Origin of the sequence: Maribacter halichondriae (genome assembly GCF_027474825.1) — a bacterium.
In the GTDB taxonomy this organism is placed as follows: domain Bacteria; phylum Bacteroidota; class Bacteroidia; order Flavobacteriales; family Flavobacteriaceae; genus Meishania; species Meishania halichondriae.
The window spans coordinates 4,407,398-4,464,362 of sequence record NZ_CP107030.1; the positions used below are offsets into that span (position 1 = coordinate 4,407,398).

Below are 56,965 nucleotides of genomic sequence, written 5' to 3' on the forward strand. Positions count from 1 at the left end.
AAAGGGGGAGCGTTCGTAACCTAGCTGCTCTAAGCCAAGTTGAGAATTTTGACAAAACTAAAACGGATCTTCTATTTGTATACGTTTTCCTTCTTTATACGAAGCGACAAAAGCGTCCTTGAAACCGATATCGACTAATTGCGCGCGGAATTTCTGGGCCTCTTGCAAGGTTTCAAAATTACCCAAGGAATACGAATAAAACGGATTCGTCTTCACGAACATCGTATTGGTAAGCGCTTCGGATGCCAGGGTAACATTGTTATCAACAAAAGACTTAACTTGAACGGAATAGACTTTCTCCTTTTCCAAAAATTCTTGGCCAAATAGAACTCTTTAACCAAACTTAGCTCTTCATTCTGTTGTTTTAAATTGTCAAGTCTACTTTTAATCGCATCCAAGCTATCGATATCAGATAGTACATATTGGTCTTGGGCCTCAAAATTGTTCTGACTTAATCCTGCCGTAAAGGCCGTTATGCCCAATGTGCCAATAAGAAAAAGACCGGTAATTCCAGCTAAAACATTCCGCTGAATCTTACTTTTTTCAGTTCTTTGTTCTTGAATTTTATTTGATCTAAAAGACGTTCGTTTATGATTTGCGCCTTATCGATATCCTTATGGAGTTCCAATAAATCGCTTTCTTCTATAAATGGCATGGGTCAGTGCGTTTTTAGGGGTCTTTAATTGCGCTAAAGTTAAGAAAAAATAAGCCATCATCGATGAAAAGCACTGGCCTATTGTTGCAAAAATAGCTTTTTATGTTGCAAAGGTGCAAAAAAGCGTTGTCAAAATTAAGAGTGGACTGATATTCAAAGCTATAGGCGTTGGAATAAACACTATTTAGCAACATGAATACCATCATTTTCAATAGTTATTTTTCGGGCTTTGTACAATGTACCGATTCCTTTTTTGAAAGTCTTTTTGCTCATTTGCAACTCTTTCTTAATGTCTTCGGGATCGGATTTATCGTGTAATGGCAGAAATCCGCCATGGGCCGTTAAGGTTTCATAGATTTTGTTGGCCGCAGGTTCTAGAATTTTTTCTCCTAGAGGTTGAAGGGAAACATCTATTTTGTTGTCCGAGCGTATTTGTTTGATTATCCCTTTGGTATACGTGCCGACCGAAACTTTCTTAAATATTTCATTCCGGTAAACGAGACCCTTATGCTGATGGTCTATAATGACTTCCCAACCTAGATCGGTCAATCTTGTAAAGACAAGATCTACTTCGTCTCCTTCCGAAACCGTCAACTCTTCATTACTTAAAAATCGATCTAGCTTGTTCGAGGCGACCAAGCGATTCGTTTTTTCATCAAGATAGCAATGCACGACATACCATTGTCCCTCGACCATTTTAGATCGCTGTTCCCTGAACGGTACAAGCAAGTGCTTCTCTAATCCCCAATCCATAAAAGCTCCGAATTCGTTGACCTCCGCAACTTTCAGCAACTGAAACTCGTTGACTAAGATTTCAGGTTCGATGTTCGTCGCCACAGGACGTTCTGCATGGTCTAAATAGCAAAATACGTTCAGGGCATCTCCGATCTCGTATGTTTCTGGAACATATTTATTCGGAAGTAAAATCTCATTACCTTCTCCGTCGCCCAAGAAAAGTCCGACGCTGGTATCCCGTAATATTTCCAAAGAATTGAATTCGCCCAATGCTATCATGTCGCAAAAATAGTGAAGTCGTTTAAAACCAAGGCATAAAAAAACCGCCTACATTTCGGTAGGCGGCCTGATTTAAGCTATACATCTTTTATTTGTAAACCGATTCTTTTTTGAAATGCTTGCACAGTTGGTAATAGACCACCGCTCTGTGTTTGTTCTTGTTGGAAGATCCGTATTTTTCAACAACACTTTTGATAGCATCCATTAATTGCGGACTATCTTTCATCCCCAATTTTTTGATCAAATAGTTGTTCTTTACGGTTTCCAATTCTTTTTCATCGGCTCCGGAAACTTTGGAGGCGTCCAAATTGTAAATCGATGGACCCAAACCTATGGTCACTTTAGTTAAAAGTCCCATGTCTGCACTTGCGCCAAATTTGTCTTTAATGTCAGCAGCGTACTTCTCGATTAAATCGTCTCTTTTACTCATAATAGTTAGTGTTCTAAAATTAATTAATGGTTAACTAAGTTTCGAAGATATAAAATCGAAATAACCGAGCAAAATTTTATCATTCAATAATCGTGGCGTCGATATTTCGAGTAGTTGGGGTATATTAGAGTGTGTATAGAAGGTTTTGCAACTATTTTCAAGGGATTCTTGATCGTCTGCGGCTTGATAACCGATTCCATACATTTTACACAAGTCTTGCGCATTTAGGTTGTGGGTAGTTTCAAAATAGGTTTCAAAATTCTCGGTATCCTCTGTTCCTGGAAGTATCCTAAATATGCCTCCTCCCTGATTATTGATCAAAATAATCCTGAAATCAGGTCGAATGTATTTGTTCCATAGTCCGTTACTGTCATAGAAAAAACTAAGGTCCCCCGTTATCAATATAGTTGGTTCTTTATGATACATCGCCCCGCCGATCGCGGTCGATGTACTTCCATCTATTCCACTTGTTCCCCGATTGCAAAACACCTTTAAAGATGGATTCAAATCAAATAACTGCGCGTACCGCACCGTAGAACTATTCGCCAATTGCAATTGGTAGTTCTTGGGAATCGTGCTTAGAATAATGTCAAAAACCTTCATGTCGGAGAAAGGAATTTCTTCCAAGTACGCTTCCCTACTATTTATATAATTTGACCTATATAAATTCCATTGTTCGTAATATTCACTCCGAATGGGTTTCGTCGACGTAAGAAAGGTCATGAAAAATGAATTGACATCCCTTTTAAAGTGCTGTGAAAGGCTAAAAAAAGTATCGAAGGCCTTTTGGCTATCCACATGCCAGTGATGTTCGGGGCGGTATTCCCTCAAAAAAGCTTTTATCTTTTTTGATACGATAAGGCCCCCAAAGGTCAACACGATCTCAGGTCGCAGTTTCTCGAAAATAGTACCCCGCTGTGCTGACTTTTCAATAGGTGCGATAATACTATCGATACTTGGGAAGAAACTTTCATGGTGTAAGTTGGATGTCGTTTCGGTCAATACCACTACCGAAGAATCTTCAGCCAACGCATCAAGAAATTCTTGTTGTATGCAATTCGGTGTATTTGCCCCAACAAGTACCATCTTCCTTTCAGATGCATTCCAAACCTCCAGAAAGCCCTGCAAATTCGAAGGTGAAAGTTCAGGCTCATCGTTATACTGAAATTCCGGATGTACCGTGGGTTTTTCAATGACATTGTACAAGGGTTCCTCAAAAGGAACATTGATATGAACCGGAATTTTTTGACCAGTAGCTGTATTCATGGCCAAATTCAGTTCCCCATCGTTAAATTGCTGAACTTCTTCCTGTATCAAATCCACGGAATTTTTTTCCAACCATTGTGGCGCATAATGCGAAATTCGGTCCGTGGCATGTGTGACATCTTGCTTCAGGTTTGCCGAATATCCGATATGACGTTCAAAAACATAGTCTTGACGAATCGTCTGCCCGTCACCGATATCGATTTTATAAATTGGGCGATCAGCGGATATCACGACCAATGGAATTTGACTATAAAAGGCCTCTGCAATAGCAGGATAATAATTCAACAACGCACTACCCGAAGTACATACCAAAGCAACCGGTTTCTGAATTTGCTGGGCAATGCCAAGCGCAAAAAAACCTGCACACCGCTCATCTACGATACTGAAACATTTGAAAAAAGAATCTTCGGAGAAACCAATCGTCAATGGGGCATTTCGTGAACCTGGAGAGATTACAATGTTTTCAATTCCCTTGGCCTTGCAATGTTGCACGACCGATTGTGCAGATGGGATGGTAGCATATTTCATCAGCTGCAAAAATACAACGCCATCCGATCTTAGCCCAATTATTTTTAATCTAAGACAATATTGAGCATGGTCTTACTTTTGGCAACGGTTTCTTCCCATTCTTTTTCGGGGTGAGAATCTTTGGTTATTCCGCCACCTACGTAAATTATCGCTTTTTGGTCCGTCAATTGCATGCACCGAAGATTTACAAAAAGTTCAGTGCTTACTTTAACGGACTTGTACGCCCTATTTTCAATATTTCTTCTGTTCGAAGAACGGGCCGTATCCGTTTTAAAATTCAGTTCGCCTAAAAACCCGGTGTAAAAGTCACGGTTGTAATTTTCATTTTGAAGAATGAAATTCTTAGCGGCTTCTTTGGGTAATCCGCAAACCGCTGGTGTTGGGTGTAAAGCTTTGATGATTTCCGCCAATCCGTTTTGCATGATTCCAGAGAGTTTTGTACGCAAATGCCATAACATTCCCGCCCGTACCGATTCCGTTTCCGACACCTGCAAATCAATGATCTTACCTTTTAGTGCCTCAAAAATATATTGGGTTACGAGTTTTTGTTCCTCAATTTCCTTGGTGTCCCAGGTGGGGTCGATATCTTCAATGAACCGCTGCGTGCCCGCCAAAGACATGGTAGTAAACCGGTTATTTTCAATACGCAATAAAATTTCCGGAGTCGCCCCCGACCACATCCCTATTTTTGGGTGATACCAAAGATATCGTAAGGCACTGTCATACTTTGAAATCAAGCTTTGGAACAATTCCAAAGGCTGTTTCGAGCACTCCACTTCCAAATTTCTAGAAAGTACTACTTTATCGAAAGTTCCTTTTTTTATTTCGGATATGCCTTTTTCAACAAGAGCTAGGTGCAGCGTTTTGGCAACAATATGAAAGTTTAAATCAGTTTTGTTTTGTCCGGATTCTTTGTGCAAAACTGTATTATCCCGTAAAACGGTATCCGGCTTAAAAAAATAGGATGGGCCGTTCGTGTCAAAAGGTGCAAATAGAAATCCTGTTTCGGTATAATCGGATATTTGATGCAATTGGTCATCTTCCTGCAAAATGGCTATCAAATCGGACGCCCTAGGTTTTCGATATACCACGAAGGGAAGCTTTTTCGAAAGCTGGTCTTCAATTTTTTCAAAAAACGTAGCGGTCATATTATTTTTTGGGGAGGGCGATGGTGGTCAGTTTACAAACGGATATCAGGTTTTGTTCGGCATCCCTTATTTTAATGTCCCATAATTGTGTGGTGCGTCCTTTATGGATAATCGTGGCCGTTGCAAAAACCTCGCCTTCTCGGACGCTTTTGACATGATTGGCCGATATTTCAATACCACGGACAAAATAGTTTTCCGCATCCAAAAAAATATAGGACGCCGTGCTGCCAACACTTTCGGCCAACGCCACCATGGCACCACCATGCAATACACCGTCGGGTTGGTGCACTTTTGAATTCACGGGCATTTTGCCTATCAAGAAATTCTCGCCAACATCGATATATTCAATTTCCAAGGTCTCCATCATCGTATTCTTTGAAGATTCATTGCAAACCTTTAAAATTTTCTCCTTTAATTCGTTCATCGAAGTATTTTTTACAAAATTACGGATTACAAGAACAACAGAAAACATTGAACTCATCTTGAATTAATTTTTGGAACCGAGAATGAAGGCTTTTGTAGTCTGATGAAGTCATTTTTTGGTTGCATAGCCATAGGTACGGAAGCGAAAAATGGCAAAATCAGGACGCAAAATGCGAAATTCGCAGGAAAAAGATTAGCTCAAGAAGAGTTCATTACCTTGAAATAGATTTTATCTTATGGATTCCCAGGAAAAGAAAGTTTTATATCATACAACGAATACCTATGAAACGCTAAACGAACTGACCGATAAGACCCAAAACATCTGGGTCGTATTGCATGGCATCGGTTTTTTAAGTCGTTATTTTCTGAAGTATTTCGATGAGCTACCCCCTGAAGAGAATTATATCATAGCACCCCAAGCGCCCTCAAAATACTATCTTAAAAATGAATATCGTCATGTTGGCGCCAGCTGGCTGACCAAAGAAAATACCCCCTTGGAAACCGAAAACGTCATTGCCTATTTGGATGCCGTGCTGGAAGCCGAAAAGCTTCCAGAAGACAAACAGTTTATCCTTTTCGGATTTTCTCAGGGAGTCTCCATCGCGACAAGATGGTTGGCCGAACGGCAACTACATTGTGACCATTTGGTGCTCTACGCAGGCGGAATCCCCAGTGAGCTAACTGCGCATGATTTTCATTTTCTACAAAGCGATAAAACCAAGGTAACCGTACTTGTCGGGAACAAAGATGAATACCTGAACGAAGAACGCTTAAAAGAAGAATCGAAAAAAATCGACTTGCTTTTTCGTGGCAAGGCCGAACAACGTATTTTTGAAGGAGGCCACGAGCTGAAAAAAGAACTTATCAATCAACTTATTTGATATGGAACATTTTCCTGAACTTCATACCGAACGGTTAAGACTCGACCGGCCCAAGTGGACAGATATTCCCGATATTGTAACCTACGCGGGGGACATTAAAATTACGGAGTACACCCGGAGCATGCCGCACCCCTACCGCGACGAAGATGCCATTTCTTGGATCAACATGGTAAATCAAGGTTTTAAGAATAAGGACAATTATATATTCGCCATTCGAGAAAAAACCGAGAAGGCTTTTATGGGCGGTATCGGCCTGACTATTGATTTATCGAACAACCGGGCCGAATTGGGCTACTGGCTCGCCGTACCTTTTTGGAATAAAGGCTACATCACAGAGGCCATCAAGGCCATTTTAAAATTCGGGTTCGAAGAACTGCATTTGAACAAAATAACCGCCGTTTATATTCCCGAGAATATTGCCTCGGGGAAGGTCATGGAAAAAAACGGAATGGTCAGAGAAGCAGAACTCAAAGATCATGACCGACGGGGCGACGGGTATACCTCTTTGTTCCAATACGGAATGACACAAAGCGAATATGAATCCTTAAGCACGTAAATCTATGGATGCATGTATTCCATTTAGTTTGGAAAACGAAAGGGTATTGCTCTCCCCATTACATTTGGATAATTTTCATCATCTATACCCTATTGCGGAACAGGAAAAGTTGGTGCAGTATTCCCCTTCCGATATTGAAAGCAAAGAAGGACTGAAGAAATATGTCGAGACGGCCCTAAAACAACAGCGTCAAAATAGTAGTATTCCCTTTATCGTATTTGACAAGATGACCCACAGTTATGCGGGATGTACCCGTTATATGAACATTCATTGGAAAAACAGGGTGTTACATATCGGTTCTACTTGGATCGGCCGAGAATTTCAAGGAAGAGGTCTTAACGGGCAAATGAAATTACTGATGTTAGACCATGCCTTCGGTGCTATGGGATTCGAAAAAGTAGAATTCAGGGTCGATGAGCGGAATGCCCGATCGAGAAAAGCGGTTGAAAAATTAGGCGGTGTTTTGGAGGGAATACTACGTAAAGATGTGTATCTATTGGATGGTTTTAAAAGAAATACCTGCTGCTACGGAATCTTACACGAGGAATGGGAGGAGAGAAATACAAAATAATCTACCTACTCTTCAACAGGTTTCTCGACTTGATAATAGCTTATTTCCCTTGTCTTGTAAGCATTATCGGGCGTTATGATTTCTTTGACCCAATTTCCGGTTTCATCGAATTGATAAATATATTCTTTGGTTTTAGTAGTTTCGCCACTTTTGGTCTCCGTTTTGGTCAGCATCCCTTTATCATCATAGAAATAGGAAATTGAAATCTGCGGTGCAAATTGCGAGGTTTTGGTATCGAAATAATAATTGATTTTTGAAATTAGCTTACCTGCTTCATTAAAAATTTCTTCGACGGCCTTGTTCGGATTACCATCGATAAAACTTTTGGTCAGTTTTATCTTTTGCAAACTTCCGTCCTTTTCCTTTTTTTCGGAAGTACGTACCGATTGGTTAAGTACACCGTTCAAATGGATTGTCTTGGTATGCTCGCCTTTTACTTCGGTAAAATCGATTTTGGTCTCATCGGTACCCTCATTATTGGAACGCTTTATTCTAAAGAGCTTCCCATTTTCATTATAATGATATTCGTACTGATCCAGGAATTCTTTGGAATAGGAGACTATCTTTTCGGTCACTTTTCTGCCTGCAGTGGTATCGATGGAATAGAAATTGGCAATAGAGGTGGCTTCGTCAAACGTATTGTCGCGATAGACTTCCAAACGCTTTTCTGTCAACTCGCCATTTCTGTATTTGTAATAGGTGATGTCATAGTCTTGATTACTGTACCGTGTCACCGATTTGTTAAGCAAGCTATCTTGATCGAACTCATATTCTTCCTTTCCGTAGTTGGTACGGACCAGGCACTTTTTTACATGACTGATCAAATCAAAATCGGAAGCCCGAAATATCTTAATGTCTTGGGCATACATCAAGGTCGGTATTCCGGTTGCAACAAAAAGTAATAAAAAAGCGTAGTTTTTTACCATGGTGCAAAATTACTTGATATTCTAGCAATTAAAAATAAAAGGGATGCCAAATCGGTAAACGGCTTCTTATTTTGCCGGTTTTAAGATTGGTTCAAAAAACGGGATTCTTGCCTTTAGCTGGTCATTCAAGATATTTAAAGTATAAAAAGGATATCGATTAAGCCTTGCTTTGGGCTTACCAAAATATCAAGGGAGGACCTTTAAAATGAAGTAGCGCAAGTTCTCGACAACGCTCGAAACGACAGCAGCATAAATTTCTTCGACTCCTTCCTTAAAAGAAAAAAAGCACCATTTAAAATGGTGCTTTATAATATATAACGTTTCGAAGGGTTACTTCACTTCTTCGAAGTCAACATCTTCTACATTATCGCCTTCCGTTTCGGCTCCACCGCCTTCGGTGGTTCCGCTATCGGCTGTTGCTTCTCCGTTCTGTTGTGCATCGGCCTGTGCCTTGTACATTTCTTCGGAAGCTACTTTCCAAGCTTCGTTGATTTTCTCCAAAGCAGGCGTAATGACCGCAAGGTCTTTGCCTTCGTAGGCTTGCTTCAGTTCCTCTAGCGCATCTTCGATAGGCTTTTTCTTGTCATCCGACAATTTATCACCGAATTCTTTCAATTGCTTCTCGGTCTGGAAGATCATACCATCCGCTTCGTTCAATTTATCAGCGGTTTCCTTTGCTTTTTTATCCGCCTCGGCATTGGCTTCCGCTTCGGCCTTCATCGTCTTGATTTCTTCTTCGGTCAAACCTGAGGAAGCTTCGATACGAATATCTTGCGTCTTGTTCGTCGCCTTATCGGTTGCCGAAACCTTAATAATTCCGTTGGCATCGATATCGAAGGTTACTTCGATTTGAGGCGTACCTCTTTGTGCAGGAGGAATTCCATCCAAATGGAATCGTCCGATAGTCTTATTATCCGCCGCCATGGGACGCTCGCCTTGCAATACATGTATTTCCACTGAAGGCTGATTGTCGGCCGCAGTAGAGAATACCTGTGATTTCTTGGTAGGAATCGTAGTATTCGCATCGATCAATTTGGTCATTACGCTACCCATGGTTTCGATACCTAGGGAAAGCGGAGTAACATCCAATAACAAAACATCTTTTACATCACCGGTCAAGACACCTCCTTGAATCGCTGCACCTACGGCAACCACCTCATCAGGATTCACACCTTTCGAAGGTGCTTTTCCAAAGAATTTCTCTACAGCTTCCTGAACGGCGGGTATACGTGTTGAACCACCTACCAAGATAATTTCATCAATATCACTTTTAGACAAGCCCGCAGCTTTCAATGCGGTCTGACAAGGCTCAATAGTTCGTTTTACCAAATCTTCGATCAACTGCTCGAATTTCGAACGCGTCAAAGTACGCACCAAGTGTTTTGGTCCTGTAGCCGTGGCCGTTACGTACGGTAAGTTGATTTCAGTCTGTGCCGAAGAAGATAATTCGATTTTTGCCTTTTCCGCAGCTTCCCGCAAACGTTGCAAAGCCATGGCATCATCACGCAGGTCGATACTTTCGTCTTTCTTGAATTCCTCGGCCAACCAATCGATAATCTTTTGGTCAACATCGTCACCTCCTAAGTGGGTATCCCCATCTGTAGCTAAAACCTCAAAGACACCATCGCCCAGTTCCAAAATGGAAACATCATGCGTACCCCCACCGAAGTCAAAAACCACGATTTTCTGATCAACATTTTTCTTGTCCATTCCGTAGGCCAAAGAGGCAGCCGTGGGTTCATTGATAATTCGCTCGACGGTCAAGCCTGCAATCTCACCCGCTTCTTTGGTCGCCTGACGTTGTGAATCGTTAAAGTAAGCAGGTACTGTAATTACCGCCCTAGTAACACTTTGACCCAAATAATCTTCGGCGGTCTTCTTCATTTTCTGAAGAATCATGGCCGATAATTCCTGGGGAGTGTACATGCGACCATCAACATCGACTCTTGGTGTGTCATTGTCACCTTTTACTACTTTATAAGGTACACGTTCCGCTTCTTTTTTAGACTCGGAATATTTGTTCCCCATAAAACGTTTGATGGAGTAAATCGTTTTTTCCGGGTTGGTTACGGCCTGTCGCTTGGCAGGGTCACCGACCTTTATCTCTCCACCTTCGACAAATGCGATGACCGATGGGGTAGTTCTTTTACCTTCTGCATTCGGGATGACCACGGGCTCGTTACCTTCCATCACGGAAACGCAACTGTTGGTCGTACCCAAATCTATTCCTATAATCTTACTCATTATATGTGTTTTAAAATATTAGTGCTTATTTGAAATTCATAAGCTAATAGTCAAACAATATGCCAAGGGGCAGCAACCTGACATGATGTCATTTTCAAGTTCAAGTTCAAACACAAGTGTCAAGCGCAAAGGGCCTTCATGGAAATAGTCAAACGGTAATTAGTCTTGGTCTCTACTTTAAATTTCCATTTTGCTCTTAGGTTTTCTGAATTTGAACTTGCGCTTGAACTTGAACTTTCCATTTTTCAAACAATCGAATGTCTATCTTTACAATGAAGTTCAAAACAGTTTGAAAAATGGAATGCATCAGCGTTTTTGACATGCTTAAAATCGGGGTCGGGCCTTCAAGTTCCCATACCTTGGGGCCATGGCGCGCTGCGGAACGATGGATTTCAGAAATGAAGGCCGCTGGATCATTCACAGACATAAAAAACATCAAGGTACAGATGTACGGTTCGCTATCCTTGACAGGAAAAGGCCATGCCACGGACTATGCCATTATGTTGGGGTTATCGGGGGCGAATCCTGAAACCATTCCGGTTGAGGATATTCATGGTATTGTACTAGGGATAAAGGAAAGTAATATTTTAAACCTTGCCAACGAAAAGAAACTGGCTTTTGATCCGCAGACAGATATAGTTTTTAACCGGAAGTTCTTACCATTTCACGCAAACGGACTCAAATTCGAGGCGATTTTACAAGACGGAAGTAAAAAATCAAGGACCTACTATTCCATCGGAGGCGGATTTGTGGTGACCGAAGAACGCAAAAACGCTAAACGGAAAATAGCAAAATTCAATACGTTTCCCTTTCCCATAACAAAGGGCACCGAACTCCTCGCCTATTGCGAACAAGAACAGAAACCGATTTCGGAAATCGTTCTAGAAAATGAACGTTCGTTGCGCAGCGACACTGAAATCGACGAACAATTGCAGCGCATCTGGGGCACCATGCTCGAATGTATGTATATCGGGTGCCATTCCGAAGGCAAGCTGCCGGGCGGACTCAACGTGCGGCGACGAGCTTTTGAAATTCATAAAAATTTAATGCTGGAAGCCGGCACATACAATGCGCCCGAGAACTGGTTAAAAACCATTCGGCAAACCGAAGTGAAATTTCGACAGATCTTAAAATGGGTCAGTTGCTTTGCGCTAGCGGTCAACGAAGTGAACGCTTCTTTGGGCCGGGTGGTCACCGCACCGACCAATGGTAGTGCCGGCGTGATCCCTGCTGTATTGATGTACTATATGGTCATCGAAAACCATGAAGCGGATTTTGAACATATCAAAAAGTTCTTATTGGTCTCGGGCGAGATCGGCAGCATCTTTAAAAAAGGAGCGACCATCTCAGCCGCCATGGGCGGCTGTCAAGCTGAAATCGGGGTGTCTTCCGCCATGGCCGCCGGGGCCTTGACCGAACTCTTGGGCGGTACTCCCGAGCAAGTATTGATGGCCGCCGAAATAGCCATGGAACACCATTTGGGTCTTACCTGTGACCCTATTGGCGGACTGGTACAAATACCTTGTATCGAGCGCAATAGTATGGGTGCCATCAAAGCGATCAACGCTGCGGAACTGGCCTTGGGCTCCGACCCTTCGGAAGCCAAAGTACCATTGGACAAGGTAGTTCAAACCATGTGGGAAACCGCCAAGGACATGAACTCAAAATATAAGGAAACCTCGGAAGGCGGACTTGCAGTCGGGGTGTTTTTGAGTGATTGCTAATTTCGATTGTTGGACGATAAGCTCATACTTGGCTCTAATTTTTCCATATCTCAAGTTTTATTCCAAATACGATTTGTAAACGGATGGAAAATGGTTGTAAATGCTTATGTTGCGATTTTTAACCGGTATGCTTGAGTTTTGATTACTGTTAAGGATTTTATACTATTGATTATACAAACAAGGTGTTGTGCATTTGACAAAACCGCTCCAATATTAGAAAACATCGACACGCTTGATTTATGCAGGGGCCGTTGTGACACATTACATCAAAATATTTTTATAAAAAGTAAAACCATACCGCAAATATTTATAGGAACCTAATTTTCCAACACCGACCAAAAATATGAGTACATCAGAAGATTTTAAACAATTTGAAAACCTCGACGAAGAACAATTACCCGTAGCCAAACATAAATTACACGATTGGACCCATTTTGCGGGACTCTACGCTGCCGAGCATGTCGCAGCGACGGAGTTTGTCATCGGGGCGACCTTTGTCGCGCTGGGCGCCAAGACGATGGATATCATCCTAGGTCTTTTAATCGGTAATATTCTGGCCGTACTGAGTTGGAGATTCATCACCTCCCCTATTGCCGTTGATACGCGTTTGAGCCTCTATACCTATCTGAATAAGATTGCGGGCGACTCCATGACCAAGTTGTACAATTGGGCCAATGTAATCATCTTTTCGGTGATTTCGGCAGCGATGATAACGGTCTCTTCGACAGCGGTTCGATTTGCTTTTGATATTCCCGCGCAACTCAATTGGTACCCTACCAACGCTTGGTTTATATTGATAGTTTTGGCCGTGGGCATCTTTGTGGTTTCTATTGCGCTCTATGGTTTTAATGCCGTTTCTGAATTTTCGGGCATCTGTGCCCCTTGGCTCTTTGTGATGTTTACGAGTGGCGCTATGGTGCTCCTCCCCGCTTTGTCTTTAGATGTTTTGGATAAAACTTTACCTGCAGGATGGACCGATTTTATGACCCTAGGCGACCAGAGTATCTGGACAGGCATCAACAGCGACGGAGCTCCCGGAATCGGATTGGTCGAAGTCATCGGCTTCGGTTGGGCCGCCAATACCATCACCCATTTCGGATTAATTGATATGGCCCTCTTGCGTTTTGCTAAAAAGAAGAACTACGGATATGCTACTAGTACCGGTATGATGTTCGGTCACTATGTGGCATGGATCGCTGCCGGAATCATGGGTGCCGGTGCCGCCGTTATTTTAGGAAAATCCATCGTAGAATTAGATCCGGGCGATGTGGCCTATTACGCCCTCGGTTGGTCGGGTTTTGTGATTGTGATCGTTGCAGGTTGGACGACCGCGATTACCAATTTATATCGAGCAGGTTTGGCCGCACAAGCTATTTTTTTCAACCATTCCCGAAAGCTAACGACGATTGTGGTCGGTGTGGTCACCGTTGGCATCGCCTGTTTCCCCTTTGTGTTTTCACAGATACTACCGCTACTCACCTACGCAGGGCTGCTGGTCGTTCCCGTGGGGGCGATCGTGTTTGCCGAACATCAGCTATTCCCTAGAATTGGCTATACGCGCTACTGGTCTTCGTACCGCCAGCTGACTTTTAGTATGCCCGCCGTTGCTTCTTGGGGCCTGGGCTTGGCCTTCGGTTTCGGACTGAACGCATTGGATGTGATTTCCTTCTATTACCTGTTTATCCCCACTTGGTTTTTTACCATCGCGGTGTATACCCTGCTCGCTTCTCGCTACGGGGCAAAAGAAATCTATGCGGAGGAAGCGGCAGCAGAAGAGGTTCGTAATGAAACCATCGAACGTTTTCAAGCAGAACAAGCTAAAAATGAACCAGCGCATGCAAAAGATATTTCTATCCTTTCGAAACTATTAAAATTTATTGCCCTCGCAGCCTTGGCAATTACTTTGGTTTTGGCGAGTAGGGTATTGTTTAGTAGTGCTACGGAAGCGGACTATATCGCCAATAGAGAAGACTTTTATACCTACGCATTTGTGTGCACTATTGTTTATTTCGTACTCGCTTATTGGGCATTGAAACGAGGAAAAGCAAATAACCCAGCATAAACATGGAAACCCCAATGCAACTCAATCAAGCTAATCTACAGGAAATAGGAAGCCGTATTCCTGTGCCAAAATATAGTCGCTGTGCCAATAACATCGAAATCGTACATATCGGCGTCGGCGGCTTCCACCGCGCCCACTTGGCCTATTATTTACACGAATTAAAAAAAGGCGGTGCTGCCCCAGCACTTTGTGGGATTGGGTTGCGTGAAGGGGATCGAAAACTATACGATATTTTTAAAAAACAAGACCACCTGTATACGCTGATGGTCAAACAGCCCGACGGCACCATCGAACCCGAAGTCATCGGGTCGATCGTCGATTTTAAAATGGGCACTACGGACCCTGAAGGAGTCATTGCCCAAATGGCAGCTGCCGATACTAGAATCGTGTCGCTGACCATTACCGAAGGAGGGTATAATTTCAACCCCACCACGGGAGAATTCAATTTTGATAACCTCGACATTCAACACGAACTAAAACACCCGCATGACCCAAAAACCGTATATGGTTTTTTGACCGCGGCCTTAAAAAGACGTCGCGATGCAGGCTTGCCTGCTTTTACCATTTTGGTTTGCGATAATATCGAACACAATGGCGATATGATGCGCAAGATGCTGGGTACTTTTGCCAAAGCCCAAGATGCGGACTTGGCGCAATGGATCGCCCAAGAAGTCTGCTTCCCCAATAGTATGGTCGACCGTATTACGCCGGTAACCACGCCAGCGGATATCGAAGCCCTGGCACAAGACTTTAGCGTACATGATGCCTGGCCCGTTACCTGCGAACCTTTTATACAATGGGTGGTAGAGGATAAATTCTCGAATGGAAGACCGGACTTTGAAAAAGTAGGCGTACAATTCGCACCCGATGTGGGGCCCTATGAAAAAATGAAACTGCGACTGCTCAATGCAGGGCATTCGGTATTGGGACTTTTAGGAGCCCTACACGGCCACCCGACCATCAACGCCTGCGTAGAAGATAAACTTTTCGCCAAGTACTTGCGCGCCTTTCTAGACGAAGAAGCAACGCCAATTCTTGGAGACATCAAAGGCATAAATTTGACGGACTACAAAGACAGTCTCTTAGAACGTTTTGCCAACCCCAATATCAAGGACAGCGTCAGCCGTATCTGCTCGGAAAGTTCGGCCAAATTGCCTAAATTTTTGATAGCTACGATACATGAGAATTTAGCTACTGGCGGCAGCATCAAATTCGCCACTTTGGTCATTGCGGCCTGGTGTTATTATAGCGATAAGCAAGTCGACCAAAACGGGCAACCCTTGGAAATTATCGATGCCATGCATGACGAATTGCATGCTGCAGCTGCAGCAACTGCGAAGGATCCGTTAGCTTTTATCAAGATAGAAAGCTTGTTTGGTGGGTTGGCTGGAAATGAACGTTTTGCGAAAAGTTATACTTCTTTAGTGCAAGAACTTTATCAAGGTGCAGATATTAAAAAAGTTGATGCAGCACCTGCTTTAACCAAAAACCATATTCCAAAACACAAATAACGCATGGCGTTTGGCCTTGGCATATTCTACACTGACCCATTTATTACAGGCTTTCGTCGGTATTTGTACGAATTTATTTCTTTGGGTTTTTTATATTGCGGTAGATGTTTTGCATCTCGAGAATAATTATACTTATTACAGTATTTCGTAATCAGCATAAAAATCATTCACAAATGACAATAATAGACAACCCACTTTTTACTAATGCTTTTGATATTTCAATCTGGAAAAATGAAAGTAAGATTAATGAATTAAAATCAAATCTTACATTAATTGAAAATACAATAAAAAAATACTTAGAAGGAATTACAGAGGATTTTCCAGGGTTAACAGACCATTCTATTGCTCATTCTCGAATGCTATGGAACTATGCTAATATCATTGTCGGAGAAAAAAATAATTTCATCAATCCGTTGGAAGCATTTGTTTTACATACCGTATTGTTGGTTCATGACGCAGGAATGTGTTATTCTGTTTTAAATAACCAAAGTGAAGTTGAAAAAGACCCTCTTTATACCGATTTTATTGTTAAAAACGGTAGCTCAGAAGAAGCTAAAGAAGAAGCGCTATTCTTTACAATTAGACAAAGACATGGAGATTTTGCTTTGAGAATTGCAACTGATACCCTACGTGAGGGAGAATACTTAATCTCTGATATACCCTTAAGGGAAGAACTGGGCTTAATTGTTGGAAAAATCGCTAAGAGTCATACTTGCAACATTAACTATATTGAACGAGAATTTGGGCCAAAATATACTAATCCAAACTTTCCCACCGATTGGTCAATAGATTGTCAGAAATTATCATTCTTATTAAGAACCGCTGATGCCGCTCATTTAGATAATTTAAGAACACCAAAAACCAATAGAATGATAAGTGAAATATCTGGGGTATCTAAAGAACATTGGACATTCCAGAAGAAATTAGGCTTTCCACAATTATCGACCGATTCTTTATTAATGTATTCAACAAACAAACCTTTTACGTCTGAAGAACAAAAAGCATGGTGGTTTTGTTATGAGGCATTACAAGTTTTGGACAAAGAATTAAAAAATGCAAATGAATATTTTGATGTCAATAATCTTGAAGGCTTTACAGCTAGAGGGGTCAAGTCAATTAATGACTCACTCGAACTTGGAAAAAAATATATTAGAACATCGGGATGGAATTCAATCAATACTCAAATAAAAGTTTCAAACCCTATACATATAGCATCAGAATTGGGAGGTGTTAAATTGTATGGAAATATAAATATTGCCTTAAGGGAATTAATACAAAATAGTTTAGACGCAATTAATTTGCATCGTGTTCATACGGGTCAAAACAACATTAACGTCGGTGAGATTAAATTATCCATAAAAAAATTGGACAAGAATTCTATTTGAACATCACAGACAATGGTATAGGAATGAGTCAAACAATAATGACCAATGAGTTATTGGATTTTGGAGGCTCTTATTGGAAAAGCAATAGGTTCAAATATGACTTCCAAGGAATCCACAGCAAGGGATTTGAATCAATCGGCAAGTTTGGCATTGGCTTTTTCTCAACTTTCATGCTAGGTGAAAAAATCACGATTACGTCTTGGAAATTTGGAGAAGCAATAACAAATATGAAGACACTTGATTTCCATGACGGATTATCTTCGAATCCGATATTAAGAGACCCATCTGAGGAAGAAAAAAGTTTAGTAATTGATAGAGGTACTTCTATTACCATAAAAATTAAAGAGGATCCGTTTTCCAAAACAGGCTTCATTGGTAATTCTCAATTTAAGGACAACACACTTTTTTCGTTAGTAAAATATTTCATACCATCCCCTAATGTGAAAATTACTATCGAAGAATTAGATGGTAACATAAATACAATTAAACCTAACACTATTGCCGACTTAGAATTCAACGATTTTATTGACCACGTTCACATTATCAGAAAAGAGAGTATCGACTTTACTGGAATTATCGATTTATTTAAAAAACTAAATCTTGAATTATTTGAAATTAGAGATGAAAACAGACTTTATGGAAAATTAGCAATCCTACCTCAGGTTGGAAATATCGGCCTATCATCTACTTCTATTGTTTTGTCAAATGGAATTCGAATTAATGAATTAGGGAATTTTGCTGGATATATTGTTACTGATGATGTGATTTCAATAAAACGCGACGAATTTTCTAAATTGGTTCCCTATGATGTCTTGAAAAATTGGGCAGATCAACAAAAACAGTTTATTGAATCAAGTCCTACAAAAAATTTATACACTTTAAGGCATCTGGGATTATTGTTGACTTTTAATTATTTTGATGATAGCCTACCAATAACTTTAACAAAAAAGGATAATAACTATAACTTTTTTACCATCAAACAATTTAAACTCTACTTAAAAAATAACAATGAGGTTAAATTTCATATAGAAGGACACACACTTGGGGGAAGATTACCTAATTGCGATGGATTTATAAAATTAAGTTTTGGATTTGACATCAAAAAATAGTAAGAGAGGAAGATCAAGACAAATTAGTAAATCATAGAGAATTGATAGAAAAATTAATTAAAGAAGAATGGGGTGGATTTACTGTAGGGCAAGATAATTTAATGCAACAAGGTGTTTATAATTTTGACATGCCTTATACTATAATTGAAAAGTATACTAAAATATGACAGATGCCCCCGCTAGCGCGAGCATCTTGCTCGTGCCGTTAATAATAAGCCTGCGAAAGCTTAGAAAGAAATGTAACAACGAGTTACTATTATCTTTGCTGGCAACAATTAAAACCAAATGAATAGAAATAAAAAAATCATAAGAACTTGGAAAGGCTGGACTTCATTGGATAACGCCCCGATTTATGAAAATATGCTTATTAATGAGGTGTTTCCCGAGGTAAAAAGGAAGGGTGTTACAGGATTGGAGAAAGTCAGTATTTCCACAATGGAAAAGAATGATGAAATGGAGTTTTTTCTTGTGCTTCAATTTGATTCGTTGGAATCTGTAAAAGTGTTTGCAGGTGAAAAATATGATAGGGCATATATTCCAGAGAATGCAAAAGGTGTTTTATCAAGATATGACGAAACTGCTCAACATTATACTTTGAAGGAAGAGTTGCTACTAAAATAATTGTTGCCCCCACTAGCGCGGGCATTCTGCTCATTCCGTCAATAGTACCCCAGCAAAACTTTAGAAAGAAATAGAGTAACTTGGTACGGTATACTAGTACTAGTTGCAGGATAAAATACCAAGTGTCAATAGCAACCTATGCAAAATGAATTAAAACCTTTTTGGAGTAAAATTTTCAATTTCAATTGGAAGTTTGGACTTTTTTTAATTCTTGTAATCTGTATTCCTCGTTTTATTTTGGTACTACATGCAAATGAAACAGCAAATTATGCCTTCATAGGTGTGATCATGCTTATTTCAGCCATTGCGCCCTTTGTGTTTTTAAGCAAATACGGTAGAAATAAAATAGGCATTAAAAAACCTACAAAAAGTCAATGGCTTGGTATTGCTTTTGTCATTGGTATTCTTTTTAGCGTTGCACTATATTTCTTAGGAGACGCATTGTATGGTAACACCATCGAAAATTGGTATACCTATATTGGTAAATCATATAATATTCCTGAAGTAATCGATGCCCAAAGTAAGCTTCAACTATTTGGCATTATGGCGGTGACCGGAATGATATTTAGTCCGATCGGAGAAGAACTTTTCTTTAGGGGCATAGTGCATTCAAGTTTTGCAAATTCAGTAGGTGATAGCAAGGCATCTTTAATTGATAGTGCGGCATTTGCTCTTGTTCATATTTCTCACTTCGGACTAGTATTCATTAATCAAGAATGGAAATTATTGGTACTACCGACCCTTATATGGGTGCTGAGTACGTTTCTTATTAGTATTTTATTTTACCTATGTAGAAAACGTTCAGGCTCAATTTTAGGAGCAATACTATGTCATTCAGCTTTTAATTTGGGAATGATTTATTGTATCTTTTATCCAATCATCGGGAATTAAAACTCCCCGCTACCGCTAGTTTGCAACTAGTGGCTACAACAGTAAGCCAGTAAAAGTTTAGAAAGAAATACAGTAACTTGTTACCATATATTGGTGTTGACAACAAGCTAAAAAATGAGAACCATAAAAAGCGAAATACTAGGCGAATTAAATCAAAAGGGCAGTATTGCCGGTTGGTGGGGAAGTGAACCTATCGAAATTCCGTTTTTTGATAATACCAAAATGCAAATAAATTATGGAGAATTTCTACCTGAAGAAGACCCAAAATTTATCGAAGAAGCAGACCAAGCCATAAAAGCATTCTTAGGTAAATCAAAAAAAGATAGAGAAGCCATTTCGCATCTCGTGTATAAAAACTGCATGGATTTTCTAAATCAGATTGTACTTCAAGAGTCCGACCAAATTTTTATCGATATGAAAGACAAAAACGATATTTGGAATCACGTCAAGCACTTTAGGCATGGTGGTATAAATCTTTCAAGAAGACCACATAGAGACCAAGATATATATCTTGAAATTGATTGCAGATGTGGTTGGGAACAAGAGCACGGACTCAAATTAGTCTTTAGACAAGGAAGACAAATAACAAGAGTTAGTGCAATGGATGGATGGCTGACAGACGCAGATGCAAATGGCACCCCTGATACCGAAGATGAATTATTGAACAAATTTCTACAGGGTACCAAGCCTTAAAAGTCCCCCCGCTACCGCTAGTTTGCAACTTGTGGCCACAACAGTAAGCACGCAATACCAACCGCAACAGTAAGCCAGACTCTTTTGATTTGATACAATAAACGATTTTTTTTTTACTCATACCCGCCACCAGTTGCAAACTGGCGGTAGCGAAAAATGTGTATTTGAATTTTCAGTAAACCAAAAGACTTCAACCCAAAAAACCGATTTCATCTATTTCTAAAATAGTATGGTCATCAGCAAAATTTCGAGCACTGCTATATTTCCATTGTGTAGGTTCGGTTACAAAACCTGCTTCAACAGGGTTATTATGAATGTAATCAATCTTCTGTTTTATGACCTTGGTACTCCATAATTCAATAGGTTTATTATGGTGCTGCCAGAATTGTCTATCGGAAACGTTGCTCTTCTTTTTACCTGCACGTTCAAACATCCATATCAACCATTCACGACGACTTTCTTGTGGGTTGTTTTCAATGGCCTTTACCAATTGTCTAGAAGTGTGTTTCTTAAAATCACGTAATACTCCAGATGGGTCTTCATGCGCAGAACGAAAAATGAAATGCACGTGACTGGGCATAAAGCAATAGGCATAAACTTCCATCCCTTTTTCTTTACGACAGAAGGATACACTTTGTTCAAGAATTTCAAAATAGGCCCGTCGTGTAAAGACATCTATCCAATTGACCGTAGCAAAGCTTACAAAATAAGCTCCTACCTTGTTGTGAAATTTATAATTCCAACTCATTTATTAAAAATACAAAAGCAACGACATTAATAGAAATAGCATAACGTGATACGATACTCCCCCGCTACCGCTAGTTTGCAGCTAGTTGCCGCAACACTAAGCCTCTCAGTTCAGAAAGAAATATAGTAACTTGTCACTATATACATTTGTTGGCAGGCCTTGCAATGCGACTTAAAAATAACTACGAAAATGGCTAAAAATAAAACCACTGAAACAGAAATAGATGTCTTTGATTTTATTGAATCATATGTAGACAATGATCAAAAGAAAGCTGATAGTCATCGACTAATAGCATTGATGCGTGAATGGTCGGGTTTTGAACCTAAAATGTGGGGGCCGACCATAATAGGTTTTGGAAGCTATCACTATAAATATGCCAGTGGTCATGAAGGCGATGCTCCTTTGTTGGGTTTTTCACCGCGAAAAGCACAGTTTTCACTCTATGTCTATTCGAAAACAGAAAAGAGTGATTCCCTTTTAAAAGATTTAGGCAAATTCAAAATGGGGAAAGCTTGTATTTATTTTAAAAAACTAGCTGACATAAATATTTCGGTTGTAGAAAAACTTAGTACGGAAACCATTGCATATCTCAATGAACATCATGAGTGCGCTTGTAGACATTGACACTGTCGCCCTACCGCTAGTCCCGATAGCTATCGGGAGCAACTAGTGGCCGTTACAGTAAGTCGACAAAAGTTTAGGAAGAATTGTAGTAACTTGTTATATTATTCTAGTGTTATATGCAATACGATGGAACCAAGAAATAAAAATACTAAAACTGGCAAAACGAAAAAAAACAAGACCGGTTTACCTGACCATTTGAAAGCTGGTATTGAAAATCTTTCCGGATATGCTCTGGATAATGTGAAAATACGTTCCAATTCAGCTAAACCTGCCCAACATAGTGCATATGCCTACGCACAAGGAACCGATATTCATTTGGTATCTGGACAGGAAGAACATCTGCCTCACGAAGCATGGCAGGTAGTTGAACAGAAACTAGGCCGCGTGAAACCCGCTTCACACACGAAGTGTAAAGTGAATATAAATGACGATTTAGGATTGGAAAAAGAAGCTGATGTGATTGGACAAAAGGCGCAACTAATGGATCTAGGTGATTCAAGACCAACGACTTTGTTAAACGCTCAAGACGAATCAAAATCAATATAGGCGTTACTTAAAAAAATGAAAACAACAACATTTTTGACATTTGTGGGCAATCAATGCGGAAAGGCAGAAGAAGCCATAAATTTCTATACTTCTATATTTCCGAATTCCGAAATTAAGAATATCATAAAATATACCGAAGGTGAAGCCGGAGGAACACCGGAACTTATCAAATATGGAGTATTTATATTGAATGGTACGGAGTATATGGTTTCCGAAAGTAATTATAATCACGCTTGGTCATTTACGCCTGGGGTATCGTTGTTCGTTGCATGTAACTCTGAAAATGAAATACAAACTTTATTCAAAAAACTTTCTTCAAATGGAGGCCAGATTATGGTTCCTCTTGACGACTACAAAGGTTCAGGGGATTACGGCTTTGGTAAAAAATTTGGATGGTGTCAAGATAAATATGGTATTTCATGGCAACTTAATCTTTCAGAATAAATTTGATTTTATGATTTAAGCTACCCGTAGGCACACCCCCGATAGCTATCGAGAGAGCGCTAGCGAAATAATAGTTTACCAAAAAAACCAATAGCATCAATTTCCAAAATAGAATTATCCTCATTGAAATTTCAATTACCAGGTAGTTAAACGATAACACTATGAAGCTTAATGTACCCTTTGTACGCTCACAATTTCCTGCTTTTTCAGAACCCACTTTGAAAGGCTGGGCGTTTTTTGAAAATGCCGGAGGATCCTATCCTTGCGAGCAGTTTATCGATCGGCTCACCGATTTTTATCGCAAGAACAAGGTGCAGCCCTATTATCCCTATCCCGCATCCCAACGGGCAGGGGAACTCATGGATTCTTCTTATGAGCGCATGGCCGCGTACCTGAACGTAACTGCTTCCGAAATTCATTACGGCCCCTCCACCACCCTGAATGTATATGTATTGGCAAATGCCATGCGACCTATGTGGAAAGACGGCGACGAGATCGTTGTATCCTGTCAGGATCACGAAGCCAATGCGGGGGCATGGCGGAAACTGGCAACACGCGGTATAAAAATTATCGAGTGGCCTGTAGATCCACAAACCGGAGTATTGGATGTGCAGGATCTGAAAGGCCTGATTTCCAACAAGACCAAAATGCTCGCCTTTCCCCATTGTTCGAATGTAATCGGCCACATCAACCCCGTCAAGGAAATCAGTGAAATCGCCCACCAACATGGGGCACTCTGTGTAGTTGACGGTGTGGCCTATGCCCCACATGCCCTGCCAGATCTAAAAAATCTGGGGGCGGATATCTACCTCTTTTCATTGTACAAGACCTACGGTCCGCATTTGGGCCTGATGTATGTTGACAAAGCGCTCATCGGGCAATTGGAAAATCAATCGCATTTTTTAAAGAAGGCATCACCAGAAATATGCTGACACCGGCAGGTCCGGATCACGCACAGATAGCTGCCGTACAAGGCGTACTGGATTATTTTGATGATGTTTATGAACATCATTTTGATGTTGCCGCCCCACCAACAGAACGGCGTGTGGCTTTGAATCGAATGTTCCGGGAACATGAAAACACCCTTTTAGCACGTTTGCTTGATTTTCTACGATCTCGTGATGATGTTCAAATCATAGGTCCCGATACCTTGAAAAACAGAGCACCAACGGTTTCGATCATTCCGCAGCACAAAGACATCGACGCCGTGTATGAAAGCCTGACCAAACACAAATTGATGTTGGGCAAGGGCGATTTTTATGCCGTGCGTCCGCTTACCGGTATGGGCATCCCTAGGCCTCCTGGGGTGCTGCGAATTTCTTTTTGCATTACACGAGTATGAACGAGGTAGATCAATTGATCGCTGGCTTAAAAGCGGCCTTGTAATAGCATTTGCTTAAACAACCCCCGCTACTGCTAGTTTGCAACTCGTGGCCACAACAGTAAGTCAACACCAAAGCATATTGCTATTACAGAAAAAAGTAACTTGTTACTATAAACTAGTGTTAGCGGCAAGCTGAAAAAACCGAATTTATTCACGAAAAAATAAAACGATAATAAATGTCTAGAGATGTTGGAAAAACAAAAGATGTCGGGTATCAATTCGGGCTTCAAAAAACGTTTGCCATTTCAGAAATAGCAGCGTGGGATTTTATGTTTTCGGATAACGGATTGAAAATTTGGCTTGGTGACCTGAAAACTGATTTCTTACTAAAAGAGAATTATAAAACCAAAAGCGGGATAGAGGGATTTGTTCGAGTCTTCAAACCTTATTCACATATTCGGTTGAATTGGAAAAAGAAGGATTGGAAAAATATGTCAACGGTTCAGGTTCGAGTAATTGGAAAGGGTAAAAACAAAACCTTAATTAGTTTTCATCAAGAGAAACTATTGGATTCTAATCAACGTGTTGAGATGAAGGAATATTGGAATAGAAAAATGGACAAGATAACGGAAGAGATGAAAAAAGCTAGCCGCTAATCGAGTAGACGGCCGTGAGCGGTAAAGCCCACGGTGCGCCTCTCACACCACCGTACGTACGGGTCTCGTATACGGCGGTTCGTAAATCATCAAACCAAAGCTCTTTTCACCCTTGGCACTATCCTCTAATTTAGGCATAGGCTACCACTAGTGCTCCTATGCGAATTTTGAAGAGAATTACGTTCAGTCCTTCCTTACTCGTGAGACCTCTAGGGTTCTGCCCTAGCTCATTTCCTGTAAGTACTATGACCTCTGCTGACTTCTCCATATAGCTACACGTAACTTTGGAGACCTCCCCAGGTAATGACATCTTCTTTCTCCCGATCCCTGCCGTATCTACATACCTACCCTTTTGTAATCATCGGGCGTTACAATGATGTGCTTGCTTACCCAAGTAAATATGCCTCTGTATACGGTTCCTGTTCGTCAGTACCGGGTTTTGTAGTCTCGCTTCCTTCAGATGTGACCTCGCGGTTACCACCCTTGCGACTTACTAATGGTTCGAAGCGTTACCCCCGCCCATAAGGGACTTGCACCCTCTAGATTAATTAACTACATTTCTGTAGTTAAAAGATGCCCATGCTGGGCACACACACCGTCTATAATTAGTTGCTACGGAATTTCCTCATCGGAAAATCAAGCGCATTAATTATCTTAGCCAACAGCGGAATGTTTCTTGCGAATCATCCCGCAACTAACCATACACAAACCGTTAACAACCATTTCTTAAACCACGGCATGATAGAAATCAGACCTCTTAATAATTTGTCCGTTCATTTGGATCGCCTTATAAAAGGTCGCTTATGGCTTAAGGTGATCATTGGATTGATTTTAGGTGTTGGGCTTGGTATTGTAATCAATCCATCTACAGGGCTTGTTTCTGAAAGTATAAGTTTATCGTTAGCCAATTGGCTCGACTTACCGGGACAAATATTTATGAGGTTGGTTCAAATGATTATGATACCCTTGATATTTGCTTCTATTATTTCAGGAATTGTAAGCAACACCTCTGAGAACCTTAAGACCTTTGGGCTAAACCTGTTATTGTATTTCGTTTTCACAACGATCATTGCAATCACTATTGGTTTGGTTATGACACTTATCATGAAGCCCGGCCAATATGTTTTCAATTTGGGGGGATTTCCGAGCAGTGGAGAAAATCTTATAGAGGCGAATGAACAAACCAACCTGATTGAAAACATTCCAGATACTATTTCTAGGCTCATCCCAAATAATCCACTGGAGTCCATGTTAATGGGAGAAATGCTCGGTGTAGTGATATTTACCATCATAATTGGCGTAGCGATTACCCAACTCAAAAAGGAAACGGTAAGGCCTATCATCCGTTTTGTCGAAGCGATTCAGAAGATTTGCATGATTGTAGTTTCATGGGCGATGATGCTCGTGCCCTATGCTGTGTTTGGTTTGATGGCTGCCTTGTTATCTAAAATAGGTATTGAAATATTTCTCGGTTTGGGTTACTATATGCTAGTTGTTGTTCTGGGCTTGATCCTCTTAATGATCTTCTATTTAATAATGGTAGCTGTTTTCACTCAGAAGAATCCCTTCAAATTTTTGAACCTGATACGTGAACCTCAGCTATTGGCTTTTTCAACCGCCAGTTCGGCAGCCGTTATGCCAGTATCTATGAAAACAGCAGATGAGCAATTGGGAGTATCCTCTAATATCAGTGATTTTGTAATTCCGGTCGGAGCAACCATAAATATGGATGGTACCGCTCTATTTCAATGTGTGACCACCTTATTCATGGCGCAAGCTTATGGCATTGAGCTTTCAGTAATAAACATAGTCTTAATCACTGTTACGGTTGTAGCTGCATCCATCGGAACTCCTTCCATTCCAGGAGGAGGTGTCATCGTTCTTGCATCAGTGCTACAGAGCACAGGAATTCCAATAGATGGACTGATCATTATTATTGGCATCGATAGAATTTTAGGAATGTTTAGAACAGCAGTTAATGTGACCGGAGACCTAACTGCATGCGTAATTTTTAATAAATTTTTTGGATCGGATAAACCATAAAACATTTGCCAACAAAAAATAAACCCCCGCTACCACTAGTGGCCACAACGGTAATCCAGGCCCTCTTGATTTAACTACAATATAATTTCTCAGTGATGTTAGCCCTCCTTAGCGAGAGCACCTTACCCGTGCCTTCAACAGGAAGTAAACCTCATAAAAAGTTGTAAATTGAGGCTTTTTGAGCACGGGTATAATGTTCGTACCGGCTTAATGCCCATTTGATGCAATATCAAGCCTATTGATTAAAAACATGTCGAACGAAACCTATAGAAGATGTTCCAATTGTGGGGAAATGTGGTTAAACCAAGATTACTGTCCCACGTGTGGAAACATCATCAATATTACCTTAAAACGGGAATTGGAACGCAAAGAAAAAGCGATTCAAAAACAAAAGAAAATAGACGCCACGAAAAAGAAAAGTGCGGTTACTCTTTTTTTGAAAATGTAAAAGACCACGATAATATTTTTATTAGGTATACAGCTCGTTTCTTTTATTACATTTGGCTCGTTGTACTAGCTATAGGTTCTTTTTTAGCCTTAGTGATTAGTTATATTTCTGCTTAATGTGTTAGCCTTCCATTTTATGCTTCTTAGCTACATCAAACGTTATTACTTTCCCGTTTTCGTCGCAATTGCGATGCTGGTGTATGCAGCGCAACACCTTTCATTTCATTTACCTACCCTTATAAATAATCATCTAAACGATTTGCTTTGCATGCCCATCGTATTGAAAATATGTCAATATTTAGTTCGGCAAATCAGGAATGATATAAACCTACAAATACCCATTAGAATCGCATTTACGCTTACCCTATTATATGCGCTTTATTTTGAACTCATACTTCCAAAATTCAACGACCGTTACACTGCCGATATGATAGATGTATGCTTATATGGCATAGGATTTGTATTTTTTATATGGATAGAACGTTTTGGGGCTGGCAAAGTCCGCGGTGACCGCTAGTTTCCGGCAGAGGCGACAGGAGCATCTAGTGGCCGTAACAGTAAGTCAACACCAATATATATTGCTATGACAGAAATATAGTACCTTGTTACTATATACCAGTGTTAGGCATAATGGAATAATCATGAAAAACAGTATTTCCCTGATAAATTGGTTACAACTAATGGTAATACTTCTCATAACAAATAGTTGTCACCAAACTAAAACAGCCCATGCTAATGACTTCGAACAAGCTGCACGAGATAAAGCCCTAGAATATTTTGAAACTTTTGCCGAACGCTCTGATTGGGATAAATTCTGTTCATTTTATCGAGAGGATCTTCATTTTAAAGATATAACGCTCCAATTGGACTTGGATAGCCTTTGGAAATTCAAAAGGTTCTACAAATGGGATGAAGAAGAAGATAGGTTTAAAAAAATGTATCCCGAGCAAAAACATCTTAACTTACAATCACTTGTTGTGGAAGGAAATACCGTCGCGGGTAAGGGACATCTGAATCCATTTTATTATGATGGGGCACTCGTAAATACAGAATGGGGAATGGAATTTACGATATGGTTGCGTTTCGATGAAAATTTGAAGATCATCGAACAAATTGATTGGATGGAGTATGACGCAGTTACCCTGGAAAATACAATTAAAAGATGTAGAGAAAAAGGGGTTGAGTCAATTCCAGACTGGTTAGACTTATCTAAAAAAGATTAAAAATATGCCTAACAGTGTATATGAAGGTCATGCCGAGCAAAAGGGGGTTAATCCGCTAGCGCGAGCATCTTACTTGTGCCGGCAAAAATAAGCCTGTCCCTTTTTATAGATATAGAGTAACTTGTTACCGTATACAATTGTCGTACACCATAAAAATAAATCATGAAACCCAAACACTATATAAAAAATGGTGAAGGTGAGAATTACGATTACTCGCAAGACCACTGCTTTGTTAAACTGTCATCAAGAGACACGAATGGGGAATTATGCTTAATCGAGGACACCTTAAAACCAGGGTTTCATTTAAAGCGACATCATCATAAAGTGATGACAGAGGTATTCTATATGTTGATTGGCGAAATGGAACTTATTTTCGATGATGAAACCATAATTTTAAGCGAAGGAGATACCATTACAGTCCCACCAAACGTGTGGCACGAAGCCATTTGTAACGAAGGCGGAAAAATGCTTACCATATTTAAAAATGGACAGTTTGATATTTTCTTGGAAACATTGTCGAAGATGACCGAAGCGGATTTCTCCAATAAAGAATTAATGAAATCAGTCTCCAACGAATTTGACATCTACGAAGAATAAAAACCGTGTACTACAAAGTGTACCGTGCCTAGTAACTCTCGGGATGCTACTACCTCGCATGTTTGAGCCTGCCATGTCGGCAGACAGGCATCTTGCTCATGCCGGCAACAATACCCAAGCTAAAGCTAAGAAAGAAATGCAGTAACCTATAACTACATACTAGTGTTGTTTGGAATCAAAAAAGACCAAAAAGTATACATGATATGAAATTGTGTATACGACCACAACACAAGTTTGTATTAATCTTTGTCCCAACAAAATAAAACAAAGATGACTACAACTCAATTTGGTAAAAAAGGATGGACGCCCGAAAGAATAGGGAATTTAATTGGCAAAACATTCGTCATAACCGGTACTACAAGCGGTACAGGTTTTGAAGCAGCGAAAATCTTGCTCTCAAAAGGGGCAAAAGTGGTAATGCTCAATCGAAACCCAAAGAAAGCCGAAGACACCATTAAAATCATTAAAGAAGAACTTGGTAACGAAATAGAAGTTTCAGCTATAAAGATGGATTTAGCAGAACAAGCTTCTGTAAGAAAAGCTGCGGAAGAAGTTCTTAATACAGTTACTCGAATCGATGCCCTAATTTGCAATGCGGCAATTGCCCAAGTACCGAAACAAACCTTAACAGTAGACGGTTGGGAAAGTCAAATGGGCACGAATTACTATGGGAATTTCACACTTCAAGCTTTGCTGTTCCCCCTTATTGAAAAATCAAAAGGACGAATTGTAACGGTAGGAAGTATGGGATATGATATGGGAATCAAAACCATCAAATTCGATGATATGAATTGGGATAAAGATTACACGCCCAATAATGCGTATAGTCAAAGTAAACTGGCACAGATCATGACTATCTATGAACTACAGGATAGATTGAAAGAAGCAGGCAAATCAGATGTAAAAGCATATGCTTGTCATCCTGGTTCTTCAAGTACCAACTTAATAAATACCAGTGGTAGTGCTATGATGAAATTTATCTTTAATCTAATGAAATTATCACCATTGGTACAATCGGCTGAAAAAGGTGCTTATCCACAATTAATGTGTGCCACTGAACCAGACTTAGACCAGAGTGGTTTTTACGGCCCTACAGGAAGAAATAATTGGGTTGGACCAGTTGGAGCACATAAATTAGAGCCACACGCCAAAGATAAAGCTGTAGCCAAAAGACTGTGGGAAATTTCAGAAAAGGAAACAGGTTTAAAGTGGAATATTTAATTTAGCTACAATGCAACATTTCAAAACCTTATCGGCTTACTTGGAATACCTTGAACTTCCGCGCCCAGAGCATCCCATGTTGAGTGTATTTTCTGCCGCAGGCGATGATTTTCTACCTTGCCCAAAGGAGAGTTCGCCACCCATTACCAACGATTGCTATTCCATTAGCTTGAAGAAGATCGTAAAAGGTAACGTAAACTATGGGCGTACACAATACGATTTTACCAATGGCGCATTGATTTTCATCGCACCAAGGCAAGTGTTGCAATGGGACAGTAGCGTGGTATACGACCAAAAAGGGTTTTCAATCAACTTTCACGAAGATTTTCTGAAAGGGACAGAATTGGCGCATCAGATTAAGAAGTACGGTTTCTTTTCGTATTCGGCCAATGAAGCCCTACATCTTTCACCCAAAGAAGAAAAGCAGATCGAATCTATTGTAGAGAATATTCACATTGAATATCAAAATAATCAGGATGAATTCAGCAAAGACATCATTATTTCGCAACTCGGCACGCTTTTAAAATATGCCAACCGATTTTACGAAAGACAGTTTTTAAACCGAAAAGAACTGTCCAATGATTTGCTGGAACAGTTCAATCAGCAATTAGGCGCCTATGTTGATTCGGGGCAATTGCAGGAAAACGGGATTCCCAGCATAGATCAAATAGCGGACAAACTATCGGTTTCGCAACGTTACCTAAGTGATACACTCAAAAAAGAAACGGGGAAAACCTCGACCGAACATTTGCAATTGTACCTGATCGGAGAAGCCAAAAATATGTTGCTGAACCCCACTAAAACGATTTCTGAAGTGGCCTATGATTTGGGCTTTGAATATCCACCCTATTTTTCGCGCTTATTTAAAAAGAAAGAAGGCATCAGCCCAACGGAATACAGAGAAACATATAAAATGAATTAAACTATGGACATATTAAAAACAGCAACAGATTGGGCAAAAGCCGAGCTAGTTTCAACACCATTTTTCATTCTCTTCGGACTCGCATTTATAGCCGCTAGTATCGGGTTTTGGCAGTTAGGGAAAACTGATATGGCAAGGGAATACATAATTCCTACCTTGGTAGCAGGTGTTCTACTTATGACCATAGGACTTGGATTATTTTTCACCAATAAATCAAGGATTACACAATTTGAAACTTCATACCATAAAGATGCCCCTGAATTTGTAGCATCTGAAATTGCACGTGCCGAAGCAACTCTTAAAGAATACAATACAATCGTTTTTAAAGCTATTCCGATTATAATCATGGTTGCTGCCTTGCTGATTATCTTTATAAATACCCCGACTTGGCGGGCAATTAGCATCACAACGATTGCTATGCTAATAGTTATCTTATTAGTAGACGGAACTGCCTATGCAAGAATTGATACCTATCATAAGCAATTGGAATCCGTAGCTAAAAGAGGCTAAAAACGGTTTAGAAAAGAACTATGACCGAATCTAAAGAATATACGATAGTTCGTGGCGAAATAAAGTCAGGTCATGGTGTTGCATCCGGAAAAGGCAAAGATGAGCGCTATCCCGAAGGAACATTAAAACTACAATTCAAACATTTTCTAGAACGAGGACTCGATTTAAGCAACTATTTCATGGGTACCATCAATTTAGATATATCACCTTGTTCCTATGTAATTAAGAAGCCAAAGCATTTTTTTAAGCACATCGATTGGTCGGATTATATTCCTCCCGAGAATTTTTATTTTTTTGATGTAACCCTGCATTATAAGGATAAAACCTATAAGGGATTGGTTTATATGCCCGATCCGGAAACGAAAGCAGATCATGTTCAAATACCGAATATGCTTGAATTGATCCTTCCCAAAATAAAGGGCTTGGAATACGGTGATATGATAGAAATAGCGATTAAAACAGACCAATTGGATATCATGGTCAATTAAATCGCGGAGGGCGAGCATCTTGTTCGTATTCGGACCAACTATTAAAAAGCCCCTGACTTTTGTAATGCGCCGCGTGGGGCTAACATGACAATCGCACTAGCTAGATAAAGAATATTCATGCTCGTTTTTGAGTGTATAACACCCGTTAGGACTGTATTTTTATGACACTCTATAAAATAAGTCCATTTATTTTGAGTTAAATAGAAAACTCTAAAACATAAATTAATATGGGTAAGTTCGAAATTAATAAAGATAAAGCCGGAAAATTCAGGTTCAATCTTAAAGCTGGTAATCATCAGGTTATCTTGAGTAGTCAAGGTTATGCTACAAAAGCTGCGTGCGAAAACGGAATTGAATCCGTCCGTAAAAATTCCAAAGATGATACGATGTTCGAAAGAAAAAAGGCAAAGGATGGTTCACCTTACTTCAGTCTGAAATCTACAAACGGCCAAGTAATTGGTAGTAGTGAAATGTATTCCAGTACTTCAGCCATGTCGAAAGGAATTGCTTCAATAAAAAAGAATGCGCCTAAAGCAACCGTTCAAGATAATTCGTAGTATCTTCAACGCTAACTCATTGTACTTTACGAAGGTGATACGTACAATTTAAAGACAGCCCCTGCCAAGGCTGTCTTTTTTATTTAGCATTTAAGCTTTCAGTGATATTCTAAACTCCGATACCGCTAGTTTCAAAATCGTGCCAACCCCAATGCTATCAAAACTTCAGAAAAAAAGTCAGCATCAGAAATTATGTTTCCATAAAATTTCAAATCGTGAACCCGATTTTAATTCCGCCCCATTTAGAAGCGCTTCCAGTTTTAAATTCTTTAGTCAGTAAGGACCGCGCATATTCGAAATATAGGGTTTTCGATTTTAATATGATTCCGTAATTAAACTGTCCTTTGAATGGCGTAATATCCTGTGATGCGATTATATATGGACTTTGTTTATTGAATACCCCTCCTTGAAGTGTTGCGTCGTAACCGATAAAGTTTACTAGGGTTTGGGCATAGCCAAATAACTTAAAAACATTGCTATTTCCACTTGATGAAAATGGTGAATTAATGATTCCGAAGGTGGTGTTAATTCCCAGTGATACATTGATGAAAAGCGATCCTAATTTCGTACTGGCGTTTACTTGCAATGAAAATAAACCTTTATAGTTCACCAACTGTTTTTCATAGCCTATTTCATATTGGACCACAATGTCATTTTTGATTTGATTTCGCCAGCCTAAAGGTATTTTGTTTCCTGTTGCTTTATGAATGGCAACTTGCATTTCCTTACCGAAAGCACCAGGCCCAATGAGTCCCAAACTAAAGGCTGATGTAAAACGAATTTTATTCGCCAAATTGGTAGTAATACTAAAGCTTTTGAGCATAAACGCCGCAGCAAAAGGACGGTCACCAAACTGAATATCGGGAGAATCAAAACTTGTAGGTGTATAACCAATATGTTCCACGGCCAAGCCATACCGCGTTTCAACATCCTTTGGAGTATAGAACAAATAGTTGAAAGGGTTGGTCTTAAAAAAGGGAGCAACTAATTCGAGGTTATAGCCTTGGGTATAGTTCTTATCCGTCGCTGTAAAGAAGTCGTTATCGTAATTGAATCGAAAGTAACTTTCGCTTTTGATATCCCGAAAGGATACTACGTTTTCTATTTTTTGACTTATTAGAGTCTGTAGAAACATCGTAGCAAGGAAACACAGCACCATAGACCTTTTCATATCATACATACGAGAAAAAATCACATTGATTTGCATTTAAAAACTAAACGCTGTCGTTACCGCCCCGGAAGAGCGAAGATCTTGCTTGTGCGGTCAAGAGACTGACTGTGGTAGGCAGGTAGGCAAAAGTTTTCAAAAAATGGAGTAACTTGTTAGTATAAACTAGGGTTGTTTGTAATTTAATAATAGTGATAATTGAGATGAGACTATCGACTACCGCCAAAAATATCTATGCAAAAATTAGGCAGGAAACTACCAAGCTTGGAGATCTTCGGAAAATTGCCAAGGATATAAAAAAAGATCATGATCTGGCTATGGAGTTATGGTCGACCAGTGACTATCTTTCACGTCATCTGGCAATTCTGATTATGGACAATAAACTTATTACCCAAGAGGTTATTGATCTGCTCGACAATGACATTCAGAATCATGAACCTGAAGAGCGAATTCAACTAATAGATTGGCTGATGGCCAATCAGCTTTCGAAGGACAAAAAGACAATCGCATTGATGGAATCTTGGGAAAATAGTTCGTCTACGTTACAAAGAAGGCTTTTTGGTACTATCAGGCACGATTGAGATGGCTGGGAAAAACCGACCAATCCAATACAGAATTCTTACTTGACGCTATTGAAAAAAATCTATTAAAAGAGGCCCCGGAAGTACAATGGGCAATGAACTACACTGCTGGTCAAATAGGAAAATGGCAGGAAGAGTATCGAGCTAGGTGCATTGCCATCGGGGAAGAAACAGGTTTATATAAGGATGAAATAGTATCGAAAAATTGCACTCCAAGTTATCTACCAAAATTCATTTCGATTGAAGTCGCCAAACTGAAAAAGTAGTCGTATCGAAATAAAAACTACCCTTAAGCTGAAGCATGTCTATGACGAGTGACCCACAGCAATACCCCGCTAGAGTGGGTTAACCTACAAAAAGCAACGATTTTAAAAGATGTTTATTTCGTTAAAATTCCTATGGATGCGATTGTAGTGCCTAGCTAATCTCCGTTGGAAAGCTCCCGATAGCTATCGGATTGAATTATGCAGGCTAATAAGGATGCTGTTTTCGCGCCTTTTTATTTCTACTACTTCTGAAATTCCTGCTTTTTCTGGTCAAGTAAGTGACTAAAACAATACCTGCGGCAACAAGACCAATGGTAATAACGATATCATAAATCTCATTTGGTAAGTCCATTTACCTAAGATACGAAAAAAATTAGTCTATTGTGTATCCTTACTCTGGTGCTCAATCGCTCCCGCCAGTTCACAACTGGTAGCCTTCAAAACCTGCAATGCTAAACAGGCCGACTTTATGACCACCAGTACGTAAAAAGAAAAAGCTTAGCAACTAGAATTTCCATTTTCTGCCAACCAACACATTCCCCATTTTTTTCTACCTTTAAGAGTTCAGAAATAATTCAACTAAATTTTTGAAAATGAAAAAAAACAGAATAAAGGACTCTTCCAGCTCGAGAAGGTCATTTCTTAAAAAAGGTGCCATCGCTTCTTCCATATTTATTGTACCGCGTCATGTGCTGGGTGGGGTCGGCTATTTGGCTCCTAGTGATCGATTGAACTTGGCGGCCATCGGATCAGGTGGTAAAGGTGCCAGTGATATCTTGAACGCTTCGGTAAAAGGGCGAGAAAAAGTGGTCGCACTCTGCGATGTCGATTTCTCCGGTTCAGCGAAACGCTCGGTGGAAAATTTTCCGAAAGCCAAATTATACGCCGATTTCAGGGAGATGCTCGATAAAGAAAAAGGTATCGATGCGGTTACGATTTCAACGCCGGATCATGTACACGGCCCTGCCGCTAAATATGCCATGGAACGTGGCAAGCACGTATATGTTCAAAAACCTATGACCCATAATATTCGTGAGGCACGTATGTTGACCCAAATGGCGCGGGACCAAAAAATCGTGAGCCAAATGGGCAACCAAGGGGATCGAATCCGCTTTTGAAAATGGTTCAAAAATGGATCGACGATGATAAAATCGGCTCCATAAGCAAGGTCCAGGTTTGGACGAACCGCCCCGTATGGCCTCAAGGAGGTTCTATGCCCGCACCGGACCCTTCCCAAAAACCGGAAGCTCTCGATTGGAACCTTTGGCTAGGCCCAGCCGCCGAAAAACCCTATACCCCGAACCTACACCCTTTTAGTTGGAGAGGCTGGTGGGATTATGGTACAGGTGCCCTCGGAGACGTAGGCTGCCACTTGATCGATATTCCCTTTAGAACCTTGGGGCTTAAATATCCAACGGATGCGGAATGTAGTGTCGGTGCAGTGTATTCAGGAATGTGGACCGCCGACTATCACCCGGAAGGATGTCCCGCTTCTTCATTTATCACGCTTCATTTTGACGCCACGGAAAAAAGTAAATCTCCGATTGAAATGACTTGGAGTGATGGGGGCATACGTCCCGCACACCCTGATATTATTCCTGCAGATAACGATATAGGTGGGAAGAACAGTGCGAACGGAGTATTGATTATTGGGGAAAAAGGCATCATTTCGACCAATATCAATGACAGTTCTCCCTTAATGCCAAAATTATATTTGAACGATGGCACCACGGAATTCGGACCAGAAGTTGAGCCGAATGATGAACCTGAATATGGTCATCAACGCCTTTGGGTCGATGCCTGCAAAGCCGGTTTCGACAGCCCAGAACATCAGGGATTGACATCTTCCTTCGATTATGCGGGGCCTATGACCGAAACAGTGTTAATGGGCAATTTGGCCATTCGTAGCTATATGCTGCAAAAAGAAAACAGCGAAGGTCAAATGGAATTCTTTGCGCGCAAAAAGTTATTGTGGGATGGTGAAAATATGCGAATCACAAATCTTGAGGAGGCCAACCAATTCGTGGGCCGTACCTATCGTGAAGGTTTCGCAGTCTAATTAGGAGTGCTATAAACAAATACCCCATCGTCATAGAGATTTATACGGTGGGGTTACTTATTTCCGCAAAGCATCAATAACTTCAAATAAGAAACCTATTGACACCCCTCTTTTCGATGGGTATCCACCAGATAAACCATCTTCCAACCGCTGCCGTCGTTCATCAATTGAAACGAATTGACTCCGCAATGGCTCATCTTTCCATCGATCCAAAATTCATACTCCGTCCACGCGTTGGCCATTGGACCATCGATTTGGATACTATATGATTTTATCTTTTCCTGAAAATTGCGGTCCTTGGGTATGCCGACAATATTTCTTAAAAATTGATGATAATCGTCGGTTCGTAAAACGGTATTTCCATCCTTATCGGGGCCAATACGTTGCATGACCAAAGTGGGTGCCATTACCGTGAGCATTTTTAGGGAATCTTGGGCATGAAAGCCTTCGAAGAAATCCTCCACAGCTTTTTGTACGGCGGCTTTTTCGTCATTTTGAGCAGAAAGGCTTGTTGAACACAGAATTAACAGGAAGATTAAAACCTTTTTCATACCATTAGTATCTTGATTAGGCCCTACAAAATACAATAATCATTTTACATGGATGCGAGAATAATCCTTTCTCCCCTCAAGGGAGAATATAAGGACAAAAACCGAAAGTGAAATCCCTTCACACTGAGCCCGTCAAAGTGTAGTCGAAACATTGTCGAAATGCCCTATAGGTGTAAAACTTAAAACAGAACATTTTCCTTACATTTAACCCACCAAAAGAAAACCAAATGTCAACGGCTAAAAAAGAGTACAAACGTGTAACGGTAAAGTCCTTGGTGGACATGAAAAAAAACGGAGAGAAAATCTCCATGCTTACAGCTTACGATTATTCCATGGCGAAAATCGTAGATGCCGCCAATGTCGATGTTATTTTGGTAGGAGATTCCGCGAGTAATGTGATGGCAGGCCACGAAACGACTTTACCCATTACCTTGGATCAGATGATCTATCATGCCACATCGGTCATTAGGGCCGTACAGCGCGCTTTAGTGGTAGTCGACATCCCCTTCGGAAGTTATCAAAGCGACCCCAAGGAGGCCCTACGATCCGCCATTCGCATTATGAAAGAAAGTGGTGCACACGCGGTAAAATTGGAAGGCGGTATCGAAATCAAGGAATCGGTCAAGCGTATTTTAAATGCCGGGATTCCTGTAATGGGACATTTGGGACTCACGCCACAATCCATCTACAAATTCGGTACGTACAGCGTTCGCGCCAAAGAGGAAGATGAAGCTGAGAAATTGATGAGCGATGCCAAGCTGCTGGAAAAGCTGGGCTGTTTTGGTATCGTGTTGGAAAAAATTCCCGCCGAATTGACCAAAAATGTATCGGAAGCGATCAGCATTCCGACCATTGGTATCGGTGGTGGAAAGCATGCAGACGGACAGGTCTTGGTCATCCACGATCTATTAGGTATGACCCACGAGTTCAATCCACGTTTTTTGAGGCGTTATATGAATTTATACGAAGAAATGGGCGATGCCATTTCTAATTATGTAAAGGATGTAAAAAACAGGGATTTTCCTAGTGACGAAGAGCAATATTAGTCGGAAGTCAAAAAATTAAACCTTGGATAGTTCAAACCTTTTTTATAAAAAGTGGTAAAAAAGATACTCATATTAATCTTGGTAGTATTGAACATTGGTTGCGATCAAATTTCAAAGGATATCGTTCGTAAAAACGTTTCCCCAAATGACTATATTCAAGTAGTCAATGATAATTTCATTTTGACCAATGTAGAGAATACCGGTGCCATGTTGGGCTTTGGACAAGACCTCTCCCCCATTTTAAAAATTATATTTTTACAAGCGATTCCAGTGCTGGTGCTCCTTATATTGCTGTTCCGAATTTTACAAAAAACAGATCTCAACAGAAAGTTGATCATTGCTTTTGCTTTCGTTATCGGTGGTGGTATTGGTAACCTGATCGATCGCATCGCATACGGTTCGGTTACGGATTTCTTTCAGATAAAGTTTGGGTTATTAAAAACCGGAATTTTCAATATGGCGGATGTTTCGGTTACTACTGGAGTATTGTTGATTCTATTTCTTTCTTTTCGGGATAAAAAATTGACATTATAGTGGGTTCAAAGATGCTCTCGACCCCTAAAAACCTTCTTGTACTATACGAGGACAATCATCTTATCGTAATCAATAAGCGCCCTGGAGATATTGTGCAAGGGGACAAAACCGGCGACATGCCCCTCAGCGAAGTTGTCAAAGCTTATATTAAAGAAAAAGACAAAAAGCCCGGTAACGTTTATTTAGGGGTCGCTCACCGACTGGATCGTCCCACTTCCGGCATCGTGGTTTTTGCCAAGACCTCAAAGGTCCTTCCGCGTTTGAACAAGCTTTTGCTGAAAAAGCGGCAAAAAAGACCTATTGGGCGGTCGTCAAGAACATGCCAGAAAAACCATCAGATACTTTGGTGCATTGGCTCAAACGCAATACCAAACAAAATAAATCGTACGCCCACAAAAAGGAAGTACCCGATAGTAAAAAAGCTATTCTGGACTATCGATTGATCAAAAAATTGGATCGGTACGTACTCTTAGAAATAGACTTAAAAACTGGAAGACACCATCAAATTCGCGCACAGTTGGCCGCCATCGATTGCTCGATCAAAGGAGATCTTAAATACGGCTTCGATCGTAGCAATCCCAATGGCAGCATACATCTTCATGCAAGTAGGCTTTCGTTTCTTCATCCCGTGAAAAAAGAAATGGTGGAATTTGTTGCGCCTCCTCCCGAGATCCAGTTTGGAACGCTTGTTGCTAAAATCAGTATATTTAGAAACACCATAAACACTAGAACCATGATCAAAAGAACACTGTTTTTAATTGGATTGATACTCTTCGCTTCCTGCGGCAGTTACAACTCTATTGACAGCTTTTACGAAGCGCACAAGAACGATGACCAAGTTACTGCGGTTCGAGTGCCCCAGTTTATGCTATCACTATTAAGTAACGTTTCGCCTGAAATGCAATCGTTGATAGGCAATACCCGAGACCTGAGATATATGCAGTTCCCCAGTGCCACTCCGGCAAGAACCGAATTTTTGAATAAGCAAATGAACGGTATTACTGGCAACTCATTTATCGAGGTGTACCGAAAGAACGATGACCTAAAACGGAATATCGTTTCAATACGCGAAAAACGGAATGCCGTGAAAGAAATACTGATTTACAACAACAATGCGGCCCGTGGCTCTTTTCTCTATTTCAACGGAAATTTTGATCCCGTAAAAGTTCGAGAAATGGCAAAAAGCGAAGAGTTTCAAAAACTAGGCGACGGACTCATCAACCAATACAACATGGGAACACCGGGAATTCAAAAGGAAGACGGTGAAAAAGAGAACTAGTCTCTCCGATAATCTTTATTTATCCGTAGCGCTGAGCCTGTCGAAGTGATTTGACATAGTGACTTTAAGATAATTCCTTTTATTCTTTACCGGAACGCATACTTTCGATAAGTACGGAAGTCAATATCAAAATACCTCCAAAAACTGTAGGCCAAGAAGGTATTTCTGCCAAGAATAAAGCTCCGATGACGATTCCATAGACGGGCTGAACACTGCTTATGATACTGGCCGTTGTAATGGAGAAATGTCTGAAACTTTTCAAAAACAGCGTATGGCCAATAGCCGTGGTCAATAATGCCAAAGCCAATAATCCTTTCCATTGTGATAGTACCATCTCAAAATCGGACCAAAAAAGAGCGGGCAGCAAAAGTATTCCGATAATGCCGACTTGATAGGTCATTAAAACCGAGCCGTTGTAATTACTTACTTTGGTCTTTAAGAGAATATTTCGCAAGGCATAGAAAACAGCAGAAAGTATGCCCATCAAAACGGCAAGGGTATAGGAATTCTCAATATCAAAATCTGGGACCAGAAAATAGATTCCTAACAATACCAGAAGCCCTAAAAGCAAATGAACTCTTTGCAATCTTGTCTTTAAGATAAGGGGCTCTAAAAATGATGTAATGATCGGATAGGTAAACAAGGACAGCATCCCGACGGCCACATTGGATAAACGCAGGGAATAAAAGTAAAAAATCCAGTGGAGGCCCATAAGCAATCCCGTCAAAAAAATATGGAGACGATCCTTGTTTGCGATATGAAAGGAGAAACCCTTCCAACGACAATAAGTCCAAAGCAAGATAAATGCCAAAAGGGCACGAGCACCAATGGTAATCGGTACGGGTAAATCGACATATCGACCCAATGCACCCGAAGTACTTATAAAAATCATTGCCAGATTGATTTCCAGCAAATGTGTCAAGTGGTTATTTTCCCTTCTCAATGTTAGCGGGTAAGTGCCAAGGATTTTTCACGAATAATCTGTGCCACGGGTTTGTTCTCTAAATGGCTCTCGAGCCAAGAAATGATATCAAGATATAGAAACGCCCTTTTCTCGTAGGGATGGTCTTCATATTTTTTCAGCTCGGTATGCAGTTTTTTGAACTCGTCTTGCAGTTCATGGGGATAGATATTTCCAAGGTTTCGTAAGAACTTTATCATCTCGCGCTGAACAGCGTGCAAATCGTTCATTTTGAGCAGGAATTTATAGGTGCTTTTCAACTGAACTTCCAGATGATAGTCCATACCCGCCTCATAATGCGCCACTAAGCTTAATACCCTAGCAAAGCACATAAGGTCTTCACGCATTTTCAGATTCTTGTTATTTATAATTTTCTTCAGATAAACGATACAGTTTTTATTGTCTCCATTACCAAAATACAGACAAGCGATTTTATAATAGAGCACCATAATGTGATGGGCGTCGATACGATCCTTATGTTTATTGATTCCGTATTCGACAATTCGAACGAGATAAAGCCCTTTGGCAAAAGTGCCTTCCAAAAAATGCTGGTTCAGGCGATTGGCATTGATATAAAGAAAACTCAATGAGGCGATATTATCATTTTTAGGAAAGTCCTTACTTTCAACTACCATTTCCAATTTATTAAGTGTTTCTTTAAATTGAGAGGCATAACGTACATAAAACAAAGATTCTAACAAATAATGATTTCCTTTTAAAAAGAATACCGGATTCAGTTGAATCATATCTTTATGCTCATAGAATAAATCGACCCACTTACTAGAATATCTGTAACACGATAAGAAGTCTTGAATTAAAAAACTGTACCATAAATGGGCTTTGTATAACCATAGTTTTTCACGAAAACCTAGCTCTTCAATTTTGTATTTTGGAAGGTGTTTTTCAAAATATTTAGTGACCTTTTGGTAGTCTTTATCATTCTGCACATAACCTATTTTCAACATCATTCCATACAACTGCAACGAAAGATTCGAAAGCTTGCTCGTTATAACATTTTGAGCCGATAACTCTTTGGCCTGAATTGCCAATTCATCAGCTCGATCGGGAATACTTCTAGTAATATACTGTGTTTCAATAAGCTTTTCGAGTTCCACGATTTCATAGGCCACATTTTTTTCCTCGTTTTCAATGGCCACGGATTTGGCCTTGTCCAAAATTTTCAAACTCTGCTTGTACAATCCTTTTTGATAAAGGATGGTTGCAAAATCCAATTGCTCGCGAATCTGAACTCGAATGTTCTGGTTTACAGGATTTAAACGTAAGCTCACTAAAATTTGTTTGTAGAGGTGCGCCTTAAGGTTCGATAGTTGAGCTTTCTTTACAATTCCGCTGCCCAAAATCACCTTTTCATCATAGTTTTTGATTTTGTCCAACAGATTGAAAAGTGCTAAAAATTTCGCATCGGTGTTTACCCCCAAACGCCCAACATACAGTTTAAACTGCCTTTTCTCAGACTTTGAAAGTGACTTTACCAGAACGAACAAGGCGTCTTTATGCGCATTTGTCATCGTAAAAAATAGAGTTTAAGTGGTTGTTATTCAATAGGTTAATTCGTTCAAAAAGTACATCGACGTTGTAAATGAATGACCTATTTTTGTATTGTTCACCTTAGTGGAACTATCTTCGTAAAGACGAGTTAAAACTACGTAAATATAATGAGCAAAGATATAGTACAAATTTTTGACACCACCCTTCGAGATGGAGAGCAAGTACCGGGCTGTAAGTTGGATACGGCACAGAAACTGGTCATTGCACAACGCTTGGATGAATTAGGGGTGGATATCATAGAAGCTGGTTTTCCGATTTCAAGTCCCGGGGATTTTACATCCGTAGACGAAATTTCGAAAATAGTAAAAAACGCTACGGTCTGCGGACTTACCCGTGCGGTTAAAAAGGATATCGAAGTAGCTGCCGAGGCACTAAAAAATGCTAAAAGACCTAGAATACATACTGGTATCGGAACTTCAGACTCTCATATCAAATATAAATTCAATTCAAATCGCGAGGCGATTATCGAACGGGCCGTAGAGGCCGTTAGCTATGCCAAAAAATTTGTGGAGGATGTGGAATTCTATGCGGAAGATGCCGGCCGTACGGACAACGACTTCTTGGCAAGGGTTTGCGAAGCTGTCATCAAGGCAGGTGCCACAGTGCTCAATATTCCAGATACAACAGGATATTGTCTGCCGGAAGAATATGGCGCCAAGATGAAGTACCTCAAAGAAAATGTAACCGGAATACACAAGGCGATCTTATCGTGTCACTGCCATAACGATTTGGGTTTGGCTACGGCAAATTCCATTGCCGGTGTTATCCATGGAGCAAGACAAATTGAATGTACGATAAACGGTCTTGGGGAACGAGCCGGAAACACTTCTTTGGAAGAAGTGGTCATGATATTACGACAACATCCTGACCTAGGGTTGGACACCAACATAAATAGTCGTTTACTGTACGATACAAGTCAAATGGTATCCCAAAAAATGGGAGTAATGGTACAACCGAATAAGGCCATTGTGGGTGCCAATGCTTTTGCGCACAGTTCGGGCATACATCAAGATGGGGTCATCAAAAATAGGGAGACCTATGAAATCATCGATCCTGCCGACGTAGGTGTAACGGAATCATCTATTGTACTTACCGCGCGTAGCGGAAGGGCCGCGTTGGCGTATAGGGCCAAAAAAGTGGGATATGAATTGACGAAAGTACAATTAGACGTGGTCTATCAAGAATTCTTGGACTATGCCGATCGTAAAAAAGAGGTTATGGACGAGGATATTCACGAAATCGTTGATTCGAGCCAAATCAATATCGAAAGTCTTACCTAATGCATCTGAAAATTGCCCTGTTGGGCGGGGACGGAATAGGTCCCGAGGTTTTGGAACAAGCGGTCAAGAGCCTTCGGTCCGTTGGTGAGACCTATGGTCATACATTCACCTTCACAAAAGCTTCCGTAGGGGCCGATGCGATGAAAGCTGACGGAAATCCGTTACCTGAAAAGACACTAAAAATCTGTAGGGATTCAGACGCCATTTTATTCGGGGCTATAGGGGCCCTTGAATATGACAACGACCCTAATGCCCGAGTACGGCCTGAACAGGGTTTATTAAAATTGAGAAAAGAATTGGGCCTCTTCGCCAATATTCGTCCCGTAAAAGTATTCCATCATTTTATTCCGGGTTCCCCTTGAAGGAAAATGTGATCAAAGGCACCGATTTTGTAATCTTCCGTGAATTAACCAGTGGTATCTATTTCAGCGATAAACGCTTGAGTGAAGATGGTAGTCATGCCACCGATTTGTGTGAATATTCCGAAAAAGAAATTAGCCGTATTACCCATTTGGCCTTTAAGGCGGCCAAAAAAAGAAAAAGAAGCTTACGCTTGTTGATAAGGCCAATGTACTGGAAACTTCCCGATTGTGGCGCAGAACGGTCATGAACATCGGCAAAAGTTACCCGGAGGTTGAATTGGATTGTCTTTATATCGATAAAGCCACTACACAGATGGTGTTAAACCCCAGTCAGTTCGATGTTATTCTAACCGACAATATGTTCGGGGATATTCTGAACGATCAAGCAAGCGCCCTATTGGGTTCCACGGGAATACTGCCATCCGCTTCTATTGGTACCGAGAATGCTATGTTCGAACCGGTACATGGATCCTACCCGCAGGCCAAAGGGAAAAATATTGCCAATCCAGTAGCCGCTATTCTAAGTGCCGCCTTATTACTACAACATTTTGGTCTTGAGGAGGAATCAAATGCCGTGGTTTCGTCCGTATTGCTTTCGTTCAACAAAAAAGTGGTGACTTCCGATATTTTAGGAAGCAGTAAGTACGGCACCAATTATGTTGGGGATTATATTTCCGATAACATCGTCGATTCGGACGATATTCTGACCATGAACGACGAAAATATTTGGTTGGGGAAATCTACGATTATCTAAACTTTCAAAACATTATTCCGACAAAAGTTGTTTTAAGAATTCGTCAAACTCCGTTTGAAATTCTATATATTTTTCTCCTGTGGCAGGGCCGTTAAATCCGGTATGTATTTTTCTAACTTCGCCTTTTTTGTCAATGAATATCGTCGTAGGATAAGAAAGCACGTGGTTCAACATAGGTAGCTTCCCTTGCGCCTTATCCTTATCGGATGTGCCATACTGTGCCAAAAGAATGGGGTATTTCACTCCTATTCTGTCCTTGAGTCGTTCTATACTTTTAAAGGCTCCTTCCGGTGTTTTGGCATATTCAAAGGCCAAGGCAACAACTTCCAAATCTTCATTCGGATTTTTGGTAAGATAATTCACAAAGAACTTGGTCTCGTCGAGACAATTGGGGCACCAAGTTCCCATAATCTGAACGAGAACAACTTTGCTTTTAAATCTATCATCATCGAGCGAAACAATGTTACCGGAAGCATCATGAAATGAGAAGGCAAACTTATTATAGCCTTCTTTCAAAAAAGTCAAGGAATCTTCACTGGGCAGCTCAAAATTATCGTTTCGCTTTGCCGTAAATGGTTCTTTTGAATGATTGCCCGAATAAAATATACCATTCATGGTACTATCTAATACTTGCGCGGTAAATAAAAAGGCATGGGCTCCATCGAAGGCGGATATTTTTAACGAATCCCCATCCATAACGCCATCCAAATAGCGATAATCCCCTGTAGTGGTTCTAAAGGTTCCGGTGACTTTGCTTCCCACTTGGGCAAAAATACCTTTGGCCATATAGGCATCATCCGTTCCACCGTTGAATTCAGCCTCCCAAATTCCGGAAACATTGGCAGTCGCTTTATTTTTGACCCTAAAACGCTCCGCTTTACCAAAAGTGGCCGTAAACGGAACGATTCTGTCAAGGCTTTCTTTGATGAATTTTCCCTCAATCTTGTTCTCGCTAAAAGTTCCCGCGAGATAACCTTCGAAAACTGGGGTACGGATCATAATAGAATCTCCATTAATCTTCAGCTCATCCACCAAAATTACCTCTTCCGCGTTATAGATTTCCATGGAGAATCGTTCTGCGGTACTTTTCATTAATTTAAAATTAAAGGGCAGTATTTCATTGTCCATGACTTCAAGTTCGGCTACCCAAACACCCTCAGAGGGCAATACTTTTTTTCGTTCTTCACAAGAAAATAGAAAAAGTAAAGAAAGTGTGAATAGGGATAATTTCTTCATCGGTGGTCTTTTGATAAATTCTATCGAATTAGGAGTTCGAAATTTACAATAAAAAATATCAGGCCTATCCCTATTAATGTCTTCTGGCATTGTTTTATCTTTACGCCCTTTAAAACCTGACCATGCACATTTCATACAATTGGCTAAAACAGTTTTTAAAACTGGATTGGGAGTCCGAAAGAACAGCGGAACTTTTAACCGATCTCGGTTTGGAAGTAGAGGGAGTATCCCCTTTCGAGTCAGTAAAGGGAGGATTAAAAGGGGTAGTCGTTGGCGAGGTTTTGACCTGTGAACAGCATCCCAATGCAGACCGTTTGAAACTGACTACGGTAGATATAGGAAACAAAGAGGTCGTTCAAATTGTCTGTGGGGCATCCAACGTCGCCAAAGGACAAAAAGTTCCTGTAGCGACCATTGGAACAGTTTTATTTAGTGCGGAAGGCGAACCGTTTACCATCAAAAAAGGAAAAATTCGAGGCGAAGAAAGTCATGGTATGATTTGTGCCGAAGACGAATTAGGCATGGGAGAAGACCATGATGGCATCATGATATTGAGCGATGTGCTCAAACCTGGCACACCGTGTGCCGAAGTTTTCGAAATCGAAAACGATGAGGTTTTCGAAATTGGCCTGACCCCCAACAGATCGGATGCCATGAGCCATTTCGGTATCGCACGTGACCTTAAGGCCGGACTTCAGCAAAAGGAAATTTTCAAAGAGCTGATCACACCGCCGACCAGTCATTTTAACGTCGACAACCGCTCTTTGAAAATCGATGTTCATGTTGAAAAAAATACTCTTGCACCTCGCTATTGCGGAGTGACGTTGAGCAAATTAATCGTTCAAACTTCTCCACATTGGTTGCAGAATCGATTAAGGGCCATTGGCATTCCCCAAAAAATAATTTGGTCGATGCCACGAATTATGTCCTGCATGAGTTAGGACAACCGTTGCATGCGTTCGATGCAGATCGTATACACGGAAAAAAAATAATCGTAAAAACGATGCCCGGCGGCACCAAATTCATGACCCTCGATGGAGAGGAAAGAGAACTTCATGAAGAAGACTTGATGATATGTGATGCCGAAAAACCCATGTGTATCGCCGGTGTTTTCGGTGGAATCTATTCCGGAGTTACCGAAGATACCACATCCATTTTTCTAGAAAGCGCTTATTTCGACCCCATCTCAATTCGCAAAACGGCCAAACGACACGGCTTGAACACCGATGCTTCGTTTCGTTTCGAACGCGGCATCGATATCGAGAATGTTGAATATAGTCTTAAAAGGGCCGCATTGTTGATCAAAGAGATTGCCGGGGGCGATATCACTTCCGACATCGTCGACCTCTATCCGAAAAAACAAAAGGACATAGAAGTTTTCTTGGGCTTCGATAAAATATATGGACTGGTAGGCCAAGAGATTCCCAAAGACATGATCAAGCGGATACTGGCCTCTCTCGAAATAAAAGTAAAAAATGTAACGGAATCGGGCATGGGACTTGTCGTACCCTCGTATCGAGTCGATGTAAAGCGACCTGTGGATGTTATCGAGGAAATATTGCGGGTCTATGGATATAACAACATTGCCTTTAAGACAAAATTGAACGCATCCATTGCATCGGTTTCAAAGTTTGAGGATTACAAGGTGCAAAATGTTATCGGCAACCTTTTAGCCTCCAGAGGATTTTATGAAATCTTGACCAATAGCCTGACATCACCCGATTATTCGTCGCTTACAAGTAACAACGCAGCGAATGAAACAGTGGCCATGTTGAATCCTCTGAGTGGAGATTTATCGGTTATGAGGCAGTCGATGCTTTTTACCGGATTGGAGGCCATTGCGTACAACAGCAATCGAAAAAACCAAGATTTAAAGTTTTTCGAATTCGGTAACACCTATCATCACATGGGTGAAAAACGGGAAGAATACAAGCACTTGGCTCTGTATATTACGGGCAAACAGCATCGTGAAAGTTGGAAAAAAATTGAGGAAAAAACAGATTTCTTCTTTTTAAAAGCTATCGTAGAAAACGTATTGATCCGTCTGGGTATTTCAAATACGACTTCCGAGCCCCTTGAAGATGCCATCTATTCGGAAGGTCTTTCGCTGAACGTGAACAAAAATCAATTGGTCCGTTTTGGTGTCATCAAAAAAGCCACGGTCAAGCATTTTGATATTAAGTCGGAAGTATTCTACGCCGAATTTGTTTGGGACAATGTTTTAAAGGTAGCCCAGAGCAACGAAATTGTCGTGAAGGACATTCCCAAATATCCTGAAGTAAAAAGGGATTTGGCTCTTTTATTAGATGACAAAACTTCGTTCAAGGCTGTTCATGACTTGGCTTTTCAAACTGAAAAAAGACTTTTGCAGCATATTACCTTGTTCGATGTCTATACAGGAAAAAATCTCCCAGAAGGAAAAAAATCGTATGCGGTCGGCTTCTATTTACAAGATAAGAACGCCACGTTGACCGATACTCAAATCGATAAAATCATGAAGAAACTCCAGAATAGATTTGAAACGGAGTTGGGTGCTACTATAAGATAAAACGTTATATTTTTTCAGGAAGGATTACACTATCGATCTCATGAATGACCCCGTTGCATTGATCCGCATCTGCCAATGTAATTCTGGCCGTATTGCCCTGTACATCTGTCAAGACTATATCAATACCGCTCATTGTCGCCACGATGTCATCGCCTTGAACGGTTGTAAAAGTGGCGGTACCGTTCCCTCTACACATCGCTTTCAATATTTTTGAAGCGGAGAGCTTACCAGCAACAATATGATAGGTCACAAGTTGATGCAATTTCTTCTTATTCTCAGGCTTTAAAAGTTCGGCAATCGCATTTTCGGACAGTTTTCCAAAAGCCAAGTCGGAAGGTGCAAAAATGGTATATGGACCTTCATAATCGAGCAAATCTTCGAGATCTGTAGCCCTTATGGCGGCAAGAAGGGTATTATAATTTTTTGAGCTTTCCGTATTCGCAATAATCGATTTCTCAGGGTCAGAAAGTACTTGGTCGAAACTGGTATTTCGGGTCTGGGCAAAAGTCAAAAAAGAAAATAAAAGGAAATATAAGGCAATGGGGGATGCGGGGCGATGCATAAGTTCTCGTATTTGGGTGATTCAAAAAGTAAAAGGATCGACGAACGGTATGGGTTCTTCGGCAAGATACAGAATTTAGACCATGAGTGCTGTTAAGAGATTATGTCGTTGGTAGAAATTAACAAAAAATTAACAAGTATGGTTTTGGTTTAAAAAAATGGTCTTTGTTTAAATCATTAACTTTGAAATGCTAAAGAAAAAGAAAATGCTATTAAAAAAAACGAACATTCAAGAGCGACTTATTAAAGTTAGGGATAATGATAAGGCCCATCAAGAGGAGCTGCTCGAACACATTAAAAAAAATCTTACAGGAAACCACGGTTCACCGAGAACGAATCGAAAAGAATATTTCCAGCGACAAATCAACTCAAATAAACCTTTTTGATTTTGATTTGCTCGAAACTGAGCAAATCTTTCATATAGGACAAATTCAGCAAATTTGTATCGATTATCGATTGCGTTTTTTAGATTCAAAATATTTTAAAGGTGATATTCCGGCCGAAGCAATTTCAAAAATAAATGCCCTCGAAAAGTTGCATGACACTGAGGTGAAAGGCTTCAAAATCATAGCCCCCTCAAAACTTTTTAAACTCAAAGACAAGGATGACCCCTTGCTTTTCGCGCCTATGGGCAACGATTATTATTATCTAGTTCACAAATGGGGAAATGACTTACATCCGTTGCGAAAATTATTGATGTGGCCCTTCAAAAGTATTGTCAACCTGACCCTTTTGGTTGTTCTTATCAGTTACTTGACAACCTTATTGGTTCCCGACGGTCTTTTCTCTAAAAATAGCTCGACCAGCGAGTTCTGGATTATTTTCTTTTTTATGTTCAAATGCATCGCCTCAGTGGTCATTTTCTACGGATTCGCCCTTGGCAAGAACTTTAGTCCGCAAATCTGGCGTAGCAAGTATTTTAATGCATAGCATATAATTAACTCAAGACGAGTTCAATAAAAAAAGCATCCCGAACAATGTCGGGATGCTTCTTTATAATCGTACTTCTCCATTCTATTTAACGTAAATGTCGTAAGGTATGCCATCTACATTGACATTGTCGATAAAGGCAGGTTCAGGTACTGGTTTTACCCGAAGCAAACCTCCTTTGGTGGTACTTCCTGCTTTTCGGTAACCAATAAGCATATAACCGTTCTTTTCATCGAAACCGACCATGGTGGTATCATCGATTTCAAATTCGAAATCGATTTGGTCTTCGGTCAAAAAGTTTTCATAGATATATAAAAAAGCGGTGTTCGAGGCGAAATCATAAATTGCAGGAACGTTGGCATGTTCACTTTCACCTGTAGGCGGTCTTTCGTAGTAAAGCTTTCCGTTAGCATCGAATTGCTCGGTGCTTGAATCCGCGAACTTAGGCTCTAGACCGCTTTGATAGTTGATATAGGTTTCACCGAAAGTTACAGGGTCCATTATAGTGTGTAAGGTGTCATAACTAATTACCAGTTTTGCATCCTTATTTACAAAAATCTTTCGAACATCGAACCCTAAATTCATTTCATTGATAAGACCGTTACTAGCGAGGTCCATGACAGTTAAACCATGCTCACCCGTTACCTCTTCGTCAAAATTCAAGATAAAAAGCCTGTTATTGGTAACGGCCAGTTCAACAGGATCCTTGCTTAAAGATACATCCGTTACCAAGGTGCCACTGGCATCAAGTACTCGGACAAAATGATCGGTCGTACTACCTTCATCAACGGAATAGGCTATGAAATATCCTGTGTCGGAATGCAAAACAGCTTTTGCGGTCAAATCACAACTTCCCAAGTCTGAGAAGACCTCAAACTTGTTAGAAGAATGACCGTTAAAATCATATTTGATAATTTCCCCTCCACAAGCTGTAGTCTCCTGATACATAGTAAGAACCGTCCCTTGTTTAAAGGTCGGCCGAGGCATTACCATTTCTTCAAAAGGGCTTTCGCCAGGATTGATGGTAAGTGTCTCAGAGGTCGCATTCAACGGCTGTGCCTTCAACAATCCGATGGAATTCACAAGCAGTGTATAATCGGCTTTCGATCCAGTTTCTTTGAGTGTTTCACTACCATTTTCAGATTTGCTGCATCCGACGATAAGGCACACCAAAGCAAGGTACATAATTTTGTAGGTTTTCATAATGTAAGAATTTGGGTTCTACTTACTTCAAACAGGAACAGCGTACATCTTCTCTCGCTGCTCCCTTAATGTCTTGTCAGACATGTATTCATCGAACGTTAAATACCTGTCAATATTGCCTTTAGGGGTTAATTCTATAATCCGATCGGCAACCGTTTGGGCAAACTCGTGATCATGGGTCGTGAAAAGTACGGTTCCCTTGAAATTTTTGAGCGAATTATTGAAAGCGGTGATGCTTTCCAGATCTAAGTGGTTCGTAGGTTCATCGAGCATCAGAACATTCGCGCGAAGCATCATCATTCGACTCAACATACAACGTACTTTTTCTCCACCTGAGAGCACGGTACATTTTTTTAAGGCCTCATCACCACTGAAAAGCATTTTGCCTAAAAATCCTCGAACATAAACCTCTTCTCGCTCTTCTTCGGTCTTTGCCCACTGACGCAGCCAGTCGACCAAATTAATGTTTTCAGTAAAATAGTCTGAATTGTCCGCTGGCAGATACGATTGGTTAGTCGTTATTCCCCATTGAAATGAGCCTTTATCGGCCTTCTTCTTATTGTTCAATATTTCATAAAATGCGGTGGTCGCCCTTGAATCCCTTGAAATGACGGCAACTTTATCGCCCTTTGTCAAATTAATATTCACATTTTGAAATAAAATATCACCATCATCCGACGAGGCGGCAAGTCCGTCAACATTTAAAATCTGATCACCTGCTTCTCGCTCCCTATCGAATATAATTGCAGGATATCTTCGGCTTGAAGGCTTAATGTCTGCAATATTAAGTTTAGACAACATTTTCTTACGCGATGTAGCTTGTTTGCTCTTTGCTACGTTGGCACTAAATCGCATGATAAACTCTTGAAGCTCCTTTGCCTTTTCTTCTGCCTTTTTATTTTGCTGCGCTCGCTGTCTTGCAGCCAACTGGCTACTTTCGTACCAGAACGTATAATTGCCCGAATACAGGTTCATTTTGCCAAAATCGATATCGGCGATATGGGTACAGACCGAATCCAAGAAATGACGGTCGTGCGATACCACAATAACGGTATTCTCATAATCGGCCAAAAAATTCTCGAGCCAACTAATAGTTTCATAATCAAGGTCATTGGTAGGTTCATCCATAATCAAAACATCAGGATTTCCGAACAAGGCCTGGGCCAGCAAGACCCTTACTTTTAGTTTAGAGTCGATATCGGCCATAAGGGTGTAATGTAATTCTTCGGCAATACCCAAGTTGGACAATAATGCCGCGGCATCACTATCTGCGTTCCAACCGTTCATTTCTTCGAACTGCACCTGAAGTTCGCCTATTCTATCTGCATTTTCATCGCTATAGTCCGCATAGAGTGTATCGATCTCCTTTTTGATGGCAAACAAAGGTTGATTGCCCATAACAACGGTTTCCAATACCGTAAATTCATCATAGGCGTTATGGTTCTGTTCCAAAATCGACATACGCTTACCGGGTTCAAGGTGAACGTGGCCCGATGTCGGATCTTGTTGGCCTGACAATATTTTCAAGAATGTGGATTTGCCAGCTCCGTTGGCACCGATTACCCCATAACAGTTACCTTGTGTAAAAGCAACGTTGACCTCATCGAACAGTACTCTTTTTCCGAATTGAACGGATAAATTTGAAACGGATAACATATCGGGTGCTTTTTAAATTTCGTGCAAAAATAAATAATTTGTATTCGAATCTCTAGGGAATGTCGATAATCTTTACCAAGCTGAAAATGGCTAACAAATCTTAACGCAACTGCCTTATTTTTAACGCACTATTAACAGCATGGCCTGTATGGGTTTCTTAATTTTGGTCGTTACATAGTAGATATTAGTCTATGATTAAAAAATTACTCTTTCTATTTCTTTTCGTATTAGCAAGTTGTAGTAAAGGAGAGAGAAAATCCCCCAATGTTTTTTTTGCTGGTGAGATTGTAAATCCAACGAACAACTATGTAGTGCTTCACCAAGGCGATGTGGTAATCGATTCGGCTAAATTGGATGACAATAACCGATTTATCTTTCGACTGGACTCCATTGAAGATGGCCTTTATCATTTTAATCATGCTCCCGAACTCCAATATGTCTATTTAGAAAAAGGAGATAGTCTTATGCTTCGCCTGAACACGGTCGACTTCGATGAATCGCTTATCTACACTGGTTCTGGGGAAGAAATCAACAATTTTTTAATCGACCTCTTTTTGGCGAACGAAGAAGAAATGTTCGATGTTCTTTCTACATACTACCCGATGGAGCCCGGAGATTTTTCAAAGAGAATGGATTCGCTACGAAATTTGAAATTAAATAATTTAAAAGAACTGACCTCGGAAGTTGATTTATCTCAAAACGCTCAAGAAATCGGTGAAGCCGCAATAAATTATACCTATTTCAATTATAAAGAACGCTACCCTTACGAGCATAGAGGGCGTACTAGTGAGCTTGCCATGCACGAATTGCCCGATAATTTCTATGACTATCGTAAATATGTGAGCTATGACAATAAAAGGCTGAACTATTTGAGGCCCTATTATGATTTTATGAAATCGCACGTTGAAAATCTCACCTTTATGGGTTGTTCACATGATTGTGCCGGTAAAGATGAAATTGTAAAGAACCAACTTCATTATAACAAGCATAAATTAAAACTGATAGACAGCGTAGTCATCGAAAAGGAGCTGAAGGACAACCTTTTTAGAAATGTAGCTTTGTACTATCTTTTAAAAGGACATGACAAAGAAGAGAACAATGCCCAATTTATCGAGGAATTTAAAAAATTATCACACAATAACAGGCATTCTGAAGAAATTGACAATTTGTACAAGGGTATTCTGAATATTCAGCCCAATAAAGAGATACCTGATGTTTTTGTTATCGACAATCAAGGTAATTCCGTTTCGATTAAAGAAATAGCCGGAAAGAAAAATATGGTTTTCTATTTTTGGTCGGCAGATGACAAAAAGCATTTTAATAGTATAACCCAACGTGCCCTAGAAGTTTCTGAGAAAAAACCGGAATACTCGTTCGTTGGAATCAATATTATGACCGATGAGTCCACCTGGAAAGAGATGGTTAAAAACAAAGGTCTCGATGAATCGAAACAGTTTCGGGCTAAAGATTTCAGAAAACTACACGAAGCACTGATTATATATCCGATGAATAAATGCATTATTGCCAAAGATGCCAAAATCGTCGATGCTTTTTCAGATATGTATGCCTCATTCCAATAAAAAAACCGCTCATTTGAAGAGCGGTCTTTTGTAGTACTTTGTACCGAAATGCTAATTACCTTTTTTGTAATCTGCCAAAAACTTTTCCAGACCTATATCGGTCAATGGGTGTTTCAACAGCCCTTCGATAGATGATAAAGGTCCTGTCATGACATCGGCCCCTAATTTGGCGCAGTCTATAACGTGCATGGTGTGCCGAACAGAGGCAGCCAGAATTTGCGTTTCAAAGGCATAATTATCATAAATATGACGGATTTCGGCAATCAAGTTCAAGCCATCGGTCGAGATATCGTCCAAACGGCCGATAAAAGGCGATACATAGGTTGCACCGGCCTTTGCGGCGAGTAAAGCCTGCCCAGGCGAAAAGACCAAAGTGCAATTCGTACGTATGCCCTTATCGCTGAAATATTTTAATGCCTTTACCCCATCTTTTATCATGGGTACCTTGACGACGATCTGATCGTGAAGTTCGGCCAGTTCTTCCCCTTCCTTTATCATTCCTTCTAATTCAGTTGCGATGACCTCGGCAGAAACGTCGCCATCGACAATATTACAAATATCGACATAGTGTTTCAGTATATTATTTCTACCGGTGATGCCCTCTTTCGCCATCAAACTAGGATTCGTGGTCACGCCATCTAAAACACCTAGTGCCTGAGCTTCCCGTATTTGGTCTAAATTCGCCGTATCTATAAAAAATTTCATATTTCGTTTACTTTATTTGGATTAAAAATTCAACTTCTTCAACTATTTTGTCAAGTTCACAAATTACAATTTATAATGGTTTAACAAGAGTTTCTCATATACTTTGTCCGGCAGGATTTTCTTCAGTAAGAGCGAAAACTTTTGCATGAACGCCCCTACCCTATAATGTACTTTCGGTTGATCGGTCTTAATGATAGACAATACTTTTTGAGCCACGGAAACGGGGTCGCCCGCCCTATACACATCATCGTTGATCATTTTAAGTGTTTGAGCGTAGGCCGCTCCGTAGGGTGAATTTTGATTAACGGGGGCATGATATCTTCCAGATGCAATATTTGTGGCAAAATCGCCCGGACCCAAAGTGGTCATTTCGATTCCAAAGGTCTTTATCTCCATCCGCATGGCTTCCGTGGCCAGTGCCAATGCGCCTTTCGATGCGGAATAAATTCCCCGAAAGGGCAATCCCATATAACTGGCTATGGATGTAATGTTGATAATGAGTCCTGATTTTTGTTCCCGCATTTGTGGAAGAACCGCCTTGATCATATGCAGCGGTCCGTGAAAATTGGTGTCCAGACACTTCAATATTTCTTCATGCGGAGTCTCTTCAATAGGCCCAGTAATACCAACGCCCGCATTGTTTATTAAAACGTCCAGCCTTCCTTCTTTTGCGATTATGGTATCGACAGCCTCTTGAATGGAAATTACGTTTCCAACATCGAGGAAAAGCAACTCGAAAGATTCAAAATGTGCGTGTTTTTCCAAATTTCGGGTAGTACCATATACCGAAAATCCTTGGGACGAAAGATACATACCGATCGCTTTTCCAATGCCTGACGAACCTCCCGTAATGAGTACTACCTTACGTTCCATGACGACTGCAAAATAACGAATAAAAGATGGGGTTATACTCATGATCATTTAGAAATTCGGGGATTTTAGGGAAATTTATTTTTTCTCTCCCAAGGCAAAATTTTTTAGCATAGCCTTAGCTACGGTTAAAAATTTTGCCTTGGGAGAGGGGAAAAGAAAAAGACAAACTCGAATTTTTAAGTGGTAGGAGTATCGGAAAAGTGGAGGGCAAATTTAGGGCACAAAAAAAGGCAAGCTACCTACATCGCACCGCTACGACCATATACCCTTGCTGC

The 56,965-nt window shown here is 40.5% G+C and carries 58 protein-coding genes, 1 other RNA gene and 4 pseudogenes (2 of these 63 cut by a window edge); 40 read left to right on the forward strand and 23 right to left on the reverse strand.

All coding sequences use genetic code 11. From position 1 onward, the window contains the following. From menA to N8A86_RS20685, 7 genes and pseudogenes are all read right to left on the reverse strand, one after another. Window positions 1-55: the beginning of a 1,4-dihydroxy-2-naphthoate octaprenyltransferase gene (gene menA / locus N8A86_RS20655; RefSeq protein ID WP_273567093.1), read on the reverse strand. 854 nt of this gene lie to the left of the window's left edge; the window shows 55 of its 909 coding nt (coding positions 1-55); it begins with the start codon at window positions 53-55; its stop codon lies beyond the left edge, outside the window. A 2-nt stretch (window positions 56-57) separates the two neighbouring features. Continuing rightward, window positions 58-655, reverse strand: a pseudogene (locus N8A86_RS20660) (SPOR domain-containing protein). Between the two features lie 180 nt (window positions 656-835). After that, a complete protein-coding gene (locus N8A86_RS20665; protein ID WP_273567094.1) occupies window positions 836-1,669 on the reverse strand; it encodes a CvfB family protein in 834 nt (277 codons plus the stop codon). A gap of 88 nt (window positions 1,670-1,757) precedes the next feature. Further along, window positions 1,758-2,099: a DUF2853 family protein gene (locus N8A86_RS20670; protein WP_273567095.1), complete on the reverse strand. Its 342-nt coding sequence runs from the start codon at window positions 2,097-2,099 to the stop codon at window positions 1,758-1,760. Window positions 2,100-2,129: 30 nt separating this feature from the next. Continuing rightward, on the reverse strand, window positions 2,130-3,893 hold the full coding sequence (gene menD / locus N8A86_RS20675; protein ID WP_273567096.1) for a 2-succinyl-5-enolpyruvyl-6-hydroxy-3-cyclohexene-1-carboxylic-acid synthase: 1,764 nt from the start codon (window positions 3,891-3,893) through the stop codon (window positions 2,130-2,132). Window positions 3,894-3,937: 44 nt separating this feature from the next. Next, the gene (locus N8A86_RS20680; RefSeq protein WP_273567097.1) at window positions 3,938-5,041 is read right to left on the reverse strand and encodes a chorismate-binding protein; all 1,104 of its coding nucleotides are present in this window, start codon (window positions 5,039-5,041) and stop codon (window positions 3,938-3,940) included. Window position 5,042: 1 nt separating this feature from the next. Further along, a complete protein-coding gene (locus N8A86_RS20685; protein ID WP_273567098.1) occupies window positions 5,043-5,465 on the reverse strand; it encodes a PaaI family thioesterase in 423 nt (140 codons plus the stop codon). Between the two features lie 235 nt (window positions 5,466-5,700). Between N8A86_RS20685 and N8A86_RS20690 the strand changes: the two genes are divergently transcribed. Genes N8A86_RS20690 through N8A86_RS20700 form a run of 3 tightly spaced genes read left to right on the forward strand, consistent with a single transcriptional unit; the run spans window position 5,701 to window position 7,472 of the window. Next, entirely contained in the window at window positions 5,701-6,345 is a 645-nt protein-coding gene (locus N8A86_RS20690; RefSeq protein ID WP_273567099.1) for an alpha/beta hydrolase, read from the forward strand. A 1-nt stretch (window position 6,346) separates the two neighbouring features. Beyond that, a complete protein-coding gene (locus N8A86_RS20695) occupies window positions 6,347-6,901 on the forward strand; it encodes a GNAT family N-acetyltransferase (RefSeq protein WP_273567100.1) in 555 nt (184 codons plus the stop codon). 4 nt (window positions 6,902-6,905) lie between these two features. Next, window positions 6,906-7,472 (forward strand): GNAT family N-acetyltransferase, encoded by a 567-nt coding sequence (locus tag N8A86_RS20700; protein ID WP_273567101.1) that lies wholly within the window; start codon window positions 6,906-6,908, stop codon window positions 7,470-7,472. A gap of 5 nt (window positions 7,473-7,477) precedes the next feature. Here the strand turns inward: N8A86_RS20700 and N8A86_RS20705 are convergent, their stop codons facing one another. Next, window positions 7,478-8,398 carry a hypothetical protein gene (locus tag N8A86_RS20705; RefSeq protein WP_273567102.1) on the reverse strand — a complete coding sequence of 307 codons (921 nt, stop codon included), beginning with the start codon at window positions 8,396-8,398 and terminating at the stop codon, window positions 7,478-7,480. Between the two features lie 330 nt (window positions 8,399-8,728). After that, entirely contained in the window at window positions 8,729-10,642 is a 1,914-nt protein-coding gene (gene dnaK / locus N8A86_RS20710; protein ID WP_273567103.1) for a molecular chaperone DnaK, read from the reverse strand. Window positions 10,643-10,938: 296 nt separating this feature from the next. Between dnaK and N8A86_RS20715 the strand changes: the two genes are divergently transcribed. The 9 genes from N8A86_RS20715 (at window position 10,939) to N8A86_RS20755 (ending at window position 20,638) form a co-directional block, all read left to right on the forward strand. After that, on the forward strand, window positions 10,939-12,366 hold the full coding sequence (locus tag N8A86_RS20715) for an L-serine ammonia-lyase (RefSeq protein WP_273567104.1): 1,428 nt from the start codon (window positions 10,939-10,941) through the stop codon (window positions 12,364-12,366). A 343-nt stretch (window positions 12,367-12,709) separates the two neighbouring features. Further along, the gene (locus N8A86_RS20720) at window positions 12,710-14,428 is read left to right on the forward strand and encodes a purine-cytosine permease family protein (protein WP_273567105.1); all 1,719 of its coding nucleotides are present in this window, start codon (window positions 12,710-12,712) and stop codon (window positions 14,426-14,428) included. Window positions 14,429-14,430: 2 nt separating this feature from the next. Next, window positions 14,431-15,939, forward strand: coding sequence for a mannitol dehydrogenase family protein (locus tag N8A86_RS20725; RefSeq protein ID WP_273567106.1), 1,509 nt, complete (start codon window positions 14,431-14,433; stop codon window positions 15,937-15,939). Window positions 15,940-16,112: 173 nt separating this feature from the next. After that, window positions 16,113-17,324 (forward strand): HD domain-containing protein, encoded by a 1,212-nt coding sequence (locus N8A86_RS20730; protein WP_273567107.1) that lies wholly within the window; start codon window positions 16,113-16,115, stop codon window positions 17,322-17,324. After that, window positions 17,321-18,433, forward strand: coding sequence for an ATP-binding protein (locus N8A86_RS20735; RefSeq protein ID WP_273567108.1), 1,113 nt, complete (start codon window positions 17,321-17,323; stop codon window positions 18,431-18,433). The genes N8A86_RS20730 and N8A86_RS20735 overlap by 4 nt, the downstream gene beginning before the upstream one ends. Window positions 18,434-18,474: 41 nt before the next feature. Continuing rightward, a complete protein-coding gene (locus tag N8A86_RS20740) occupies window positions 18,475-18,600 on the forward strand; it encodes a hypothetical protein (protein ID WP_273567109.1) in 126 nt (41 codons plus the stop codon). Between the two features lie 118 nt (window positions 18,601-18,718). After that, window positions 18,719-19,054 (forward strand): antibiotic biosynthesis monooxygenase, encoded by a 336-nt coding sequence (locus N8A86_RS20745; protein WP_273567110.1) that lies wholly within the window; start codon window positions 18,719-18,721, stop codon window positions 19,052-19,054. 138 nt (window positions 19,055-19,192) lie between these two features. After that, the gene (locus N8A86_RS20750; RefSeq protein ID WP_273567111.1) at window positions 19,193-19,945 is read left to right on the forward strand and encodes a CPBP family intramembrane glutamic endopeptidase; all 753 of its coding nucleotides are present in this window, start codon (window positions 19,193-19,195) and stop codon (window positions 19,943-19,945) included. A gap of 114 nt (window positions 19,946-20,059) precedes the next feature. After that, on the forward strand, window positions 20,060-20,638 hold the full coding sequence (locus tag N8A86_RS20755; RefSeq protein WP_273567112.1) for a DUF6985 domain-containing protein: 579 nt from the start codon (window positions 20,060-20,062) through the stop codon (window positions 20,636-20,638). A 190-nt stretch (window positions 20,639-20,828) separates the two neighbouring features. Here N8A86_RS20755 and N8A86_RS20760 read toward each other — a convergent pair whose 3' ends face one another. Next, window positions 20,829-21,386: an REP-associated tyrosine transposase gene (locus tag N8A86_RS20760; protein WP_273567113.1), complete on the reverse strand. Its 558-nt coding sequence runs from the start codon at window positions 21,384-21,386 to the stop codon at window positions 20,829-20,831. Window positions 21,387-21,575: 189 nt separating this feature from the next. On the opposite strand from N8A86_RS20760, the gene N8A86_RS20765 reads away from it, so the two are divergent. The 6 genes from N8A86_RS20765 to N8A86_RS20790 all read left to right on the forward strand — a co-directional run bounded on the left by N8A86_RS20765 (window position 21,576) and on the right by N8A86_RS20790 (window position 24,980). After that, on the forward strand, window positions 21,576-22,010 hold the full coding sequence (locus tag N8A86_RS20765; protein ID WP_273567114.1) for a DUF1801 domain-containing protein: 435 nt from the start codon (window positions 21,576-21,578) through the stop codon (window positions 22,008-22,010). Between the two features lie 126 nt (window positions 22,011-22,136). Further along, on the forward strand, window positions 22,137-22,556 hold the full coding sequence (locus N8A86_RS20770; RefSeq protein WP_273567115.1) for a DUF4157 domain-containing protein: 420 nt from the start codon (window positions 22,137-22,139) through the stop codon (window positions 22,554-22,556). Between the two features lie 15 nt (window positions 22,557-22,571). Continuing rightward, window positions 22,572-23,000, forward strand: a complete 429-nt coding sequence (locus N8A86_RS20775) for a VOC family protein (protein ID WP_273567116.1) — start codon at window positions 22,572-22,574, stop codon at window positions 22,998-23,000. Window positions 23,001-23,161: 161 nt separating this feature from the next. Continuing rightward, on the forward strand, window positions 23,162-23,932 hold the full coding sequence (locus N8A86_RS20780) for an aminotransferase class V-fold PLP-dependent enzyme (protein ID WP_273567117.1): 771 nt from the start codon (window positions 23,162-23,164) through the stop codon (window positions 23,930-23,932). Beyond that, the gene (locus N8A86_RS20785) at window positions 23,926-24,342 is read left to right on the forward strand and encodes a PLP-dependent aminotransferase family protein (protein ID WP_273567118.1); all 417 of its coding nucleotides are present in this window, start codon (window positions 23,926-23,928) and stop codon (window positions 24,340-24,342) included. The genes N8A86_RS20780 and N8A86_RS20785 overlap by 7 nt, the downstream gene beginning before the upstream one ends. A 218-nt stretch (window positions 24,343-24,560) precedes the next feature. Continuing rightward, complete coding sequence (locus tag N8A86_RS20790; RefSeq protein WP_273567119.1) at window positions 24,561-24,980, forward strand: SRPBCC domain-containing protein; 420 nt, start codon at window positions 24,561-24,563, stop codon at window positions 24,978-24,980. A gap of 130 nt (window positions 24,981-25,110) precedes the next feature. On the opposite strand, the gene N8A86_RS20795 is transcribed toward N8A86_RS20790, so the two are convergent. Next, entirely contained in the window at window positions 25,111-25,248 is a 138-nt protein-coding gene (locus N8A86_RS20795) for a hypothetical protein (RefSeq protein WP_273567120.1), read from the reverse strand. A 470-nt stretch (window positions 25,249-25,718) separates the two neighbouring features. Here N8A86_RS20795 and N8A86_RS20800 point away from each other — a divergent pair, with 470 nt between their 5' ends. The 9 genes from N8A86_RS20800 (at window position 25,719) to N8A86_RS20840 (ending at window position 32,988) form a co-directional block, all read left to right on the forward strand. Continuing rightward, complete coding sequence (locus tag N8A86_RS20800) at window positions 25,719-27,023, forward strand: dicarboxylate/amino acid:cation symporter (RefSeq protein ID WP_273567121.1); 1,305 nt, start codon at window positions 25,719-25,721, stop codon at window positions 27,021-27,023. 250 nt (window positions 27,024-27,273) lie between these two features. Then, on the forward strand, window positions 27,274-27,471 hold the full coding sequence (locus N8A86_RS20805; protein ID WP_273567122.1) for a hypothetical protein: 198 nt from the start codon (window positions 27,274-27,276) through the stop codon (window positions 27,469-27,471). Window positions 27,472-28,111: 640 nt separating this feature from the next. Continuing rightward, a complete protein-coding gene (locus N8A86_RS20810) occupies window positions 28,112-28,693 on the forward strand; it encodes a hypothetical protein (RefSeq protein ID WP_273567123.1) in 582 nt (193 codons plus the stop codon). A gap of 162 nt (window positions 28,694-28,855) precedes the next feature. Further along, window positions 28,856-29,290: a cupin domain-containing protein gene (locus N8A86_RS20815; RefSeq protein WP_273567124.1), complete on the forward strand. Its 435-nt coding sequence runs from the start codon at window positions 28,856-28,858 to the stop codon at window positions 29,288-29,290. Window positions 29,291-29,560: 270 nt separating this feature from the next. Further along, window positions 29,561-30,511, forward strand: a complete 951-nt coding sequence (locus tag N8A86_RS20820; protein WP_273567125.1) for an SDR family oxidoreductase — start codon at window positions 29,561-29,563, stop codon at window positions 30,509-30,511. Between the two features lie 10 nt (window positions 30,512-30,521). After that, window positions 30,522-31,433 (forward strand): helix-turn-helix domain-containing protein, encoded by a 912-nt coding sequence (locus N8A86_RS20825; RefSeq protein WP_273567126.1) that lies wholly within the window; start codon window positions 30,522-30,524, stop codon window positions 31,431-31,433. A gap of 3 nt (window positions 31,434-31,436) precedes the next feature. Next, the gene (locus N8A86_RS20830; RefSeq protein ID WP_273567127.1) at window positions 31,437-31,943 is read left to right on the forward strand and encodes a hypothetical protein; all 507 of its coding nucleotides are present in this window, start codon (window positions 31,437-31,439) and stop codon (window positions 31,941-31,943) included. Between the two features lie 20 nt (window positions 31,944-31,963). Further along, window positions 31,964-32,431: a hypothetical protein gene (locus tag N8A86_RS20835; protein ID WP_273567128.1), complete on the forward strand. Its 468-nt coding sequence runs from the start codon at window positions 31,964-31,966 to the stop codon at window positions 32,429-32,431. Window positions 32,432-32,658: 227 nt separating this feature from the next. After that, complete coding sequence (locus tag N8A86_RS20840; RefSeq protein ID WP_273567129.1) at window positions 32,659-32,988, forward strand: YegP family protein; 330 nt, start codon at window positions 32,659-32,661, stop codon at window positions 32,986-32,988. Between the two features lie 208 nt (window positions 32,989-33,196). Here N8A86_RS20840 and N8A86_RS20845 read toward each other — a convergent pair whose 3' ends face one another. Continuing rightward, entirely contained in the window at window positions 33,197-34,159 is a 963-nt protein-coding gene (locus N8A86_RS20845) for a lipid A deacylase LpxR family protein (RefSeq protein WP_273567130.1), read from the reverse strand. Between the two features lie 200 nt (window positions 34,160-34,359). Between N8A86_RS20845 and N8A86_RS20850 the strand changes: the two genes are divergently transcribed. Both N8A86_RS20850 and N8A86_RS20855 read left to right on the forward strand, forming a co-directional pair. Continuing rightward, window positions 34,360-34,737 carry a DNA alkylation repair protein gene (locus N8A86_RS20850; RefSeq protein WP_273567131.1) on the forward strand — a complete coding sequence of 126 codons (378 nt, stop codon included), beginning with the start codon at window positions 34,360-34,362 and terminating at the stop codon, window positions 34,735-34,737. After that, entirely contained in the window at window positions 34,734-35,003 is a 270-nt protein-coding gene (locus tag N8A86_RS20855) for a hypothetical protein (RefSeq protein WP_273567132.1), read from the forward strand. Before N8A86_RS20850 ends, N8A86_RS20855 begins: the two co-directional genes overlap by 4 nt. Before the next feature lie 205 nt (window positions 35,004-35,208). Here the strand turns inward: N8A86_RS20855 and N8A86_RS20860 are convergent, their stop codons facing one another. Beyond that, window positions 35,209-35,355 (reverse strand): hypothetical protein, encoded by a 147-nt coding sequence (locus tag N8A86_RS20860; protein WP_273567133.1) that lies wholly within the window; start codon window positions 35,353-35,355, stop codon window positions 35,209-35,211. Window positions 35,356-35,596: 241 nt separating this feature from the next. Here N8A86_RS20860 and N8A86_RS20865 point away from each other — a divergent pair. Next, window positions 35,597-37,062, forward strand: a pseudogene (locus N8A86_RS20865) (Gfo/Idh/MocA family protein). Window positions 37,063-37,157: 95 nt separating this feature from the next. Here the strand turns inward: N8A86_RS20865 and N8A86_RS20870 are convergent. After that, window positions 37,158-37,613, reverse strand: coding sequence for a nuclear transport factor 2 family protein (locus tag N8A86_RS20870; RefSeq protein ID WP_273567134.1), 456 nt, complete (start codon window positions 37,611-37,613; stop codon window positions 37,158-37,160). A gap of 227 nt (window positions 37,614-37,840) precedes the next feature. Here N8A86_RS20870 and panB point away from each other — a divergent pair, with 227 nt between their 5' ends. The 4 genes and pseudogenes from panB to N8A86_RS20890 all read left to right on the forward strand — a co-directional run bounded on the left by panB (window position 37,841) and on the right by N8A86_RS20890 (window position 40,472). Then, window positions 37,841-38,659: a 3-methyl-2-oxobutanoate hydroxymethyltransferase gene (gene panB / locus N8A86_RS20875; RefSeq protein ID WP_273567135.1), complete on the forward strand. Its 819-nt coding sequence runs from the start codon at window positions 37,841-37,843 to the stop codon at window positions 38,657-38,659. Window positions 38,660-38,710: 51 nt separating this feature from the next. Then, window positions 38,711-39,193 carry a signal peptidase II gene (gene lspA, locus N8A86_RS20880; RefSeq protein ID WP_273567136.1) on the forward strand — a complete coding sequence of 161 codons (483 nt, stop codon included), beginning with the start codon at window positions 38,711-38,713 and terminating at the stop codon, window positions 39,191-39,193. A gap of 116 nt (window positions 39,194-39,309) precedes the next feature. After that, window positions 39,310-39,659 (forward strand): annotated as a pseudogene (locus N8A86_RS21860) (pseudouridine synthase); the annotation flags it as partial. A gap of 267 nt (window positions 39,660-39,926) precedes the next feature. Then, on the forward strand, window positions 39,927-40,472 hold the full coding sequence (locus tag N8A86_RS20890; protein ID WP_273567137.1) for a DUF4252 domain-containing protein: 546 nt from the start codon (window positions 39,927-39,929) through the stop codon (window positions 40,470-40,472). A gap of 79 nt (window positions 40,473-40,551) precedes the next feature. Here N8A86_RS20890 and N8A86_RS20895 read toward each other — a convergent pair whose 3' ends face one another. Next, entirely contained in the window at window positions 40,552-41,394 is an 843-nt protein-coding gene (locus tag N8A86_RS20895) for a DMT family transporter (protein WP_337251688.1), read from the reverse strand. Window positions 41,395-41,417: 23 nt separating this feature from the next. After that, a complete protein-coding gene (locus tag N8A86_RS20900; RefSeq protein WP_273567138.1) occupies window positions 41,418-42,962 on the reverse strand; it encodes a hypothetical protein in 1,545 nt (514 codons plus the stop codon). Window positions 42,963-43,109: 147 nt separating this feature from the next. Here N8A86_RS20900 and N8A86_RS20905 point away from each other — a divergent pair, with 147 nt between their 5' ends. Next, on the forward strand, window positions 43,110-44,282 hold the full coding sequence (locus N8A86_RS20905; protein ID WP_273567139.1) for a 2-isopropylmalate synthase: 1,173 nt from the start codon (window positions 43,110-43,112) through the stop codon (window positions 44,280-44,282). Continuing rightward, window positions 44,282-45,398: pseudogene (leuB, locus tag N8A86_RS20910) on the forward strand (3-isopropylmalate dehydrogenase). The gene N8A86_RS20905 and the pseudogene leuB overlap by 1 nt, the downstream one beginning before the upstream one ends. A gap of 12 nt (window positions 45,399-45,410) precedes the next feature. Here the strand turns inward: leuB and N8A86_RS20915 are convergent. Beyond that, window positions 45,411-46,634, reverse strand: a complete 1,224-nt coding sequence (locus N8A86_RS20915; protein WP_273567140.1) for a peroxiredoxin family protein — start codon at window positions 46,632-46,634, stop codon at window positions 45,411-45,413. A 122-nt stretch (window positions 46,635-46,756) separates the two neighbouring features. On the opposite strand from N8A86_RS20915, the gene ytpR reads away from it, so the two are divergent. Together ytpR and pheT are read left to right on the forward strand one after the other, a co-directional pair. Next, on the forward strand, window positions 46,757-47,575 hold the full coding sequence (gene ytpR / locus N8A86_RS20920) for a YtpR family tRNA-binding protein (protein WP_273567141.1): 819 nt from the start codon (window positions 46,757-46,759) through the stop codon (window positions 47,573-47,575). After that, window positions 47,491-49,182 (forward strand): phenylalanine--tRNA ligase subunit beta, encoded by a 1,692-nt coding sequence (pheT, locus tag N8A86_RS20925; protein ID WP_273567142.1) that lies wholly within the window; start codon window positions 47,491-47,493, stop codon window positions 49,180-49,182. Before ytpR ends, pheT begins: the two co-directional genes overlap by 85 nt. Before the next feature lie 4 nt (window positions 49,183-49,186). Here the strand turns inward: pheT and N8A86_RS20930 are convergent, their stop codons facing one another. Continuing rightward, entirely contained in the window at window positions 49,187-49,744 is a 558-nt protein-coding gene (locus tag N8A86_RS20930) for a fasciclin domain-containing protein (protein ID WP_273567143.1), read from the reverse strand. A gap of 257 nt (window positions 49,745-50,001) precedes the next feature. Between N8A86_RS20930 and N8A86_RS20935 the strand changes: the two genes are divergently transcribed. Beyond that, a complete protein-coding gene (locus N8A86_RS20935; protein WP_337251689.1) occupies window positions 50,002-50,673 on the forward strand; it encodes a hypothetical protein in 672 nt (223 codons plus the stop codon). An 84-nt stretch (window positions 50,674-50,757) separates the two neighbouring features. Here the strand turns inward: N8A86_RS20935 and N8A86_RS20940 are convergent, their stop codons facing one another. Both N8A86_RS20940 and N8A86_RS20945 read right to left on the reverse strand, forming a co-directional pair. Further along, window positions 50,758-51,876: a YncE family protein gene (locus N8A86_RS20940; RefSeq protein WP_273567144.1), complete on the reverse strand. Its 1,119-nt coding sequence runs from the start codon at window positions 51,874-51,876 to the stop codon at window positions 50,758-50,760. Window positions 51,877-51,903: 27 nt separating this feature from the next. Then, complete coding sequence (locus N8A86_RS20945) at window positions 51,904-53,532, reverse strand: ABC-F family ATP-binding cassette domain-containing protein (RefSeq protein ID WP_273567145.1); 1,629 nt, start codon at window positions 53,530-53,532, stop codon at window positions 51,904-51,906. Between the two features lie 191 nt (window positions 53,533-53,723). Here N8A86_RS20945 and N8A86_RS20950 point away from each other — a divergent pair, with 191 nt between their 5' ends. Beyond that, window positions 53,724-55,112 carry a transaldolase gene (locus tag N8A86_RS20950; protein WP_273567146.1) on the forward strand — a complete coding sequence of 463 codons (1,389 nt, stop codon included), beginning with the start codon at window positions 53,724-53,726 and terminating at the stop codon, window positions 55,110-55,112. A 51-nt stretch (window positions 55,113-55,163) separates the two neighbouring features. On the opposite strand, the gene fsa is transcribed toward N8A86_RS20950, so the two are convergent. From fsa to ffs, 3 genes are all read right to left on the reverse strand, one after another. Further along, window positions 55,164-55,817, reverse strand: a complete 654-nt coding sequence (gene fsa, locus N8A86_RS20955) for a fructose-6-phosphate aldolase (protein WP_273567147.1) — start codon at window positions 55,815-55,817, stop codon at window positions 55,164-55,166. A gap of 63 nt (window positions 55,818-55,880) precedes the next feature. Continuing rightward, window positions 55,881-56,690, reverse strand: a complete 810-nt coding sequence (locus tag N8A86_RS20960; protein ID WP_273569112.1) for an SDR family oxidoreductase — start codon at window positions 56,688-56,690, stop codon at window positions 55,881-55,883. A gap of 225 nt (window positions 56,691-56,915) precedes the next feature. Next, window positions 56,916-56,965, reverse strand: an RNA gene (gene ffs, locus N8A86_RS20965) — signal recognition particle sRNA small type (it continues 49 nt past the right edge of the window).

What these genes read in the sequence shown, in the direction of transcription:
- N8A86_RS20665 (WP_273567094.1), bottom strand. Translation starts at nt 1,669, where the DNA reads ATGATAGCATTGGGCGAATTCAATTCTTTGGAAATATTACGGGATACC.
- N8A86_RS20670 (WP_273567095.1), bottom strand. Translation starts at nt 2,099, where the DNA reads ATGAGTAAAAGAGACGATTTAATCGAGAAGTACGCTGCTGACATTAAA.
- menD (WP_273567096.1), bottom strand. Translation starts at nt 3,893, where the DNA reads ATGAAATATGCTACCATCCCATCTGCACAATCGGTCGTGCAACATTGC.
- N8A86_RS20680 (WP_273567097.1), bottom strand. Translation starts at nt 5,041, where the DNA reads ATGACCGCTACGTTTTTTGAAAAAATTGAAGACCAGCTTTCGAAAAAG.
- N8A86_RS20685 (WP_273567098.1), bottom strand. Translation starts at nt 5,465, where the DNA reads ATGAACGAATTAAAGGAGAAAATTTTAAAGGTTTGCAATGAATCTTCA.
- N8A86_RS20690 (WP_273567099.1), top strand. Translation starts at nt 5,701, where the DNA reads ATGGATTCCCAGGAAAAGAAAGTTTTATATCATACAACGAATACCTAT.
- N8A86_RS20695 (WP_273567100.1), top strand. Translation starts at nt 6,347, where the DNA reads ATGGAACATTTTCCTGAACTTCATACCGAACGGTTAAGACTCGACCGG.
- N8A86_RS20700 (WP_273567101.1), top strand. Translation starts at nt 6,906, where the DNA reads ATGGATGCATGTATTCCATTTAGTTTGGAAAACGAAAGGGTATTGCTC.
- N8A86_RS20705 (WP_273567102.1), bottom strand. Translation starts at nt 8,398, where the DNA reads ATGGTAAAAAACTACGCTTTTTTATTACTTTTTGTTGCAACCGGAATA.
- dnaK (WP_273567103.1), bottom strand. Translation starts at nt 10,642, where the DNA reads ATGAGTAAGATTATAGGAATAGATTTGGGTACGACCAACAGTTGCGTT.
- N8A86_RS20715 (WP_273567104.1), top strand. Translation starts at nt 10,939, where the DNA reads ATGGAATGCATCAGCGTTTTTGACATGCTTAAAATCGGGGTCGGGCCT.
- N8A86_RS20720 (WP_273567105.1), top strand. Translation starts at nt 12,710, where the DNA reads ATGAGTACATCAGAAGATTTTAAACAATTTGAAAACCTCGACGAAGAA.
- N8A86_RS20725 (WP_273567106.1), top strand. Translation starts at nt 14,431, where the DNA reads ATGGAAACCCCAATGCAACTCAATCAAGCTAATCTACAGGAAATAGGA.
- N8A86_RS20730 (WP_273567107.1), top strand. Translation starts at nt 16,113, where the DNA reads ATGACAATAATAGACAACCCACTTTTTACTAATGCTTTTGATATTTCA.
- N8A86_RS20745 (WP_273567110.1), top strand. Translation starts at nt 18,719, where the DNA reads ATGAATAGAAATAAAAAAATCATAAGAACTTGGAAAGGCTGGACTTCA.
- N8A86_RS20750 (WP_273567111.1), top strand. Translation starts at nt 19,193, where the DNA reads ATGCAAAATGAATTAAAACCTTTTTGGAGTAAAATTTTCAATTTCAAT.
- N8A86_RS20755 (WP_273567112.1), top strand. Translation starts at nt 20,060, where the DNA reads ATGAGAACCATAAAAAGCGAAATACTAGGCGAATTAAATCAAAAGGGC.
- N8A86_RS20760 (WP_273567113.1), bottom strand. Translation starts at nt 21,386, where the DNA reads ATGAGTTGGAATTATAAATTTCACAACAAGGTAGGAGCTTATTTTGTA.
- N8A86_RS20765 (WP_273567114.1), top strand. Translation starts at nt 21,576, where the DNA reads ATGGCTAAAAATAAAACCACTGAAACAGAAATAGATGTCTTTGATTTT.
- N8A86_RS20770 (WP_273567115.1), top strand. Translation starts at nt 22,137, where the DNA reads ATGGAACCAAGAAATAAAAATACTAAAACTGGCAAAACGAAAAAAAAC.
- N8A86_RS20775 (WP_273567116.1), top strand. Translation starts at nt 22,572, where the DNA reads ATGAAAACAACAACATTTTTGACATTTGTGGGCAATCAATGCGGAAAG.
- N8A86_RS20780 (WP_273567117.1), top strand. Translation starts at nt 23,162, where the DNA reads ATGAAGCTTAATGTACCCTTTGTACGCTCACAATTTCCTGCTTTTTCA.
- N8A86_RS20785 (WP_273567118.1), top strand. Translation starts at nt 23,926, where the DNA reads ATGCTGACACCGGCAGGTCCGGATCACGCACAGATAGCTGCCGTACAA.
- N8A86_RS20790 (WP_273567119.1), top strand. Translation starts at nt 24,561, where the DNA reads ATGTCTAGAGATGTTGGAAAAACAAAAGATGTCGGGTATCAATTCGGG.
- N8A86_RS20795 (WP_273567120.1), bottom strand. Translation starts at nt 25,248, where the DNA reads ATGGAGAAGTCAGCAGAGGTCATAGTACTTACAGGAAATGAGCTAGGG.
- N8A86_RS20800 (WP_273567121.1), top strand. Translation starts at nt 25,719, where the DNA reads ATGATAGAAATCAGACCTCTTAATAATTTGTCCGTTCATTTGGATCGC.
- N8A86_RS20805 (WP_273567122.1), top strand. Translation starts at nt 27,274, where the DNA reads ATGTCGAACGAAACCTATAGAAGATGTTCCAATTGTGGGGAAATGTGG.
- N8A86_RS20810 (WP_273567123.1), top strand. Translation starts at nt 28,112, where the DNA reads ATGAAAAACAGTATTTCCCTGATAAATTGGTTACAACTAATGGTAATA.
- N8A86_RS20815 (WP_273567124.1), top strand. Translation starts at nt 28,856, where the DNA reads ATGAAACCCAAACACTATATAAAAAATGGTGAAGGTGAGAATTACGAT.
- N8A86_RS20820 (WP_273567125.1), top strand. Translation starts at nt 29,561, where the DNA reads ATGACTACAACTCAATTTGGTAAAAAAGGATGGACGCCCGAAAGAATA.
- N8A86_RS20825 (WP_273567126.1), top strand. Translation starts at nt 30,522, where the DNA reads ATGCAACATTTCAAAACCTTATCGGCTTACTTGGAATACCTTGAACTT.
- N8A86_RS20830 (WP_273567127.1), top strand. Translation starts at nt 31,437, where the DNA reads ATGGACATATTAAAAACAGCAACAGATTGGGCAAAAGCCGAGCTAGTT.
- N8A86_RS20835 (WP_273567128.1), top strand. Translation starts at nt 31,964, where the DNA reads ATGACCGAATCTAAAGAATATACGATAGTTCGTGGCGAAATAAAGTCA.
- N8A86_RS20840 (WP_273567129.1), top strand. Translation starts at nt 32,659, where the DNA reads ATGGGTAAGTTCGAAATTAATAAAGATAAAGCCGGAAAATTCAGGTTC.
- N8A86_RS20845 (WP_273567130.1), bottom strand. Translation starts at nt 34,159, where the DNA reads ATGAAAAGGTCTATGGTGCTGTGTTTCCTTGCTACGATGTTTCTACAG.
- N8A86_RS20850 (WP_273567131.1), top strand. Translation starts at nt 34,360, where the DNA reads ATGAGACTATCGACTACCGCCAAAAATATCTATGCAAAAATTAGGCAG.
- N8A86_RS20860 (WP_273567133.1), bottom strand. Translation starts at nt 35,355, where the DNA reads ATGGACTTACCAAATGAGATTTATGATATCGTTATTACCATTGGTCTT.
- N8A86_RS20870 (WP_273567134.1), bottom strand. Translation starts at nt 37,613, where the DNA reads ATGAAAAAGGTTTTAATCTTCCTGTTAATTCTGTGTTCAACAAGCCTT.
- panB (WP_273567135.1), top strand. Translation starts at nt 37,841, where the DNA reads ATGTCAACGGCTAAAAAAGAGTACAAACGTGTAACGGTAAAGTCCTTG.
- N8A86_RS20890 (WP_273567137.1), top strand. Translation starts at nt 39,927, where the DNA reads ATGATCAAAAGAACACTGTTTTTAATTGGATTGATACTCTTCGCTTCC.
- N8A86_RS20900 (WP_273567138.1), bottom strand. Translation starts at nt 42,962, where the DNA reads ATGACAAATGCGCATAAAGACGCCTTGTTCGTTCTGGTAAAGTCACTT.
- N8A86_RS20905 (WP_273567139.1), top strand. Translation starts at nt 43,110, where the DNA reads ATGAGCAAAGATATAGTACAAATTTTTGACACCACCCTTCGAGATGGA.
- N8A86_RS20915 (WP_273567140.1), bottom strand. Translation starts at nt 46,634, where the DNA reads ATGAAGAAATTATCCCTATTCACACTTTCTTTACTTTTTCTATTTTCT.
- ytpR (WP_273567141.1), top strand. Translation starts at nt 46,757, where the DNA reads ATGCACATTTCATACAATTGGCTAAAACAGTTTTTAAAACTGGATTGG.
- N8A86_RS20930 (WP_273567143.1), bottom strand. Translation starts at nt 49,744, where the DNA reads ATGCATCGCCCCGCATCCCCCATTGCCTTATATTTCCTTTTATTTTCT.
- N8A86_RS20935 (WP_337251689.1), top strand. Translation starts at nt 50,002, where the DNA reads ATGATAAGGCCCATCAAGAGGAGCTGCTCGAACACATTAAAAAAAATC.
- N8A86_RS20940 (WP_273567144.1), bottom strand. Translation starts at nt 51,876, where the DNA reads ATGAAAACCTACAAAATTATGTACCTTGCTTTGGTGTGCCTTATCGTC.
- N8A86_RS20945 (WP_273567145.1), bottom strand. Translation starts at nt 53,532, where the DNA reads ATGTTATCCGTTTCAAATTTATCCGTTCAATTCGGAAAAAGAGTACTG.
- N8A86_RS20950 (WP_273567146.1), top strand. Translation starts at nt 53,724, where the DNA reads ATGATTAAAAAATTACTCTTTCTATTTCTTTTCGTATTAGCAAGTTGT.
- fsa (WP_273567147.1), bottom strand. Translation starts at nt 55,817, where the DNA reads ATGAAATTTTTTATAGATACGGCGAATTTAGACCAAATACGGGAAGCT.
- N8A86_RS20960 (WP_273569112.1), bottom strand. Translation starts at nt 56,690, where the DNA reads ATGGAACGTAAGGTAGTACTCATTACGGGAGGTTCGTCAGGCATTGGA.